Below are 43,848 nucleotides of genomic sequence, written 5' to 3' on the forward strand. Positions count from 1 at the left end.
TCAGAACCTGCGGCTCCGGCGCACAGTGCTGTCAGCGGGCGCTCTCGCTCGCGGTCACGCCGTCGGCGAACCCTCGGCAGTACTCCCAGCTGACATAGGAGCCGGGATCTGGATCGAACGCGGGCTCGTGCGGCCGCATCCGGCCGTCGGACAACAACTGCTCGAGACTCGCTCGCAGCAGGGCCCAGTCGTGGTAGTGCGGCTCCTCGCACTCGCCGCAGTCCACCACCACCCCCTTGACCCCGCGATGCTCGAGCAGTGCCTGGTAGACCGCTAGATCCGCCAGGTCGGAGACCAGTTCTGCCCGCTCGTCCTCCGCCATCGGGCGGTCGACCTCGTCATCGGCGTCGAGGATCGCCCGGGCTGGGTCGTCCGGGTCTCCCGCGAAGGGGTCTGGGGGCAACGCGTCGTGCGGCACGGTCTCGCACGGTACCGGGCGGGCCCCGGACACTGTCCAGATACCATGGTCCCAACGGCCTCGCCTGGGAAAACGACAGGCGGGCGCAGATGTCAGGCGTAGGAAGGTCCGCCACCAACCATGACCAGCGAGCTCACCTCCTTCGAGGTACCGAGCAAGTTCGCGATGCTCGGCCTGACCTTCGACGACGTCCTGCTGCTACCCGCGGCGTCCGACGTGGTCCCCAGCGAGGTCGACACCGGCACCCGGCTGTCGCGCAACGTCACCCTGCGGGTCCCCCTCGCCTCCGCGGCGATGGACACCGTCACCGAGTCCAGGATGGCCATCGCGATGGCCCGCCAGGGCGGTATCGGGGTGCTCCAGCGAAACCTCCCCATCGACGTACAGGCCAGCCAGGTCGAGACCGTCAAGCGGTCCGAGGCCGGCATGGTCACCGACCCGGTCACCTGTTCCCCGGACGACTCGCTGGCCGAGGTGGACGCCATGTGCGCCCGCTACCGGATCTCCGGGCTGCCGGTGACGGACGCGGCCGGCAAGCTTGTGGGCATCATCACCAACCGGGACATGCGCTTCGAGGTCGACCACACCAAGTTGGTCAGCGACGTCATGACCAACGGCCCGCTGGTCACCGCGCAGGTGGGGGTGTCCGCCGACGCCGCGCTCGGGCTACTGCGCCGGCACAAGGTGGAGAAGCTGCCGATCGTGGACGGTGCCGGGAAGCTCTCCGGCCTGATCACGGTCAAGGACTTCGTCAAGACCGAGCAGTTCCCCAACGCCACCAAGGATCCCGACGGCCGGCTGCTGTGCGGCGCGGCCATCGGCGTCGGGGACGACGCCTACAAGCGCGCCATGAGCCTCGTGGACGCCGGCGTGGACGTGCTGATGGTGGACACCGCGCACGGCCACTCGCGCGGCGTGCTGGAGATGGTGGCCCGGCTCAAGCGCGAGCTGCGCGACACCGTGGACGTGGTCGGCGGCAACGTGGCCACCCGGTCCGGGGCCCAGGCACTGGTGGACGCCGGCGCGGACGGGGTCAAGGTCGGCGTCGGCCCCGGCTCGATCTGCACCACCCGGGTGGTTGCCGGGGTGGGCGTCCCGCAGATCACCGCGATCTACTCGGCCGCACAGGTCTGCCAGCCGGCCGGCGTGCCGGTGATCGGCGACGGCGGCATCCAGTACTCCGGGGACATCGCCAAGGCGATCGCGGCCGGCGCGGGCGCGGTGATGCTCGGCAGCCTGCTGGCCGGCACCGCCGAGTCGCCGGGCGAGCTGGTGCTGCACCACGGCAAGCAGTTCAAGGTCTACCGCGGGATGGGCTCGGTCGGCGCGATGCAGTCCCGGGGCGAGGCCAAGTCCTACTCCCGGGACCGCTACTTCGTCGACGACCAGCTCGCCGAGGACAAGCTGGTGCCCGAGGGCATCGAGGGCCGGATCCCGTTCCGGGGGCCGCTGTCCCAGGTCGTGCACCAGCTCATCGGCGGCCTGCGCATCGGAATGGGCTACACGGGATCCCGAACGATTGCGGACCTGCAACGGGCGCAGCTTGTGCGAATTACCGCCGCCGGTCTCAAAGAAAGTCATCCGCACGACATAACGATGACCGTCGAGGCGCCCAACTACACGATCCGCTGATCGAATTCCCGGCGTGGAACGTTCGATATCCGTACGTTAGTCGGACACTGTTGTTGGCGAATGCAAAATGACTTTGCGTAGCCGAAAAGGAATACACAAGGTTACCCGCTGCGGGCCACTTTCGGGCCCTGCCTGGTGATCAACACCGGCTCTCGGTCCGCGCCGTCACCACCCTGGTTCGTTTCGTTATGGCATACCCAGCATCGCGCGGCGCCAAACACCGGGACTGGCGGATTTCTGGTCAGACGCTGGAGCCGACGCTGACGACCGTGTTGCGGCCGTCGTTCTTGGCCTTGTACAGCGCGGTGTCGGCGGCCAGCAGCAGCCGGTCGACGACCGTCCCGGACTCCGGGCAGACCGCCACTCCGATGGACACCGACAGCCCGGAGATCGTCGCCACCCGATGATCGTTGATCTCGACCGAGACCTCGAGTTTCATGACCGCGGCCCGGATCCGCTCGGCGATGGCGATCGAGTCCTGCTCGGTGATGTCGGGCAGCAGCACGGCGAACTCCTCGCCGCCGAACCGGCCGACCACGTCGTAGTCGCGGACCTCCGCGCGCAGCAACTCACCGACGGCCCGCAGTACGGAGTCGCCCGCCAGATGCCCGTAGGTGTCGTTGACCCGCTTGAAGTGATCGAGGTCGACCATCAGCACGCCGCAGGCCGAGTGGCTGCGCTGCGCCCTGGCCAGTTCGCGCGAGGCGAGATCACGCCAGCCGAACGCGTTGAACAGGCCGGTCTTGTCGTCGGTCGCCGCCGCGACCTCCAACTGTTTGAGCAGCACGTTGCGGTGCAACATGATCAGTGGCGGGAACACCAGCAGCACCAGGAACGGTTGGTACACCAGGGCAAGCGCGACGAGCCCGCCGAGACACAGCGTGACCAGTTCGAGGGCGTTGTCCGCCCACGTGCCGAGCAGGTCGGTGACAGACCGTTCCTCTGTATACAGATAGATCGCGATCGCGACGAGCACCAGGTTGACCAACTCGAAGGATGCGGCACCGAGAATGACCACTCCCGTGCCCTGAATGGTCGATGGCGGGGCGTCTGCCAGATCGCCCAATCCGGACGCGCGGACGGCGTAAGACGCGGCGAAGCAGGACAGCATGATCAGCGCGGTGCTGACCACCACGCGGTGCGCGGGCCTGCTGCGCACCTGCCGCCACACCCGCGCCCAGATGTGCAGGTAGAGGAACGCGCTGAGCAGCGCGTTCCATCCGGGAGTGAGCAGTGTCGCGCCGGCCACGAACCACACCGAGGTGACGTTGATGTGAGTCTGACCACCCATCCAGCGGCGCACGCGCTCGATCCGACGGGACATCTCGGCCTGGCCGATGCCGAGCACCAGCAGGATGCCGAACCACCGCAGGTCGGCCTCGCTGATCCGGTGGCCGGTGAGGTCCGCCGCCGTCAGTGCGACGGCCAGAACGTCGCAGGTCAGCGCGTAGATGATCCACGGCCGCCGAGCGGCCGACCACATTGCCCACCGAGTGGGCCAGGACAGTGCTCTGGCCAACCTATGGGCGAGCGCGCCAACTTGGCTCATAATGGTCCTGGTGTAGTCGTCACTCCTTTTGCCAAGGGTATCTGTCGCACCACAGGCTGTCAGGCAGATGGGAGGGTGTGGCATGCTAACCCGGCTACCGGAGGTGAATCACTATGCGTTCACGTGAAGCCTGATTACTCATCGTCAGCAACGTGGAGCCAGCGGTCTGGGTCAGCCGCCATAGCCCGGCGCCAGGCAATGGCGGCAGGTATGGCGATGGCCAGGCCGATGACCCCGACAATGCCAACTGTTTTCGTGGTGCCCAGTTGGTCGGCGAGTAGGCCGGCGAAGAGCGGGCTGAGCCCTTGAACCGTAGCGATCCCTGAGTTCATGAGTCCGGCCGCCTGCGCGCGGATCTCGTCCGGTACACCACGGGTGAACTGCGCGTTCGCCTGCATGAGCAGCGCCGTCCCGAGCGCACCGGCCACCGCGAACATGATGAAGGACACCACCAGGTTCGGCGCGAGGAAGCACGGCAGCAGCGGCAACGCGGCCAGGATCGCCAGCGGGCCCAACGTCTTCGGCCGGGCGGCGGCCGACACGAACCGACTGAACAGGAAAGCGCCGATCACGCTGCCCAGCGGGTCGGCGGCGAGCAGCAGGCCCACCGCGACCGTGTTGCCGCCGATCTCGCTGACGTACGGCGCCGCTAGGCCCTCGTAGACGATCAGGAACGCGGACAGCCAGCAGAACAGCACGAGCACCCGGGCGCCCCGGTCCCGCCAGATGTGACCGGCGCCTGCGCCCACCGAGGCCGCCATCGAGCGGCGGTTGTTCTTGTCGGTTGCGGCCGGCCGGTTCTGGACGCCGAATCGCACCAGTGCCGCGGAGATCAGGAACGTCGCCGCGTCGATGCCGAGGGCAAGGTACGGGCCGAGCAGGGTGACCAGGAACCCGCCGCCGGCGAACCCGATCATGTGGGCGGTCTGGACGGTGATCGTGCGGATGCCCATGCCGACCACGTAGCTGTCGCCGGGCAGCACCGAGGGCAGCATCGCCTGCTGCGCGGCCTTGAACGGCGCCTGGAGGAACGACATCCCGGCGATGAGCACGAACGCCACCGGAAACGGGACGCCGGGGATGGCCACCAGCGCGACCAGCAGGGCCCGCAGCACGTCGGTGACCACCATGACCCCGCGGCGGGGGAACCGGTCGGCAAGGCCGGACAGGAAGATCCCGCCGAGGAACGAGGGCGCGAAGGTCAGCGCGTAGGTCAGCCCGGTCAGCGCCGCCGACCCCGTCTCGGTGAACACCAGGATCGCCAACGCCACGCGGGCCAGCTGGTCGCCGATCTGGGACAGCGCCTCGGCCGCCCACAGAGCACGGAACTCGCCGTTGGCGAACACCGCTCCGAAGGTGACGTGTGTCCCCCGCGCCAAATGAAGCTCCCTTGCCCTGGACTGTCCGACGTTCGGAGCGACCGCTTCTGAAGCTGCTCACGGTAGCTGATCGCCCACGTCTAGTTCTGCCCGCCAAACGGCCGGACTCAGCAGTTGCCCGATGAGACGGAGTTGGTGCGGCACCGGCTCCCGCCGGGGAATAGGCTCGCGACGACCGGATCGGGAAGGGGACCTGCATGCGTGATCTTGTCGAGATCGGCATGGGCCGGACCGCCCGGCGCGCGTACGGCCTGGACGAGGTGGAGATCGTTCCGTCACGGCGCACCCGCTCGTCCAAGGACGTGTCGACCACCTGGCAGATCGACGCGTACCGGTTTGACATTCCACTGATCACCCACCCGACCGACGCGATCGTATCCCCGGCGACCGCCGTTGCGGTCGGCGAGCTTGGTGGACTCGCCGTGCTGAATGCCGAAGGGCTCTGGGCGCGGCACCCGAACCCGGACGAGGCGCTGACCCAACTGTTCGAGCGGGCCGAGAACGACGACGGCGGCGACGATCGACTGGTGCCGCTGCTGCAGGAACTGCACGCCGCGCCGATCCGGCTCGACCTGATCACCGAGGCGGTCAAGCAGGTGGGCGCGGCCGGCGTGACGGTGGCCGCCCGGGTCAGCCCGCAGCGGGCCGCCGAGCTCACCCCGGCGCTGCTGTCCGCCGGCGTGGAGATTCTCGTGCTGCAGGGCACCATCGTCTCCGCCGAGCACGTGGCCCGGGACGCGGAACCGTTGAACCTCAAGAGCTTCATCGCCGACCTGGACGTGCCGGTGATCGCCGGCGGGGTGCACGACTACCGCACCGCGATGCACCTGATGCGCACCGGCGCCGCCGGGGTGATCGTCGGCTACGGCTCCGACTACTCCGTCACCACCACCGGCGACGTGCTGGGCATCGGGGTGCCGATGGCGACCGCGATCGTGGACGCCGCCGCGGCCCGGCGGGACTACCTGGACGAGACCGGCGGCCGGTACGTGCACGTGATCGCCGACGGCGGAGTGGAGACCAGCGGGGCGGTGGCCAAGTCGATCGCCTGCGGGGCGGACGCGGTGATGCTCGGCTCGCCGCTGGCCCGGGCCGCCGAGGCGCCCGGGCGGGGCCTGTACTGGACCGCGGCCGCCGCCCACCCGTCGCTGCCGCGCAGCCGGGTCGTGCCGGTCGTCATCGAGGACTACCAGGTGGATCTGCGCACCCTGCTGTTCGGTCCGTCCAGCGACCCCGATGGCGAGGTCAACCTGTTCGGCGGGCTGCGCCGGGCGATGGCCAAGACCGGCTACTCGGACGTGAAGGAGTTCCAGAAAGTCGGGCTGACGGTGCGCGCATGAGCGCCGATGCGTACGAGTCGGCCCTTGCCGACCGGAAGATCATCGCCAGCCGGGGTGGCGTCGTGCTGGCCGAACTGCTCGACGGGGAGCGGGACCGGCTGCGGGCCGAGGACGACGGGGCGTTCGACGTCGACGACGACGGGCGCGAGACGACCGTCGCGCTCACGTTGCACGCGCTGGCGGTGCTCGACGAGACCAGTGGGGCGTTGCTCGGCTCGGTCAGCTGGCACGGGGTCACCTACGGCCGCACGGTTCCGTGCGAGGCCTGGAACATCGGCATCGGACTGCTGCCCGCCGCCCGGGGTCGCGGGGTGGGCTCGATCGCCCAGCGGCTGCTGGTGGAGCATCTGTTCGCCACCACGGACGTGGACCGGATCGAGGCGGGCACCGAGGTGGACAACGTCGCCGAGCGGCGGGCGCTGGCCCGGGCCGGCTTCCAGCCGGAGGGCGTGCTGCGCGGGGTGGCGCCGCGGGGCGGGGTGCGCCGGGACTACGTGCACTACGGGCTGCTGCGCACCGATCTGCGCGCGGAGACCGGCGAGCGGGTGATCGTGGCCGAGCGGGACGGGGTGGCGCTGGCCGAACCGCTGCGCGGGGAACGCGAGTGGGCGCTCGAGGCGACGGTCAGCGAGTTCGACCTGGACCAGGACCGCCGGCCGACGCCGTTGCCGCCCAACCACAGCGCCTGGCTGACCGTGCTCGATCCGGCCCAGATGCCGGTCGGCGGGGTGAGCTGGCACGTGGTCAGCTACGGCGGCACGCTGGGTTGTCTGGCCTGGCGGATCGGCATCGGGCTGGTGCCCGCGGCCCGTGGTCGCGGCCTCGGCACCGCCGCGCACCGGCTGCTCGCCGAGTACCTGTTCGCCACCTCCGAGCTGGACCGGATCGAGGCGCACACCGACGTGGACAACGCGGCCGAGCAGCGCGCGCTGCACAAGGCCGGCTTCACTCACGAGGGCGTGGTGCGCGGCGCCCAACTGCGCGGCGGGGTGCGCCGCGACGTGGCGCTCTACGGGCTGCTGCGCGCCGATCTCGAGGAGCCGGGCCGGGGAACGTGAGGTAGCCCGGTCACGGCAGCGGGCAGCCGAGCGCGGCCAGCTCGGCCCGGCCCTCGCCGGCCCGCTCGTCGATCAGGAGCAGCGTGCAGGCCCGCTCGAACCGGGCCTCGATGCGCTCCCAGGTGGCCACCGAGCGGTCCAGCGCGGCGGGGTCGCCGAGCCGGCCGCGGGCCCGGTCCAGGCACGCCGCCGCCCACAGGTTCTCCGCACCGGCCGGCTCGGCGGCGGCCAGCCGTGCGGCCGCGTCCGGGGTCCTGGCAACGACGGCCACCTCCGCGGCGATCGCCCAGGCGTAGGCGTCGTAGTACCAGTGCTGGGTGGCGTACCACTCCTGGCCGGGGGTGGCCACCTCGGCGACGTGGGCCAGTGCCCGGTCCAGCCGGCCGAGGTGCAGCTCCACCCGGGCGTCGGCGAACACCGAGAACATGTACATGTTGCGGTGCCGGGTCGGATCCGGACCGCCGATCACCAGCATCGCGTTGTCCCGCCAGGACTGCCGGTCCGCCGCCGCCGCGCGCAGGCCGTGCACCAGCGAGGTGGCGTAGACCGACGGCGCCATCCAGCGGGCCGCCGGCCGGCCGGCCCGCTGCCAGGCCCGCCACATCTGATCGGCGTGCTCGAGCGACTCGTCGAACGCGCCGCGCAGCACCAGCGGCAGCACCAGCTGGCTGGCCGAGTTGTGCGGCTGGCCGAGCATGACCGCCTCGAACTGCACCCGCCGCGCGTTGGCCAGCGCGGCCGGGACCTCGCCGGCCATCAGGGCGAACTCGTTGGCCATGTGGAAGATGTCGGTGACCTCGAAGCCGGCCCTCGGGTCGTGCCGGGGCAACCGATCCAGCAGCCGGACCCGCTCGGCGGTCAGCTCGAACGCCGCGCGCATCCGGCCGGAGATGGCCATGGTCGCGGTGACCGCGTCCATCGCCCCGCTGATCAACGCCGGGTCGTCGATGGCCCGGGCGGCGGCCAGCGCCGCGGCGGACAGGTCCCGGTCCGGGGTGATCTTGGTGGGCTCGGCGTTCCAGGCGGTCGCCGCGGCCAGGTAGGCGGCCACCACCGGATCGCCCGGCGGCGCGATCTTCGCCGCGGTCTGCAGCAGGTCGCGCAGCCGCTCGTGCGGGACCTCCTCCGGGAAGTCCGCGGGCGCCCGGTCGGCGATCACCACGGCGAACGCCAGCGCGGTGGCCCGTGCTCCGTCGTCGCCGGCCGTCTCGGCCCGCCGGGCGGACTCGATCAGCAGGTCGAACGCCTCGTCGCCGCGCATGTTGGCCAGCGCGACGTCGGCGGCCAGCCGGAGGTCGGCGGCGGCCTGGCCGGGGTGCGGCGCGCGGGTGGCGGTGGCCCGGTAGTGCGCCCCGCCCTCCACCATGAACCCGCGGGCGTAGCTGAGGTGACCGAGGGCGCGGCCCAGCCGGTGGGTCACCGCGTCCGGGCCCGGCCCGGCCGGCGCGCCGGCCAGCGCGGCCCGCAGGTCGTCCACCACCGCGTCGAACTCGTCCCGCCACGGCTTGCCGGCGCTGATCCGGCGCTCCAGATCGTCGGCCGTGCGGCCGGCCCAGAGCAGGTGCCGGTTGCGCAGGTCGGCCTCCTCGCCGGCAGCGTCCAGCTTGGCCAGCGCGTAGACCCGCACGGTCTCCAGCAGCCGCCACCGGCTGTGCCCACCGTCGCGCCGGTGCACCAGCAGGCTCTTGTCGGCCAGCCGGCCGATCAGGTCGGCCACCTGCCCGCGGTCGGCGTCCGGGCTCACCGACACCGCACCGTCCAGGTCGAACCCGCCGGAGAACACGCCGAGCCGGCGGAACAGCGCCCGTTCGGCGTCGTCCAGCAGGTCGTGGCTCCAGTCGATCACGTGCCGCAGCGACCGGTGCCGGTGGTCGGCCCCGCGACCGCCGGCGAGCAGTTGCAGCCGGTCGGACAGTCCGGCGAGCAGGCCGTCCACCCCGAGCGAGGCGCTGCGGGCCGCGGCCAGTTCGATCGCCAGCGGCATGCCGTCCAGCCGGGCGCACAGCTCGCCCACCCGGGAGTGCTCGTCGGTGAAGTCCGGGTCGGCGGCCAGCGCCCGGTCCAGGAACAGCGCCTCCGCCTCAGATCCGGCCGGGCCGCCGGTGTCCGCGGACACCAACGACAGTGGCGGCACCCGGATGGTGCGCTCGCCGGGCACGCCGAGCCGCTCCCGGCTGGTGGTCAACACGGTCAGCTCGGGACAGGCGGCGAGCAGGCGCTCGGCGAACGCCGCGGTGGCGTCCAGCAGGTGCTCGCAGTTGTCCAGCACGAGCAGCATCCGGCCCCGGCCGAGCTCCTCGGTGACCACCTCGTCCAGCGGCTGGTGCGGGTGCTCGGTGACGCCGAGCACCGCGGCCACCGCCTGGGCCACGAAGCCCTCGCGGACCGGCACCAGGTCGACGAACGCACCGCCGAACGGCGCGGTGGTGGCGGCCCGGTCGGCCGCGGCCACGGCCAGCCGGGTCTTCCCGACCCCGCCCGGCCCGACCAGGCTGACCAGCCGCGACTCGGACAGCGCGGCCAGCACCGAGGCCAGTTCGCGCTCCCGGCCGACGAAGCTGGTCCAGGCCACCGGCCGGCCGGCCAGTTCGTTCCGCTCGGCCCGGTCGGTCGGCGCCAGATCGGCCAGCGCCCGCCGATCGTCCACACCGAACTTGCGCAGCAGCGAGGAGACGTGACTTTCCACGGTGCGCACGGAAATGTGCATTCGACCGGCGATCTGCGCATTGGTCAGGTGTTCGCCGAGCGCGGCCAATACCTCGGCCTCGCGCTCGGAGACCCCGGCGAGATGCCCGGCCGTCACGTCCCTGTTCATCGCCCCTCACCCGGGATCCGTGACCGGTTCCGTGGTGGTTGGGTGGTCGGCTCGGATGTCGCCGCGACCCTACCAGCGAAGACTGGCGGTATGACCACGACCGACCTGGGGGATCGGTCGGCGTTCACCGATCGGGTGATCGCCGATCTCGCGACCGCGGCGCACGCCGCCACCGTGGTGTTGGGGGACCGGCTCGGGCTGTACCGGGCGCTGGCCGACGCCGGCCCGGCCACCCCGGCCGAGGTGGCCGCGTCCGCGGACTGCGACGAGCGCTATGTGATCGAGTGGCTGAACGCCCAGGCGGCGGCCGGCTACTGCGGCTACGACGAGGAGACCGGCCGGTACTGGCTGACCGAGGAGCAGGCGGCCTGCCTGGCCGACGAGGACGGCCCGGAGTTCCTCGCCGCCGGCATGATGGTGGCCGGCGCGTTGTTCAAGATCGAGGGCCGGCTGGCCGACGCGGTCCGCACCGGGCGGGGGTTCTCCTGGGCCGACCACCACCACGATCTGTTCGCCGGGTTGGAGCGGTTCACCCGGCCGAGCTATCAGGCGCACCTGGTCGAGCACTGGATCCCCGCGCTGGACGGGATGTCCGCCCGGCTGGCCACCGGCGCCCGGGTGGCCGACGTCGGCTGCGGCCGGGGCGCGGCGACCATTCTGCTGGCCAGCGCGTTCCCGGCGGCCACGGTGGTGGGTTTCGACCTGCACGGCCCGTCGCTCGGCTACGCCCGCAAGACCGCGGTGGAGGCCGGGGTGGCCGACCGGGTGCGCTTCGAGGTGGCCGGCGCGCAGGACTTCCCGGGCGCCGGCTACGACCTGGTGTGCATGCTGGACGCGCTGCACGACATGGCCGATCCGGTGGGAGCGGCGGCCCGGATCCGTGCCGCGCTCTCCCCGGACGGCGTCTGGCTGCTGGTCGAGCCGGTGGCCGGCGAGACCGTCGCCGCCAACCTCACCGAGGCCGGCCGGTTGTACTACTCGTTGTCCACTTTGGTCTGTACGCCGGCCGCCCGGGCCCAGCCGGGGGGCTGGGCGCTGGGCGCGGCGGCGAGCGAGGCGCAGTTGCGCGGGCTGTGTGCCCGGGCTGGTTTCAGCCGGTTCCGGAGCATCGCGGCCAACCGGCTGCACCGGGTGTTCGAGGTGCGGCCGTAGTTACCGCGTCACCTTGGTACGCGCCCCGGACAGCGCCGCGACGCCCGCGCCGGACAGGCCGACCTGCATCGCCAACTCGATCCAGTCGATGCCCGCGGTGTCCGCGACGCCGAGCACGCTGGCCGCCGCGGTGCCGAGCAGCGCGGCCACCACGCCGACGCCGAGCGTCAGCAGCAGCGAGATGTTCTGCCGGCCCGGCACGACAAGTCGCCCGAGCCCCCCAATCACCAGCCCGATCAGCAGGGCCGAGATGATCCCGGTGATCTCCACGTGAGGTCCCTTCTCCTGAATGCCTGCAACCAGGATCGCCGCGCGCGTGGCCCAGCGGATCGGGTACTTCCCGGAGACGGTCCCTGATTCGACCCTTACCGGACCGAGCGGATCCGGTACACCAGCACCGAACCGGCCACCCCGAACGCCGCGCACACCAGGTAGAGCACCGGGTAGCCGCCCAGGTTCGTGACGATCGGCGCGGCGATGGCCGGGGCGAGCACCTGCGGCAGCGCGTTCGCGATGTTGATCACTCCGAGGTCCTTGCCGCGGTCGGCCGCCGCCGGCAGCACCTCGGTGAGCAGCGCGAAGTCCACCGAGGTGTAGACGCCGAAGCCGAGCCCGAGCACCGCCGCGGCGGTGACCGCGCCGGTCCAGGTCGGCACCAGGGCGAGCAGGACCGCCGCGGCCGCCACGACCAGTCCGGACACCAGGACGAAGATCCGTCGCCGGCCCAACCGGTCGGAGAGGATCCCGCCGGCCAGCACGGTGAGCAGCAGGGTGCCGGCGTAGATCGCGGTCAGGACGAACACCCCGCCGTCCGGGTCCGGGTAGTGCACCCGGTCCTGCAGGAAGAACAGCAGGTAGACGACCGCGATCGCGTTGCCGAGGTTGATCAGGAACCGGGTCAGCCAGGCCCAGCCGAAGTCCGGGTGGCGGCGCGGGCTGATCCAGAACGCCCGCCAGTCCCAGGGCGGTCGGTCCCGCGCGGCGAGCACCGAGTCCCGGCGCAGCAACACGTACGGCGCGGTGGCCAGCAGCAGGAAGACGATGCAGGCCAGGTAGCCGGCGACCAGACCGCCGGCCGCGGCGGCCAGCCCTGAGCCGACCACGACGCCGAGGGTCTGGGCCACGCCGAGCCAGCCGCCGACCATGCCGCGCTGCCGGTGCGGCGCCTGGTCCGGCACGGCCGCGGTGATCGCGGCGAACATCGCGTTCAGCATGAGCTGCACGACGCACCAGGCGACCAGCATCACCGCCACGTTCGGCGCGACGGCCAGCAGCGCGAGACCGGCCGCGCCGCCGAGCGCGCCGGCCACCGTCCACGGCAGCCGACGCCCGAACCGGGAGGTGGTGCGGTCCGACAGCGCGCCGAACAGCGGGTTGCCGATCATCGAGAACGCCGCGCCGGCCCCGGCGACCAGGCCCAGCGCGGCTTCTTTTCCGTGCGGGGCAAGGCTTTCCGCCTGCTTGGCGAGCAGCACCTGAAGCGGCCCGAACCAGGCGGTGAACACGCCGAGGTTGGCCACCGAGATGGCCACGGTCCAGCGCGTCGGAACCCGCTCGACCGGCTCGGCGAGTGCGGTGCCGGTCGCGGTCATTCCTGCGCCCGGATCAGGTCCCGGTACCAGAAGTACGAGTCCTTGGGCGTGCGCCGCTGGGTGTCGTAGTCGATGTGCACCAGGCCGAACCGCTGCGAGTACCCGACCGACCACTCGAAGTTGTCCATCAGCGACCAGACGAAGTAGCCGCGCACGTCCACGCCCTCGTCGATGGCGGCGCGCACCGCCTTCAGATGCCCGTCCAGGTACTCGATCCGGGCGGTGTCGGCGATCTTCCCGTGCTCGTCCGGGCGGTCGTCGTAGGCGCAGCCGTTCTCGGTGACGTAGACCGGCGGCAGGGCATCGCCGTACCGGTCGCGGAAGTGCGTCAGCACCTGGCGCAGGCCGTCCGGCACCACCACCCAGCCGAACCCGGTGAGCGGGTAGCCCTGGATGAACTGGAAGTCGAACGGAAGTCCTTGCGGCAGCTCGACTCCGTCCACGGTCGGCGGGGCGGCGCCGGTGGGCGCGCCGACCTTGGTCGGCTGGTAGTAGTTGATCCCGTACCAGTCCAGCGGGCTGTTGATGATCTTCAGGTCGTCGGCGACCGGGCCGGGCATCGCGCCGGCCAGTTCCTCGTCGGGGTAGCGGCCGAGCAGCACCGGGTCCGCGAACAGGCCGTTGACCAGCGCGTCGTACGCCCCGGCCGCGGTCACGTCGGCCTCGTCGTCGCTGGCCGGCCAGATCGGCAGGTGGTGGTTGGCGATGCCGATGTTGGTGGCTCCGGCGGCGCGCAGTGCCCGGGTGGCCAGGCCGTGCGCGAGTAGCTGGTGATGAGCCACCGGAAGCGCGTCCAGCAGCAGGGAGCGGCCGGGGGCGTGCCCGCCGATGGCGTAGCCGAACAGCGTGACCACCATCGGCTCGTTGAGCGGCATCCACATCCGCACCCGGTCACCGAGTCGCTCGCCGACCGCGGTGGCGTACTCGGCGAACCGGTACGCGGTGTCCCGGTTGAGCCAGCCGCCCGCGTCCTCGAGCGGCTGCGGGGTGTCCCAGTGGTACAGCGTGGCCGCGGGCGCGATCCCGGCCGCGCACAGCTCGTCGACCAGCCGGTCGTAGAAGTCCAGCCCGGCCGGGTTGACCGGGCCGCTGCCGGTGGGCACGACCCGGGGCCAGGCGATGGAGAACCGGTACGCGCCGACGCCGAGCTCGCGCATGAGCGCGACGTCCTCGCGGTAGCGGTGGTAGTGGTCGGCGGCCACCGCACCGGTGTCGCCGTTCATGACCTTCCCCGGAGTGGCGCTGAACGTGTCCCAGACCGACGGGCCGCGGCCGTCCTCGTCGACCGCGCCCTCGATCTGGTAGGCCGCCGTGGCGGTGCCCCACAGGAATCCGGCGGGGAAGGTGGTCACGGGATCCTCCCGGTAAACATGAAGAAGACTCACGGATGATGACGCCGGCGCCGGGTCGGGTCAAGCGGAACCTGGCCGGGCGGCGCGGTGTATGTCAAGCATGCGTACCCTCCTCCGGATCTCGGGCGGCGCCGTCGCGGCCGCCCTGGTGCTTCTGGCCGCTCCCCTCCCGGCCTCGGCCGGTGGCCCGACCAGTGTCCTGCTCGCCTCGCCCACCCGCGGGGTGGCGGCGGCGCTCTACAACAACGACTCCGAGTACCAGCAGCTGATGAGCCTGGTCGGCAACTCGCCTGCGCAGGACAAGGACGCGCCGAACCTGAAAGGCGGGCCCGGCAGCGACGCGGTCAACATCACCTGGCTGATCCACGACGTGCAGGTCTGGCGGGTGGACCGGGTGTTCGTCGACGGCGCGAACGGACCGTGGATCGAGACCGTCGTCGCGATGGACGGCGGTTCGGTGTGGGAGAAGGAGGGCGTGGTGCATCGGGGCGACCCGGGGCTGGTCAAGCTGCTCACGACGATGCGGCTGGTCGGTCCGGACGCGGCGTCCAACCAGGGCGTCCTGGCCGAGTTGGCACCGGCGCCGGCGGCCAACGCGCAAACGGCACCCGCGGCCGCGCCGGCCGAGGAACCGGCCGACGTCGACTGGGTGTGGGCCCTGGCCGGGGTGGCTGTCGGCGCCGTCCTGGTGATCGCGCTTGGTCCGCTGGTCAGGCGGCGCAGGTCGGTCTAGTCTGCGGGGCATGGGCCTACTCGCGAGTAACAATGTCGACTGGGACGTCGTCGTGGTGGGCTCCGGGTTCGGCGGGAGCGTGGCCGCGCTCCGGCTGACCGAGAAGGGTTACCGGGTGGCGGTGGTCGAGGCCGGCCGCCGGTTCGCCGACGACGAGCTGCCGAAGACGTCCTGGCAGCTGCGGGACTACCTGTGGGCGCCGGCGCTGCGCTGCTTCGGCATCCAGCGCATCCACCTGCTCAACGACGTGATGGTGCTGGCCGGTGCCGGGGTCGGCGGTGGTTCGCTGAACTACGCCAACACCCTGTACCGGCCGCTCGCGCCGTTCTACGCCGATCCGCAGTGGGCGCACATCACCGACTGGGCCGACGAGCTGGCCCCGCACTACGACCAGGCCGCCCGGATGCTCGGCGTGGTGGTCAACCCGCTGGAAACCCCGCACGACGAGGTGATGCGCAAGGTCGCCGCCGACCTCGGGGTGCCGGAGAGCTACCACCCGACCCCGGTCGGCGTGCACTTCTCCGCGCCGGGCGTGACCGTCGCGGACCCGTACTTCGGCGGCGCCGGGCCGGCGCGCACCGGCTGCACCGCGTGCGGCTCGTGCATGACCGGCTGCCGGGTCGGCGCCAAGAACACCCTGGTCAAGAACTACCTGCACCTGGCGGAGCGGGGTGGGGCGCGGATCGTCCCGATGACCACCGTCACGGCGGTGCGGCCGCGCGCGGACGGCACCTTCGCCGTCGAGCTGCGGCGCACCGGCACCCGGTCCCGCCGGTTCCGGCACACGATCACCGCCGGCAAGGTGGTGCTCGCCGCCGGTACCTGGGGCACCCAGAACCTGCTGCACCGGATGCGCGACACCGGCGTGCTGCCCCGGCTGTCGGCCCGGCTCGGCGAGCTGACCCGGACCAACTCGGAGGCCATCCTCGGAGCCGCGCGGACCACCGTGGACCCGGACCGCGACTTCAGCCGCGGCGTGGCGATCACCTCGTCCATCCACCCCGACCCCAGCACGCACATCGAGCCGGTGCGCTACGGCAAGGGCAGCAACGCGATGGGCCTGTTGCAGACCATCGCCACCGACGGCGGCTCCCCGGTGCCGCGCTGGCGCCAGGCACTGCGCTTCGTGCTGCGCCACCCGATCCAGACCGCACGGCTGATCCAGGTGCACCGGTGGAGCGAGCGCACCATGATCCTTCTGGTGATGCAGACCCTGGACAACTCCATCACCACCTACACCCGCCCCGGCCTGTTCGGCCGCAGGCGCTACACCTCCCGCCAGGGTCACGGCGAACCCAACCCCAGCTTCATCCCGGTCGGTCACCGGGCCAGCGAGCTGGCCGCCGGGCACATCGGCGGGATGGCCGGCGGCACCTGGGGCGAGCTGTTCAACATCCCGCTGACCGCGCACTTCATCGGCGGCTGTCCGATCGGCGCGACTCCCGCGGAAGGCGTGCTCGACCCCTTCCACCGGCTGCACAACTACCCCGGTGTGTCCGTGGTGGACGGTTCGGCGATCAGCGCCAACCTCGGCGTCAACCCGGCCCTCACCATCACCGCCCAGGCCGAGCGCGCATTCTCGTTCTGGCCCAACAAGGGCGACCCCGATCCGCGCCCGGCCCAGGACACCCCCTACGTCCGGCCCAACCCGGTGCCGCCCGCCCATCCCGCCGTGCCGGCCGGCGCCCCGGGTGCGCTGCGCAACGCGACGTGACGTCGCTTTCCCGGGGTGGCAGGGTGGGCGCATGGTCAAGCCGTTCGCGTCCAGTGCCGATACCGGGCCCAAGGTGGAGACGTTCGTCGAGTTGGCCGACGGCGTCTACGCGCTGACCGCCGAGGGTGACCCGAACGTCGGCGCGATCGAGGGCGAGGACTTCCTGGTCTGCTTCGAGGCGAGAGCCACCCCGGTCGCCGCCCGCCGCTGGCTGGACCGGCTGCGCGAGCGCACCGACAAACCCGTGCGCTACCTGGTGCTCAGCCACTATCACGCGGTCCGGGTGCTCGGCGCCAGTGCGTTCGGCGCCGCGGAGATCATCACCCACGACGCCACCCGGGCCCTGATCGCCGAGCGCGGCAAGCAGGACTGGGACAGCGAGTACGGCCGGATGCCGCGGCTGTTCGAGGACCCGGACTCGATCCCCGGGCTCACCTGGCCGACGCTCACCTTCTCCGACCGGCTCACCATCCCGCTCGGCGGCGACCGCGGCGAACTGGTGCTGGCCTGGTGCGGGCGCGGGCACACCGCGGGCGACATCGTCGCCTGGCTGCCCCGGCACCGCATCATGTTCGCCGGCGACCTGGTCGAGTCGCAGGCCGCGCTCTACACCGGGGACGCCTTCCATGACGACTGGGCGACGTCCACTTTGGACAGCGTGGCCGCGTTCGAGGCGCGGGCGCTGGTCGGCGGGCGCGGCGCGGTCGCCGACGGGACGGACGCGGTGGCCGCGGCGATCGCGCAGAGCCGGCACTTCCTCGACGAGTTGCGCCGCACCGTGCGCTGGGTGCACGACGACGGCGGTGCCCTCGCCGACGCGTTCCGGGCCGCGCACACCGCGCTGGCCCCGGAGTACGGTCGCTGGCCGATCTTCGAGCACTGCCTGCCGTTCAACGTGCAGCGCTACTGGGACGAGTTGGACGGCGTCGACTGGCCGCGGATCTGGACCGCCGAACGCGATCGCGAGGTGTGGGCCGCGCTTCAGGAATCGGCGTGAGCGAGCTTGCGAGCGAACCATTGAGCACTGCGCCGGCGCCGAGCGTGCGAGGTGCTGCACCGGTGAGCGAGCTTGCGAGCGAACCGGTGGGCACTGCGGCGCCTCCGGTACTGGTGGTCGGGGCCGGTCCGGTCGGCCTCGCCGCCGCCCTGCTGCTGGCCCGGCACCGGGTGCCGAGCGTGTTGCTCGAGGCCGCCCCGCACCGGCAGACCATCGGTAGCCGGTCGATCTGTGTGCAGCGCGACGTGCTGGACATCCTGGACCGGGTGGGCGCCGGTCGGTCCATTGTGGACGCCGGGGTGACCTGGTACACGGGCCGGATCTACTTCCGGGAGCACGAGGTCGCCACGATCACGTTCCCGCGGACCGGTGCGGGCGAGTACCCGCCGTTCGTCAACATCTCGCAGACCGACGTCGAGCTGCTGCTGGAACGGCGGGTCCTGGCCGAACCGCTGGTCGACCTCCGCTACGGCCACCGGGTCACCGGGATCGAGCAGGCCGCCACCGGCGTGCGCCTGCACACGTCCACAGTGGACGGACCGCGCTCGTTCGCCGGCACGCACTGCGTCGCCGCCGACGGCGCCCGGTCGACCGTGCGCGCGCTGCTCGGCCTGCCGTTTCCCGGGCACTCCTTCGACGACCAGTTCCTGATCACCGACATCCGGGCGCGACTGGACTTTCCGGTGCCGGAGCGCCGGTTCTACTTCGACCCGCCGGCCAACCCGGGCCGGCAGGTGCTGCTGCATCCGCAGCCGGACTCGGTGTGGCGGATCGACTGGCAGGTGCCGGACGGCTTCGATCTGGACACCGACCGGGCCGCGGGCGGGCTGGAGCGCCGGGTCCGGGCGATCGTCGGCGCCGCCGGGTACGAGCCGGTGTGGCTGTCGGTGTACCGGTTCCACCAGCGCCGGGTGCCGGCGATGGTGTGCGGCCGGGTGCTGCTCGCCGGGGACGCCGCGCACGTGATGAGCCCGTTCGGCGCCCGGGGCATGAACTCCGGCATCGCCGACGCGGAGAACGCGGCCTGGAAGATCGCCGTGCATCGGGCGGGCGAGGCCGGTCCGGCGCTGCTCGACTCCTACGACCACGAGCGGGGGGCGGCGGCTGCGGAGAACCTGCGGGTGACCGGGCGGACCATGCGCTTCCTGGTGCCGCGCACCGAGGCCGAGCGGGCGCACCGGACCGCCGTGCTCGAGCGCAGCGTGCACGATCCCGCCGCCCGGGCCGAGATCGACTCCGGCAAGCTGTCCGAACCGTTCTGGTACCTGGACTCCCCGCTCACCACGCCCGCCGATCCGGTTGAGCTGGCCGGTTTCCCCACCGCGCCGGGCGTCGCGCGACCGCCGCTGCCCGGGGTGCTCTGCCCGGATCTTCCGTGCTCCGGTGGCGCCCGGCTGCGCTCGGTGCTCGGCACCGGTTTCACCGTGCTGGCCGGGTCCCGGGCCGGGGTGGGCGGCGTCGCGGTGCCGGACGAGGTGGCCAGGGCCCTGCGGTTCGGGCCGCACGGTGCCGCGCTGGTGCGCCCGGACGGCTACCTCGCCGCGGTGCTCGCCGGGGACGACCTGCCGGCCGGATTGGCCGCCGCGCGCCGTCGGGCCTGCGGCTGGTGAGCCCCGCCGGCCAACCCGTGGGGGGTGCCGAACGTCCGTAGGGTGGGAGGTGCCCGGACGGTGGCGGTGACGCGAAGGGTGTTCCTGCAGGCCATTGGGGTTGGTGTGATGACCGGTACGGCCTCGGGATGCACCGGCGCGCCGCCACCCGGCACCTCGCAGGCGTCCTCGGCACCACCGGTGTCCTCGGCGCCGCCGTCGCCGCCGGACTGGGCGGCGTTGCGGGCCCGGCTGTCCGGCGGTCTGGTGCTGTCCGGTGAGCCCGGCTACGACGCGGCGCGGCGGCCGTTCAACCTGATCTTCGACACCCGGGCACCGGCGGCGGTGGCCACCTGCACCCGGGCGGAGGACGTGCAGGCCTGCGTCGACGTGGCCCGCGCGGCGCGCATCCCGATCGCCGCGCGGTCCGGCGGGCACAGCTACGCCGGTTACTGCGTGCCGGACGGCGGCCTGGTGGCCGACCTCGGGCGGATGTCCGGAGTGGAGGTGCGTCCGGACGGCACGGCGGTGATCGGGGCGGGCACCCGGCTGATCGACGTGTACGCCGGGCTGGCCGCCGCCGGCCGGTGCCTGCCGGCCGGATCCGGGCCTGGCGTCGGCATCGCCGGGCTCACCCTCGGCGGCGGAATCGGGGTGCTGTCCCGGAAGTTCGGCCTGACCTGTGACCGCCTGGTGTCCGCGCGGGTGGTGACCGCCGACGGGCAGCTGCGCACCGCGGCGGCGGACAACGAGCCGGACCTGTTCTGGGCGCTGCGTGGTGGCGGCGGCGGGAACTTCGGCATCGTCACCTCGTTCGGTTTCGCCACCGAGCCGGCGCCGGACCTGACGGTGTTCTCGCTGAACTTCCCGGCCGGTGCCGGCGCGGACGTGGTCGACGCGTGGCAGCGGTGGGTGCCCGGCACCCCGGACGAGCTGTGGTCGATGTGCCGGCTCTCCGCCGGGTCGCCGCCGAGTTGCCGGGTGACCGGCTGTTTCGTCGGGCCACCGGCCGCGCTGACCGGGCTGCTGGCCGGTCTTGCGGTGCGGCCGAGCGCGCGATCGGTACAGGGTAAGGATTTCCTTGCCGCCATGCGGTGGTTTGCCGGCTGTGCACAACGGTCGGTAGCCGAGTGTCACCCGGCGCCGGAGGGTGGCCAACTGGACCGGACCGGGTTCGTCGCGGCGTCCCGGATGCTGCCGGCAGCGGTCGACGCCGGCCGGCTGGTCTCCGTTCTGGAGGGTCGGCGGGGGGTCGATCTGCTGCTGGATTCCTTTGGTGGGGCCATTTCCCGGGTCGATTCGGCCGCCACCGCGTTCCCGCACCGGGCCGCGCTGGCCAGTGCCCAGGTGTACGCGGGGGCCACGGCGCGCACCCTGCAGGCGGTGACGGCGTCGGTCGCTCAGGTTCGGGACGCGATTGGTGAGCTGTCCGGAAATACCGGGTACGTCAACTACATCGACCCGGGACTGGTTGATTGGCAAAACGCTTACTACGGCGCAAACCTGCCGCGACTCCGCGCGGTGGCGCGCCGGTACGACCCAGCCGCGGTATTCGGTTTTGCCCAGGGTATCTCCGCCGGGTAGGGCCTTGACCAGTGCCGAACGGCCCTGTTGACGGCGGGTAGCCGGGCGTGCGCGAAAGTCTGATGTAGACACGAAGGGATGAGAAATCTATTGTGATGCCCGGCATTGCAATGCGGTTGATAAACGACTGGAATCGCGCCGTCCGGGTGATTTGATGGCGTGGAATTCCGGCATGCCGTTTGCCGGTTATTCGCGGGAGCATCCTCATGCGGGTATCTGTGTGGCCGACCGTCGTGGCAATCGCCGTGCTGCTGTCCGGATGTGGTGCGCCCGATGTGGCGGAATCGCCGGCCGCGGCGCCCGAATTGGCCACGATCACGGTCGGCGCGCTGCCGATCGTGGACGCCGCCGCCGTGTGGATCGCCATGAAGAAGGGTTACTTCGCCGCCGAGGGGCTGCAGGTCGAGGTGAAGACCCTGACCAGTGGGGCCGCAGCCGTGCCGGGCCTGGCCAACAACGAGATGCAGTTCGCCATGGGCAACTACGTCTCGTTCTTCGCCGCGCAGGCGTCCGGGGCGCTGGACCTCAAGCTGGTGGCCGACGCCTACCAGGCCAAGGCCGGCATGTTCCTGATCATGATCGGCCGGGCCTCGCCGATCATCCGGCCGCGTGACCTGGCCGGCCGGAAGATCGCGGTCAACGCCCGGGCCAACGTGGCCGAGCTGACCGCCCGGTCCGCGCTGGAGACCTCCGGGGTCGACCTGCGGACGGTGACGTTCGTGGCGATCCCGTTTCCGGAGATGTCGGCCGCCCTGGCCGCCGGCACCGTCGACGCCGCGTTCATGGTCGAGCCGTACGTCACCCAGGCCGAGAAGGACACCGGCGCGGTCCCCCTGGTCGACGCCGCCTCCGGGCCCACCGCCAACATCCCGATCGCCGGCTGGGTCACCAGCGCCAGGTTCGCCCGCGAGAACCCCAACACCGCCTACGCCTTCCAGCGCGCCATCCTCCGTGGCCAAGCCGACGCCGCCGACCGCATCGAGGTGGAACAGGTGGTCGCGGAGAACGTCAAGGTGGACGCCATGACCGTCAGCCTGATGAACCTCGGCACCTGGCCCACCACCCTCGAAGCCACCCGCATCCAACGCGTCATCGACCTCATGTCCGCCGCCGGCCAACTCCCCCAACCCCTCGACCCCCGCCCCCTCATCCTCGAACCGGCGCCCAGATAGCGGCGGCTCAGAATCGGCTGAGGTTGGGCAGGAGGCGTTCGACGGCCTGGATGATCTGCTCGATGTCGTCCAGCGCGGTCGTGACCTCGTCGATGTCGGCGCGGTCTCCGGACAGGGTCAGGTACTCCAGTTCGTTGCGCCTGCGGCGGAGCACGCTGAAGCGGCGCAGGAGATCGCCGAACTGCGCCCGAAGGACCTCCTCGATGACGTAGTGCCCGCCCTCGGTGGTTGGCCGCAGCCCTTGGTGCACCAGCAGTGCCGTGCAGGCCTGCCGGGCGGCGTCGTAGGTGAGCACGAACGCGCTGTCGGGGTCGATGTCGGCCACCGCGCGGGCGGCGGTGGCGGTGCGGGCCGCCCGCCGCACCCACACGGTTCCGTCCGACTCGGCCCCGGCGACCTGTTGCAGTCTTCGCTCGCGGATCAGTCGCGTCACGACGGCTTCGCCCTGGCTCCAGCGCATCAGGCGACCTCGTCGGCGGCGCCGTGGATCCAGATCAGCGGTGCCGACCTGAGCTGCCGGACGAAAGGATCACCGGAGTCGCGCCAGCGCCGTGGGCTGCACAGGGTCGGGTTCACCGGCGTGGACAGGCGCTGCTCGGCGCGCTCGGCCGCGGCGTAGAGGTCGTCGCGGGCCGGGCGGCCGATCACCAGAACGTCCAGGTCGTTGGGCGGCGGACCGGGCTCACCCTGATACCGGGCGGCCCACGACCCGTAGATCGCTACGGCGTCGGCGCCGGTGATGCCGGCGAACTCCTCGCCGATCACCACGTGCGGTCCGAACGCGAGCATGATCAACTCGGTGAGCGGCCGGACGTACGGGCTGCGCTCGTTGGCCCGGAGCAGCCAGGCCCGCCCGACCCGGCGCTTGGTGACGATGGCGGTCTCGACCAGCCGCTCCACCTCCCGCGCTACCGTGGTCAGCGGCGTGGAAACCAGTTCGGCCAACTCCGTCTGCGTGTACTCCCGCTCCGGATGCAGCAGCAACGCCGTCAACAGATCCGCCTGATGCCGTGACCGCAGCACCGGCAGCAGCGCGGGCGCGACACTACGCATAGATGGACGATATCACCCATCTAACGGAAGTGTCGCGGTCAATGCCCTCCCTGGCCGGTTCAGCCGGCGTGAAATGCTGGGCTGGTGAGTGGTCGGCGGGTTGTGCTGGTTGTGGACTATGGGGCGCAGTATGCCCAGTTGATCGCGCGCCGGATTCGTGAGGCGCAGGTGTACTCCGAGGTGGTGCCGCACACGGCGAGTGCCGGGGAGTTGCTCGCGCGGGAGCCGGCGGCGATCGTGTTGTCGGGGGGGCCGGCGAGTGTGTACGAGGACGGGGCGCCGGCGATCGATCCGGCGCTGCTCGACGCCGGCGTACCGGTTTTCGGGATCTGCTACGGGTTTCAGGGGATCGCGCGGGCGTTGGGGGGGACGGTCGAGCGGACCGGGACGCGGGAGTACGGGCGGACCGAACTGGCCGTGGCGGGTGGGGTGCTGCATGAGGATCTGCCACAGCGGCACCCGGTGTGGATGAGCCATGGGGACTGCGTGACGGCGGCGCCGCCCGGGTTCACGGTGACGGCGAGCAGCCCCGGCGCGCCGGTGGCGGGGTTCGAGAACGTCGAGAAAAGGATCGCCGGGGTGCAGTACCACCCGGAGGTGGCGCACTCCCCGCACGGGCAGGAGGTGCTCCGCCGGTTCCTGCACGACATCGCCGGAATCCGTCCGCTGTGGACCACCTCGTCCATTGTGGACGAACAGGTGAACGCGATCCGGGAGCAGATCGGCGGCGGCCGGGCGATCTGCGGGCTGTCCGGCGGGGTGGACTCGGCGGTCGCCGCCGCGCTGGTGCAGCGGGCCATCGGCGACCGGCTGACCTGCGTGTTCGTCGACCACGGTCTGCTGCGCGCCGGCGAGCGGGGCCAGGTGGAGCGCGACTTCGTCTCGGCGACCGGGGTCAACCTGGTCACCGTGGACGCCGCCGACCGCTTCCTGACCGAACTGTCCGGCGTGACCGACCCCGAGACCAAGCGCAAGATCATCGGCCGGGAGTTCATCCGGGTCTTCGAGCGGGCCGAGCTGGACCTGCAGGAGCGGGCCGGGGCCAGCGGCGAGCGGTTCGACTTCCTGGTGCAGGGCACGCTCTACCCGGACGTGGTCGAGTCCGGCGGCGGCACGAACGCGGCGAACATCAAGAGCCACCACAACGTCGGCGGGCTTCCCGAGGACCTGAAGTTCGAGCTGGTCGAGCCGCTGCGGGCGCTGTTCAAGGACGAGGTGCGCCGGGTCGGCCTGGAGCTCGGCCTGCCCGAGACGATCGTGCACCGCCAACCGTTCCCCGGCCCCGGCCTGGCCATCCGGATCATCGGCGAGGTCACCGCCGACCGGCTGGCCGTGCTCCGCGCGGCCGACGCGATCGCCCGGGAGGAGCTGACCTTCGCCGGGCTGGACCGCGACATCTGGCAGTGCCCGGTGGTGCTGCTTGCCGACGTGCGCAGCGTCGGCGTGCAGGGCGACTTCCGCACCTACGGGCACCCGGTGGTGCTCCGCCCGGTGTCCAGCGCGGACGCGATGACCGCGGACTGGACCCGGCTGCCCTACGACGTGCTGGAACAGATTTCGACCCGGATCACCAACGAGGTTCCGGAGGTGAACCGGGTCGTGCTCGACGTGACCAGCAAGCCGCCGGGCACCATCGAGTGGGAGTAGCTCAGCGTTTGCGCCGGGAGTCGCGCACCGAGCTGATCAGCATGACCAGCCCGACGACCAGCGCGCCGCCGGCGAGCAGCCAGCGCACGTCGAACGAGTCGGACCAGACCGCGCCGTCGGTCAGCACGAACGTGGACACGCCCAGGGTGATGAGGCCGAACAGCAGGGTCACGTAGTCGGGTCCACGGCGCTCGGCGTCCCGCTCGGTGTCGCGCTCAGCCACGGCGCACCTCCACTCGTCCGACATTGGTCTCGGCCGTCAGGCTCACGTGCAGGCTGCCCGGCCCGTCCTCCTCGACCCGGAGGTCCGGCTTCAACCCGCTCTCCTCCCGGCCGAGGCAGTCGATGTCGCCTCCCGCGTGGGCCGTGCAGTGGATGTCCACATCCGCGGTCGCCGGCACGATCACCGTGACCTCGCCCGCGCTCATCGTCACCCGGGTGTCCACACTGCCCGAGTCCGGCAGCGCGGTCAGGTCAAGGGTCATCGCCCCGGTCGACCACTGGTAGTGGTCCTGCACGTCGGCGACGGTGAGCGGCCGCGCGTTGGTCTCGCCGGCGCCGTGCCAGCCGTTCGGGATGACCACGGTCATCGCCAGGCCGATCAGCGACAGCGGGATGGCCAGGCCGATCAGGCCCCGGCCGCCGCGCACGAACGCGCCGCCCACCATGCCCAGCCCGAGGATGGCCAGCACGATCCCGACGATGTGCCCCGGGGTCAGCCAGGACACGGTCGGCGCGACCAGCGCCAGGGTGCCGGCGGTGACCAGGGCCAGCCCGAAGGTGAACACCCCGATCTTGGACCGGCGCCGGGGGGCCGGCGGCTCGGGCGCCGGCGCGGCCGGCTCCGGCAGGTCCCAGGCGAACGGCGCGGCGCCGAGCGGGTCCCAGGCCGGCGGCCGCGGCGGCGAGTCGGCCGCGCCGGCCGCACCCACCGGGGTGGCCGGAGTCTGCGGGCCGGCCGTCCCCGGCTCGGTCACCGGCGTGCCGGCGGCCGGGTCGCCCGGTGCGGCGAACGGCATGGTCGGTGCCGGCGTGGCCGGCCGGCCGAGGTGTCCGCGGCTGCGGTGCAGCAGGTACAGCGTCCCGGCCACCAGCAGCACCCCGAGGATCCCGCTGAACTCGTTGTCGATGAAGAACAGGAACGCCGGGATCAGCGCGAGGCACAGCAGCACGGTGAACGCCGACGAGGTGGAGCTCCGCTTGTGGTTGATCATGGATTCGAGCGGGGCGGCCTCGTCGTCCTGCTCCGGCAGCAACAGCCAGCCGAGCAGGTACAACATGACGCCCGCGCCCCCGTAGAAGGTGGCGATCACGAACGCCACCCGGACGATGATCGGGTCGATGCCGTACCGGATGCCGATCCCGGCGGCGACGCCGGCGATCTTGCGGCCGCGCCTCGGCCGCCTCGGTCGCGTCGCCCAGAAGTCTTTGAGCGTGTCTTCGACGCTGGTCCCTTGGTTGCTCACGTACCCAGGATGCGGTGGGGGCGGCCCGCGCACATCGGGGACCAGCCCTGAGGTTGACCCGGATTCGACGGTCGGGGTGAACTCTTGTTCCGGGTATTTCCCCGATGAACCGGGCCCGTGGTCGTGTGACCATGATGAGGTGACAGTGCAAGCCGAGGAGAGGCCGGTGGTGAGCGCGGAGGTCGAGCGGCCGGCGCCCGCAGCGGTGATCCGGCGGGCCGAGGCCCCCAAGATGTACCGCCGCAGGTCGGCCCGGGCCGTGGCCGGGGTGGCCGGCGGGATGGCCGACCACCTCGGCGTCGACGTGCTGTGGGTCCGGGTGGCCTTCGCCGTGCTCGCCGCGATGGGCGGGGCCGGGATGGTGGCCTACGGCCTGCTGTGGGCGTTCGTCCCGCAGGAGCCGACGGACACGCCGGTCCGGCAGGCCTCGGCCAAGGAGCGGCAGCAGGCGTTCGGTCTGCTCGCCCTCGGGATCGCCCTCGCGGTCGGGATCGGCACGCTGTCCGGGTCGGCCAGCGGCTGGGTGGTCGGCGCGCTGGGGGTGGCCCTGCTCGGTGCCGCGCTGGTCTGGCGCGAGGCCGACGACTCCCGGCGGCGCCGCTGGAAGGAGTCCGGCGTCGCCGGCGCGGTGTTCGGCGGCGGCGGGTGGACCGCCCTGGTCCGGGTGCTGGCCGGGGCCGCGCTGGTGATCACCGGGATCCTGGTCTTCCTGCTGCAGAGCTTCCGGCTGGACCAGATGCAGTTCGCGCTGCTGTCCGTGCTGGCCACGCTGGTCGGGGCGGCCGTGCTGACCGTGCCGTTCTGGCTGCGGATGGTCCGGGACCTCGGCGAGGAGCGGGCGGCGCGCATCCGCACCGAGGAGCGGGCCGAGATCGCCGCGCACCTGCACGACTCGGTGCTGCAGACGCTGGCGCTGATCCAGAAGCAGTCCGAGGCGCCGCGCGAGGTGCTCCGGCTGGCCCGCGGCCAGGAACGCCAGCTGCGCGAGTGGCTGTACCCGAGCGCGAAGGTGGGCCCTGCCGGCGAGGCGACGGTGCTCTCCGACGCGATCCGGCAGGCGGCCGGCGAGGTCGAGGACGCGTTCGCGGTCAAGATCGACCAGGTGCTGGTCGGGGACGTCCCGCTGGACGAGAAGCTGGGGTCGCTGGTGCTGGCCGCCCGGGAGGCGATGGTGAACGCGGCCAAGCACGCCGGGGTGCCGGAGTTCAGCGTGTACGCCGAGGTGGAGCCGGACCAGGTGACCGTGTTCGTCCGGGATCGCGGTCAGGGGTTCGACCCGGACGGGGTCTCCGCGGACCGGCATGGCCTGGCCGGCTCGATCAGGGGCAGGATGGAGCGCAACGGCGGCGCGGTCCGGCTGCGGACGTCGCCGGGCGAGGGCACCGAGGTGCAGCTGCACATGCCACGGACGGAGACAGCATCATGAGTGACAAGCCCGTTCGGGTGTTCCTGGTGGACGACCACGGGCTGTTCCGGGCCGGGGTCAAGGCGGAGCTGGAGCCGGTCACCGACGAGATCGAGGTGGTCGGCGAGGCCGGCACGGTGGGCGAGGCGGTCGCCGGGATCGGCCACCTGAAGCCGGACGTGGTCCTGCTCGACGTGCACATGCCCGACGGCGGCGGCGCCGAGGTGCTGCGCCAGGTCCGCAAGCACGACACCGAGGTGGTGTTCCTGGCGCTGTCCGTGTCCGATGCGGCCGAGGACGTGATCGCGGTGATCAGGGCCGGCGCCCGCGGCTACGTCACCAAGACGATCTCCACCCAGGAGCTGGTCCGGGCGGTCGTGCGGGTCTCCGACGGCGACGCGGTGTTCTCCCCGCGGCTGGCCGGTTTCGTGCTGGACGCCTTCGCCGACCGCCCGGGTGCCGCCCCGATCAGCGACCCGGAGCTGGACCTGCTCACCCCGCGCGAGCGGGACGTGCTGCGCCTGCTGGCCCGCGGCTACGCCTACAAGGAGATCGCCTCCGAGCTGTTCATCTCGGTGAAGACGGTGGAGACGCACGTGTCCAGCGTGTTGCGCAAGACGCAGCTGTCCAACCGCTACGAGCTGTCCCGCTGGGCCTCCGACCGACGCCTGGTCTAGGTGGTCCCGGCCGTGGCCAGCGCGGGTTCCGGGTTCGTCACCCGCGCCCGGGGCCGGGCCCGGGTCATCGCCACGCCGACGAGCACGACCAGCATGCCGGCGATCACCCGCAGGTTGAGATCCTCGCCGAGGACCGCCGCGCCGAGCAGCACCGAGACCACCGGGAGCAGGTAGCCGACCGTGGTGGCGTTGGTGGCGCCCTCGTCGGCGATCAGCCGGTAGTTGAGCACGAACGCCAGGCCGGTGCCGAAGATGCCGAGGATGGCGACCGCGACCACGGCGAGCACGCTGAACCGCACCGGCTGGGTGCCGGCGACCGGAACGGTGAGCGCGGTCAGGCCGACCGCGGTGATCAACTGGGTGGCGGAGAGCGCCGTGGGGGTGGCGGCCCGGCCGGAGACGAACCGGCCGACGTAGCTGTAGCAGATCGCGTAGCTCGCGGCCGCGGCCAGCAGCGCGAGCGCGCCCCAGCTGACCAGCCCGGCGGTCTGCCACGGCGCGAAGATCAGCAGCACGCCGGCGAAGCCGAGCAGCAGCCCGCCGATCCGCACCGGGGACGCCGACCGCTCGGTGCCGAGCCCGATTCCGATCAGCAGCGCGAACAGCGGGGTCGTGGCGTTGAGCACACCGGCGATGCCGGTGTCCACGGTCTGCTCGCCGACGCCGAACAGGGTGAACGGGATGACGTTGCCGAACGTCGCGGCGACCAGCATGTGTCCCCACACCCAGCGCTCCCTTGGCAGGTACTGCCGGGTGGCCAGGCACAGCACGATCAGCAGCCCGGCGCCGAGCACCGAGCGGATCAGCGCGATCTGCACCGGCGAGAACCCCTGCAGGGCGAGTTTGATCCACAGGAAGCTCGAACCCCAGAGCAGGGCCAACAGGCCCATCCGAACCAGGCTGCCACGGTTTGTGCTGATCACGGCGCACACGTTGCCCCAGCCGATCCGCCAGGACAAGTGAATAGTGATGCACGAATCGTTAAGCAGAACTGTATGATCGCGGCGTGCTCGACGTTCGCCGGATGCAGGTGCTGCGCGCGGTCGTGACCAGCGGATCGATCACCGCGGCGGCGGCCAACCTAGGCTTCACCCCGTCCGCGGTGAGCCAGCAGGTCGCCGCGCTGGAACGGGAGACCGGGATGTCGCTGCTGGAGCGGATCGGCCGCGGCGTGCGCCCGACGGCGGCCGGAGCCCTGCTCACCGAGCACGCCGCGATCATCTGCCGGCACGTCGCCGAGGCCGAGCTGGCCCTCGCCGACCTGCGCGCCGGCCGGACCGGGCGGATCTCGATCCGGTACTTCGCCACGGCCGGACAGGCGCTGCTGCCGCCGGCACTGGCCACCCTGCGCCGCGAGCATCCCGGGGTGCAGGTCGACCTGAAGCTGACCGACCCGGAGGACCCGCTGCCCGAGGTGCGCAGCGGCCGGGCGGACGTGGCGATCGTGGTGCACCGGGCGGCCGATCCGGTCGGCGGCGGCGTCCGGCTGGTGCACCTGCTCGACGACCCGTACCGGGTGGTGCTGCCGCGCGGGCACCGGCTGCAACGCAAGCGCGTGATCGAGCTGGCCGAATTGGCCGAGGAGCCCTGGGTGGGCAACGAGTGGCCGGCCGGGCCGTGCGTGCGGCTGTTGCTCGACGGCTGCGCGGCGGCGGGGTTCACGCCCAGCTTCGTGGTCGAGTCCGAGGACTACGCCAACGCCCAGGGGTTCGTGGCCGCCGGACTGGGCATCAGCGTGATTCCCCGGCTGGGCCTGGGAAACCCGCATCCCGGAGTGGTGGTGCGCCGGGTGACCCGGCCGGAGCCGACCAGGGTGATCCAGGCCGCCGTGCGCGAGTCCGCACTGGACTCCCCGCCGGTCGCCTGCCTGCTCGACGCGCTGCGCGCCGCCGCGACCAGTGCCGGCTAGGTAGGGCGTGTCACTGTGGATCATTGAAGCAAAGTCTTGGCCCAACCAACATAACCTCAGGGGTACCGTGACGGCGTCCAGCCACCATCAACCGGTCATCCGCACTTTCGCTGGGACGTAACGACAGCAGTTGAATCCCGGAGAGGCGGACTACTAGGGGGTGGAGCGGCCCTGCGCCCAGTCCTCGATCAGCAGCCGGCCGTCCTTCTCCACCAGGGTGAACACGTAGGGCTGGCTGGACTTGTTCCCATCCGCGTTGGTGATCTGCAGGAAAGCCGCTGCCGCCGCGGTGTCGGACCGGACCATCAGCACCTCGATCGCGGTGATCCCGGCCAGCGACTGGGCGAACCCCTGCACCGAGCCGTACCGGCTCTTGGCCGCGTCGCTGAGCAGCTCGTAGCCGGCCGCCGGGTTGCCCGGCAGCTGCGCGAGGAACTGCCGCACGGCCGCTTCGGTGGCGGCCGGCGTCGCGACCGACGGTGCGCTCGATGAGACCGGAGGCGCCGTGGTGGTGGTGCTGGCCGGTGCGGTGGTCGTGCTGCTGGTGGTGGTGCTCGGCGCCGGCTGGGTCGTGGTGGTCCCGCTCGCGGACGGCTGGGTGGACGTCCCGGTCTGCTGCTGGGCCTGCGAGTTCGGCCGCCCGTCGGTGAACAGGCTGGCGACCAGGATGCCGACCAGTGCCGCGGCCACCACGGCCAGCACGGTCAGCAGCACGCTGCGCCCACGGCGGGTGCGGCCCGGTGGCGCGGCGGGCGGCGCCGCCCGCGGGACGCCGAACGGCGGCGAACCCGGTGGCGGTTCGGCCAACGGGTGCACGTCCAGCCGGGTTCCCTCGAAGCCGTGCGGCGGGCTCGGCGGGGCGGCATGGCGACCGGAGATCAGCTCGGTCCGGCCGGCCGGCACCGGCACCGGCCGGCCGGCGGCGACCGCGGCCAGCCCGTCCCGGGCCTCGACCATGCTCAGCCGCTCGGTGGGATCCACCCGCAGCAGCGACATCAGCAGGGCGGTCAGCGGTCCGGCCTGGCGCGGCGGCGAGATCCGCCCGGCGGCCACCGCGTACAGCAGGGCGAGCGTGTTCTCGCCGAGGCCGAACGGCGAGTGCCCCTCGACCGCGGTGTAGAGCGTGGAGCCGAGCGAGAACACGTCGGACGCGGCGGTCGGCTCGCGGCCCTTGGCCACCTCGGGTGCCAGGTAGGCGGGCGTGCCGGCGAGCATCCCGGTGGCGGTGACCGTGACGTCCCCGGTGGCCCGGGAGATGCCGAAGTCGGTGATCTTGACGGTGCCGTCGTCGCCGAGCAGCACGTTGGCCGGCTTGACGTCGCGGTGCACAATGCCGGCACTGTGCGCGGCGATCAGCGCGGCGGCCACCTGGGTGCCGATCCGGGCGACCTCCTCCGGCGGCAGCGCGCCCCGGTCGGCGATCACGGCCGCCAGGCTGCGCGACGGCAGGTACTCCATGACCAGCCACGGCTCGCCGCGGTGCTCGGCCACGTCGTACACGGTGACCGCGTTCGGATGGGACAGTCGCGCGGCGATCCGGCCCTCCCGCATCGACCGCAGCCGGGCCTCCTCGGCCTGGGCCGGGCTCAGCTCGGGGTGCAGCAGCAACTGCTTGATCGCGACGGTGCGGTGCAGACGCTCGTCGTGGGCCTGCCACACCACACCCATGGCTCCACTGCCGATCCGGGAGCCGAGGCGGTAGCGGCCGGCCACCACCCGGTCTTCAGTGGTCAACAACGGCTCCCGGTTCGAATCGGCTCGGGTTTACGGGGCGGGCGGGTTGCCGCCACCCCCGCCCGGCGGCGCGGTCGTGGTGGTGGCGGCCACCGGCGCGCTCGTGGTGGTGGTGACCACCGGCGGGGTCGTGGTCGTGGTCCTCGGCGGGGTCGTGACGCGCGGTGCGGCCGTGGTGGTCGTGGTCGGCGCTTCCGTCGTCGTGGTCGTCTCTTCCGTGGTGGTGGTCGGCTCCGGCTCGGTGGTCGGGGTGGCCTCGGAGCTGGAGCTCACGACCGGCGGAACGTTCTGTGGGGGGTCGCCCGTGTTGGTCCTGCCATTGTTCTGGTTGGACAGCATCCACGCGAGTCCGGCGATCAGCGCGACCAGCAGGGCGGCGGACAGCCCCAGGATCCACGCCCGGGACCGGTCCCGGCGGACCGGCGGGGTTCGGGTCGCGGTGCCCTGGCCCACCGGCCGGGGCCGCACCACCTGCGTCTGCGAGTCGGCGGCGACCAGCCGGGTCGGCTCGTCCTCCGGGTCCCGCATCGGCATGACCGGCAGCCGCGGCAACGAGCTGAAGATCGGCTCCTCGCCCCGGCCCACCGCGGCCAACAGATCCCGGGTCTGCGCGGTGTTGGGCCGGCCGAGCGGGTCGGTGGCGAGCATGGCGACCAGCACGTCGGTCAGCGGGCCGGCCACCATCGGCGGGTTGATCTTCCCGGCGGCCACCCGGTGCAGCAGGCCGAGGGTGTTGTCGGACAACCCGAACGGCGGCTCGCCCTCGACCGCCGCGTACAGCGTCGAGCCGAGCGAGAAGATGTCCGAAGCAGGCGTCGGATCCCTGCCGATGGCCATCTCCGGCGCCAGATAGGCCGGGGTGCCGGCGATCATGCCGGTCTTGGTCACCGTGACGTCGTCCGAAGCCCGGGAGATGCCGAAGTCGGTGATCTTCACCGAGCCGTCGTCGCCGAGCAGGATGTTGCCCGGCTTGACATCCCGGTGCACGATGCCGGCCGCGTGCGCGGCTACCAGCGCGGCCGCCGAGCTGGCGCCGATCCGGGCCACCTCGCGCGGGTCCAGCGGGCCGGTCTCGCTCAGCACCATGGCCAGGCTGCGGGACGGCAGGTACTCCATGATCAGGCAGGGCGCGCCGTCCTCGTCGACCACGTCGTAGACCGCGATCGCGTTGGGGTGGTGCAGCTTCGCGGCGATCCGACCCTCGCGCAGGCAACGCTCGACCGCCTCGTGCGCCTCGTCCTCGGGGAGACCGGGCGAGAGCAGCAGCTTCTTCACCGCGACCGTACGGCCGAGGCGCTCGTCGTGGGCGCGCCACACCACGCCCATCGCGCCTGTGCCGATGCGGCTGATCAACCGGTATCGCCCGGCGACGACACGGCCCTCGTCGGTCATCGGTCAGACTCCACGGTCGCCACTGCTCTGTGCGTCACGCAACCTCCCTCGAAGCGTGGCCGCGATCCCCACCCTCGGCACAGGTTAAGCCGCTCACGCTGTGCACACGGAGGGAGGACCTGATGTAAGTGCCGCACGGGCGAACATTACGCCGTACGGGTGCCGTCCGCTTGACGCCCCGGCCCGGTCAGCTGCGTCGTGCGGAGAGCAGCCGGGCGCCCACGATCCGTTGCGGCAACGTGCTCGTCACGTCGAGCAACTGCTCGATCTGCAGGTGGCTGCCGTCCGGCAGGCGCATCCGAACGGTGGCAAGCACGTCGTCGCCCTGGTCCCGGAGGTCCAGTACTTGGAGATCGGTCACACCGGCCCAGGACCGCACGAACTCACCGAGGTCGATGCCGAACAGCGTTCCGTCCAGCAGCGGGAACGCCCGGTCCGGGGCGGTCCGGATCAGCTGGTAGAACCGTTCGACGAGCGAGGCGTTGGAGTTGCGGGGCGCGACGTAGGTCACGGTCGGCGGCGCCGTTTCCGAGCCGGACCGGCGGGTTGTCCCGGCGCTCTCGATCACTCCGGTGACCGTGGTGCTGGTGGCGGAAATCGTTGGCAGACCGGGCAACACGCTGTTCAGCAGGGGTGGCAGGAGGGCCTGCTCCCCACTGATCGGCGGTCCCGGCCGGCTCACCGGTGCGCCTCGGTGATCACCACTGATCGTGCCGAACACCAGCGAAGCGCAGAGCGCGAGCAGGCTCAGGGTCAGACAGACGATCTTGATCCGGTGGGCGAACGCGGGCGGCGGGCGGCGGTGTGGGGTCGGTGCATCGGGGTCGGCCTCCTCGGGCCGGTCCTCGTGTGCCGCCGCCGTGGGATCCAGCTCCTCCGGCGACGTTCCGGACAGCAGGAACCGGCGCCGCTGGGGGCCGAGCAACTCGGTGACGTGCACCGACCCGGCGCGGACATGCCGCCGGCCGGTCGTCGGTTCGTCCACCGTGCTGCACCCCAAGCGAAAGTCAGGTCGTCGAAACGATTGCGGTACGCGTTCGGAGGAACTCGTACCGTGATTGTTCTTGTGGCGCCAGTCATTCTGGAACCAGCACCCGATGGTGGCGACCAATGACTGAGATCATCACTCAAACGGCGCAGCCGTTGACGCTGTGCACAGAGCGGATCAGGAAGGGGTGTCGCTGGTAATCCGCGGCTCCGGCCCGGCGCTGAAGGTGAGCCGGCGCTCGGCGAACTTCTTCCGGCCGTCCCGCGAGAACAGCACCAGCTTGGCCTCGGCGTGCGATCTGAACCGGTGGACGCTGATCTTCTTGATCACGAGCCGGGTGACGCCGGCGTAGCGGCCCTGGATCCCGGTGGGTCCCTCGGCCCGCAGCGCGCCGCCGGTCAACTCGTGGGCGGCCCGCGGATCGCGGATCACGTAACCGAAGTACTGCTCGGTCAACTCGTGCAGGGACGGCGGCACGGACTGCGCCAGCGGGATCGGCGCGGTGTAGAGCGTCGGCTCCGTGGTCGGCGGTCGGGTGCTGCGGGCAGGTGGCGGGTGCGGTTGCTGTTGCGCCGACCGCGCCGGCGGAGCGGGCGTGGCCTGCTTGGCGGCCGGGCCGTTGGTGCGGCCGCTGTGCGTGGTCGTGCCGGAGACGGTCGCGGCGGTCGTCGGCACCGCGGCGGTGGGCTCCTCGCCGGACTCTCCGGTGGTCAGCACGGTGATCGCCAGGTGCTGGCTCGGCTCCTCCGGCAGCGCGTCGATCGTGGTGCTCTTGCGCGGGTTGCCGACCAGTGCGACGGAGGCGAAACCCAACGCGCACACCACGAACGCGGCGGTCCCGACGGCGAACCACGCGGCCCGGCGCCAACTGCGCGGCGGCGTCACCGAGGCCGGGATGGTGCCCAGATTGAACTTGCCCAGTCCGGTCGCCGGTTCCGGCCAGACCAGCTCGCTCGGCTCGGTGACCTCCTGGGTGATGAGATCACAACCCGGATCGCCCGAACCGCGCCGGTGCCTGCCCGCGTCGCGCCCGATCGCGATGATCTTCGCCCATCCCCGCATGCTCACTCAGGCAACGGTATTCGGTTGCGCAGCGTTGGAACGCCCGGGCCAGACCCTCCGCTCCCGGCCACTCGGGCGAGTGACGGCAGTGGGCCGAACGCCCACTGGTCGTCGTCTAGCCGCCGGTGCGATACCGCTGTTGGGTTGACTGCAGCGCCTTCGTGGCGGTCAGCCCGGAGCCGGCCCCCAGCAGGATCGCCACCGTGTCGGCAAAACCCCCGCCGTTGGTCAGCAGCCAGGCGACCAGCGCGGCCGCCGTGGTGATCCCGGCGACCGGCAAGCGGCTGCGCACCCACTGCGCGATCGGCGCGCCGCCGGCCCGCTTGTTGGCGGCCGAGTTCAGCAGCGTCAGATACCCGACGTGGGCGAGCGCCGCGACCACGGCGGCGATGGCGATGATGATCGCGATCAGGTTGAGCATGATTCCAGTGTGCCCTCATTCCGTGGGGACCGGGATGGGTGAGAACCCTGAGATCGTCCCGATCCCGGCTACCTGCCGAGCGGCCCCCGGCCGAGGCTCAGCAGCGCCATGGCCAGCTGCTGGCCCTCCTTGCCGAGCTCCCGGTACTTGGCCAGGACGACGTTCTCCCGGTTGAGCACCAGCCGCGGACCGCCGCTGGCCAGCCGGACCGCGCCGATGGTCTTGGACACCTCGGTCCGGCGTTTCACCAGACGCAGGATCTCCGCGTCCAGCCAGTCGATCTCCTGCCGCAGCTCGGCGATCTGCTCCGGCCCGGGCAGTTCCCCGGCCGGGTCCGCGGCGGGTGGGGTGGTGTCGTGCGATGTGGGGGTCATGATGATCCTCTGCTGTCTACTGCGGAGTTTCGGACCCTGGTAGGCGGCGAAGCCCCGGGGTCCGAGGACTCCGGGGCTTCGCTGTGGTCTGGTCGGTGCCTACGCAACCACGGGAGCCGGAGTCCGGGTCCCGTAGAAAAACTCGTAGTGGCGCGTCTGCACGTGAGCGATTCTGACACATCCCGGGCCGGCGGGTCGAACGATCCGGCCAAGCGCTCCGGACCCGGCGCGGGAGCCCGGTCGGCGTGGGTGCTGCCCGGTACCGTAGTCAGCACGATGAGTGCTCTGTTCGAAATCCCCGTGGAGTCCCGTGTGCCACGGAAGCGGTCCGACCCGGCCAGCCTGCTCGCCGACCTCAACGACGCCCAGCGCCGCGCGGTCGAGCACACCGGTTCGCCACTGCTGGTGGTCGCCGGCGCCGGCTCGGGCAAGACCCGGGTGCTCACCCGGCGGATCGCCTACCTGCTCGCCGAGCGCGGGGTGCATCCCGGCCAGGTCATGGCGATCACCTTCACCAACAAGGCCGCCGCCGAGATGAAGGAGCGGGTCGCCGAGCTGGTCGGCCGGCGGTCGAATGCCATGTGGGTGTCGACGTTCCACTCGATGTGCGTGCGGGTGCTGCGCCGGGACGCCAAGAGCCTCGGCATGAAGTCGAGCTTCTCGGTCTACGACGCCGACGACTCCCGGCGGCTGATCACGCTCGTCGGCCGGGATCTCGACCTGGACCCCAAGCGCTACCCGGCCCGCACGCTCGCGGTCGCCGTGTCGAACCTGAAGAACGAGCTGACCGATCCGGAGACGGCCCGTGCGGCCGCCACCAACGACCTCGAGCGCCGGGTCGCCGAGGTGTACGCGGAGTACCAGCTTCGGCTCTCCCAGGCCAACGCGTTCGACTTCGACGACCTGATCATGCGCACGGTCGAGCTGCTGCAACGGTTCCCGGACGTGGCCGAGTACTACCGGCGCCGGTTCCGGCACGTGCTGGTGGACGAGTACCAGGACACCAACCACGCGCAGTACGTCCTGGTCCGGGAGCTGGTCGGCACCGAGGATCCGGCCGAGCTGTGCGTGGTCGGCGATGCCGACCAGTCGATCTACGCCTTCCGCGGCGCGTCGATCCGCAACATCGTGGAGTTCGAGCGGGACTACCCGCAGGCCACGACGATCATGCTGGAGCAGAACTACCGGTCCACCCAGACCATCCTGTCCGCCGCCAACGCGGTGATCTCGCGCAACCCCAACCGCAAGGACAAGCGGCTGTGGAGTGCGTCCGGCGACGGCGAGAAGATCGTCGGCTACGTCGGCGACAACGACCGGGACGAGGCCGGGTTCGTGGCCGGCGAGATCGACCGGCTGGTGGACTCCGGCGAGCTGCGCAACGGCGACATCGCGGTGTTCTACCGGACCAACAACCAGTCCCGGGTGTTCGAGGAGATCTTCATCCGGCTCGGCCTGCCGTACCGGGTGGTCGGCGGGGTGCGCTTCTACGAGCGGCGCGAGGTCCGCGACGCACTGGCCTACCTGCGGGTGCTGGCCAACCCGGAGGACACGGTGAGCCTGCGCCGGATCCTCAACGTGCCCAAGCGCGGGATCGGCGACCGGGCCGAGGCGTGCGTGTCCACCCACGCCGAGCGCGAGCGGATCTCGTTCTCGGCCGCACTCGCGGCCGCCGCCCAGGGCCGGGTCGAGCTGCTGAACCCGCGCTCCACCAGGGCGATCGCCGGGTTCGTCGAGCTGATGGACGAGCTGCGCGGGCTGCTCGCCGACGGCCTGGACGTGGCCGAGGTGCTGGAGGCGGTGCTGGAGCGCACCGGTTACCGGGCCGAGCTGGACGCCAGCGACGACCCGCAGGACGCCACCCGGCTGGAGAATCTCAACGAGTTGGTCAACGTGGCCCGCGAGTTCGCCACCGAGGACGTGCCCGAGGTGCCCGCGGCGGCCGAATCCCTCGACGTGGCGCCGCCCGCGGTCGCGCCGGGCTCGCTCGAGGCGTTCCTGGAACGGGTCTCCCTGGTCGCCGACGCCGACGCGGTCCCGGACGCCGAGGACGGCGCGAGCGGCGTGGTCACCCTGATGACCCTGCACACGGCCAAGGGTCTGGAGTACCCCGCGGTGTTCCTCACCGGCTGGGAGGACGGCGTGTTCCCGCACCTGCGGGCGCTCAGCGATCCGGCCGAACTGGCCGAGGAGCGCCGGCTCGCCTACGTCGGCATCACCCGCGCGCAGCGCCGGCTCTACGTCTCCCGGGCGATCGTCCGGTCGTCCTGGGGCCAGCCGGTCGCCAACCCGCCGTCCCGGTTCCTCGACGAGGTCCCCGCGGAACTGGTCGACTGGCGCCGGGTGCAGCCGACCCGTCCCGCCCCGAGCGCCCCGTCCTGGGCTCCGCGCCGCGGCGACCGGGGGCCCACCCGCAGCAGCCCGCTCAAGGGCTGGCAGGACACCCCGGCGCTGACCCTCGACGTCGGCGACCGGGTCAACCACGACAAGTACGGCCTCGGCACGGTCGTCGCCACCGACGGCGCCGGCCCGCGCGCCACCGCCACCATCGACTTCGGCTCCACCGGCACGATCCGGCTGATGCTCATCGGCAGCGTCCCCCTCGTGAAGCTCTGACCATCCGAACACCCGTTCGAAATTGTCGGTGCCCCCTGGTTCACTGCGCCCATGACTGCTCGACAACAAGGGGGACCCTGGTCGTGGACGAGATTCTGTTCAAGGTTCTTGCCGAGGGGGTGGGCCGCTACCTGGACACGGTTGACGGCCTGGCCACGCGGGCATCCGGTCCGGCCGGCACCGAGCTGCGCCGGCTGTCCGGCGCCTGGCGCGCCCTGCTGCGCCTGCACCAGCCCGGCACCCGGCGCCGCTGTACCGGCTGCTACCGGCGGGGTGTCGGCTGCACGGTCTGGCGGATCGCCAGCGCCTACTTCCTGCGCCGGCTCGGAACCTGAGCCGGGCTCAGAGCTTGATGCCGCGGGCGGACAGCCACGGCGCGGGGTTGAGCTTTTTGCCGGTCGCGTCCCAGATCTCGAAGTGCAGGTGCGGGCCGGTCGAGTAGCCCCGGTTGCCCATCCTGGCGATCTGGTCGCCGGCCTTGACCTTCTGGCCCTCGCGCACCGAGAACGTGTCCACGTGTCCGTACACGCTGATCGTTCCGTCCTCGTGCTGGATCCGCACCCACAGGCCGAACCCGCTGGCCGGCCCGGCCTCGACGACCACGCCGTCGGCGACCGCGCGGATCGGGGTGCCGATCTTGTTCGCGATGTCCACCCCGTAGTGGGTCGTTCCCCACCGGGCGCCGAAGCCCGACGTCAGCGAACCCTCGGCTGGCTTGACGTACTTCGCCCGCAGGGCCTCGGCCTGCTTCTTCTGCGCCTCGGCGGCCAGTGCCTGGCTGAACCGCTCGCTCTCGGCCATCTTCTTGGCCACGAGGGGGCCGTCGGCGGTCCTGGAGACGGTGAGGATGTCCGGCGCGAGCGACCGGTCGCCGCCGACGCCGCCACTGCCGAGCAACGCCGAGGCGTCACCACCGGCGAGCGGAGTGGGGTCGTTGGATTTCTGGCCTGGGCCCTGGATCGTCTGTCCGGCGGCGGCCGCCGCGAACGCGCCGAGCGCGACCGCGGCGACGACAACCTTGCCGCGCACCGCCGATGACGGGGTTGCGGTGCGGTTGGAACCGGTTGTACCTGTGCCCTGAGCCCTGGTCGAGGTGGTGTGCTGACGCACCTCGACAGGAACCCTTGGCTGGTGCTGTCGGCCGCCGGGGGAGCGGTGTCGAGCCAAAGCCTGCCCTTCCGTGTTCGGGGAGTCCGGCCGACACACCTGCGCTCGCGGGGACGAGCCTTCGGTGGGACACCGGGCGGGGACCCGGTTGAGTCGGCGTCTCGGGGTTGCCGACTCCGTCCATTTCGTGACCGGACCGTGACAACGGACCGGTGGACAGTAACGAGTCAGCGGCGGTGAGGGCAACATCCGTAACGCGTGTCGGCCGATCGGGTGGTGGACCGCCCGTCAACTATGCTGCGTAAACAACAGAGGGTGAGCTTGGTCTGACCGTCAGAATGTGATGCTCGTTACATCGGACGAGCCGTTTAGACAGGCAACCGAACCGGAATCTGGGACGTCGGGCACCGCCCGGCGAGCCGGAGCAAGTGATGTTGCTAGCGTGCGTGGCGATGACTGAGCGGACCCGAACGCCGCACGCACGCCCCCCGACGGAGCGACGCGCTTCGGAGGAAACCGTGGAAGACGTCACCCGGCCGGCGCGGTCCGGCTGGTCGGACGTCCCCGGTCGACTCCGCCTCGCCTTGCTGATCTCCGCGCTCGGCGCGGGGCTGACCGTGTACGGCCTCAACCTCGGCCTGGTCGCCGACGCACCGGCCGCCGGCTTCTCGGCCATGCCGCTGCTTGCCGGGCTGGCCGTCCTGCCGGTGGTGCTGGCGCTGGTCGCGGTGTTCCTTGGCCGTCCGGTGGTCGCCTCCGGGGTGCTGATCGGCTTCGGGCTGCTCGCGCCCGGCCGCGCGCTGATGGATCTGCAACTCGCCCGGGACGCCCTGCTCGTCTCCCGTCCCGAGGTGCTGGTGCCGACCAACCTGGCGCCGCTGTCCGCCGGTACCGGCCTGTGGGTACTGCTCGCCGGCTACGTCGCGGCGGCGGTCGCCGGTCTGCTGGTGGTCGGCTCGGCCGGCGCCGTGCCCGGCTCCGCCTACGCCGAGGAACTGGACGACGGCAACGGTCTTCCGGACACCTCCGATGACTACGGCGCCGATGCCTACGGCGCCCCGGCGGATGCGCCGGCCGGACCTGACCCGGCCGGGGCACCCGGCTCGGCGGGCGGGCTGCCCGGCGGCGCCGGCTCGTCCGCGCGGTCGGTGTCGGCCGCCGCGGTCCCCGCATCGGCCGGTGCCCGATGGCTGGCCGGCGCGTCGAAGGCCAAGCGGGCGTCCAGTCGCCGGTACCTGATCGGGTGGGGGGTCGTCTGCTCGACGGTGGCCGCGGTCGGGTTGCTGCTGCCGCCGTTCCGGTCCGGCAACGCGTTCCAGCTCGCGTTGGACATCATCGGCAGTCCGGCGCTGGCGCGGACCGGCGGGCTGGTCGTCATCGGGACATTGGTGCTCGGCAGCATGTTCGCCACCGGCACGATGCCCTCGGCGCTGGCCAAAGGCACCACGCTGGGGCTGCTCGTCGGGGTGGCCGGCGTGACCATGCCGGCGATCGTGGCCGGTCTGGTCGTCGACCGGCTCGATCCCACGGTCGGCCCGTACCTCGCGCTGGGCGCGGTCGGCCTGCTCGTGGTCGTCGTCTTCGTCTGGCCGCGCACCCGGGTCCCCCACGAGGAACCCGAACTGCGGCTCGAGGCGCGCCGGCTGCACCTGGTCACCGGGCTGCTCGGCCTTGGCACCGGGTTGGCCGCGCTGGCCGGCGGGTTCGGCACCCTCCTGGTGGTGGAGACCGGCATCGACCGGCCGGACAGCTTCGCCAACCGGCAGCTGGTCCCGGCCGGGATCATCGTGGGCCTGCTCGGCGCCGTCATGCTGATCCGTGGCGCGGCGGCGGCGGTTCGGCCGGCCCTGGCCGTGGCGGTCGCGTCGGTCCTGCTGGTCGGCGCGGGCACGCTGGACGCCGCGCTCACCGGCGCCGGGGTCAGCCAGGCGGTGCACGTGGGCGCCGGCACCTGGTTCACCGGGTTCGCCATGATGCTGGCCGTGGCGGCCGCGATCCTCGCCGGTATCGCCGGCGCCGCCGAGCGCGAAGACCTCGACCTCACCGAACGCGGCGTGAACATCGCCGTCGCGGTGCCGGGCACGGCCGCGGTGCTGTTCGCGTTCGGCGCGTTCGGGTTGCCCGCGATCCGCGCGCCGGAGTTCGTCGCCCCCGGCATCTGGTCGGAGTTCCGGCTGTCCTCCTGGGGTCTGCTGCTCGGCCTGGTGGTGGTGATCGCCGTCGCGGTGCTCGCCCCGGTGTCCCGGCCGTCCCGCGCGGCCGCACTGCTACTGGGCGCCGCCGTCGTGGTCGGCGTGCACCTCCTGGAGTTCCCGCTCACCAGTGGCCGCGTCGAGCAGGCCGTCGCCGCCCAGGGCACGTGGTTGTCCGCCGCCGCTCTGGTGGCGCTGGTCGTGGCGGCCGTGGTCGCGGTGAGCACCCGTCCGTCCCGCAGGTGAGCGACAGCACAGGACGCGACGTGCCGGGGCCGACCGCGCCTCGCTACTGTCCTTTCGTCCGACGGACGCCGCGCATTCAGGAGACTGACGAGTGGATCTGTACGAGTACCAGGCGAAGGAGCTCTTCGCCGCGCATGGGGTACCGGTGCTGCCCGGCACCGTGGTCGAGACGCCGGAGCAGGCCCGTGCGGCCACCGAGCAGCTCGGGCAGACCGTGGTGGTCAAGGCCCAGGTGAAGACCGGCGGCCGCGGCAAGGCGGGCGGCGTCAAGCTGGCCGAGACGCCCGACGAGGCGCAGGCGAAGGCCGAGGCCATCCTCGGCCTGGACATCAAGGGCCACGTCGTGCGCCGGGTGCTCGTCACCCCGGCGTCGGACATCGCCGAGGAGTACTACTTCTCCTTCCTGCTCGACCGGGCGAACCGCACCTTCCTGGCGATGGCCTCCGCCGAGGGCGGCGTCGAGATCGAGCTGCTCGCCGTCGAGCGCCCGGAGGCGCTGGCCAAGATCCCGATCGACCCGCTTGCCGGCGTGGACCTGGCCAAGGCCAGGGAGATCGCGACCGCGGCGAAGTTCCCGGACGCCGTCGCCGAGCAGGCCGCCGAGGTGATCGTCAAGCTCTGGGAGACCTTCGTCACCGAGGACGCCACCCTGGTCGAGGTGAACCCGTTGGTCCGCGATCCGCAGGACACCGTGATCGCGCTGGACGGCAAGGTCACCCTGGACGACAACGCGAGCTTCCGGCACCCGCAGCACGCCGAGCTGGTCGACCAGAGCGCCGAGGACCCGCTCGAGGCCAGGGCCAAGGCGAAGGACCTCAACTACGTCAAGCTGGACGGCCAGGTCGGGATCATCGGCAACGGTGCCGGCCTGGTGATGTCCACGCTGGACGTGGTGGCCTACGCGGGCGAGGAGTTCGGCGGGATGAAGCCGGCCAACTTCCTGGACATCGGCGGCGGCGCCTCGGCCGAGGTGATGGCCAACGGGCTGGAGATCATCCTGTCCGACCCGGACGTGCGCAGCGTCTTCGTGAACGTCTTCGGCGGCATCACCGCGTGCGACGCGGTGGCCGGCGGGATCGTGCGGGCGTTCGAGCTGCTTGGCGAGGTCGGCAAGCCGATCGTGGTCCGGCTGGACGGCAACAACGCAGGCGAGGGCAGGCGGATCCTCGACGCGGCCGGGCTGCCCGGACTGTCCCAGGTGGACACGATGGACGCGGCCGCCCGCCGCGCCGTCGAGCTCGCCGCCGCAGCAGCAGTCGCATAGGGAGCGGACCGTGGCCATCTTCCTCAACGAGGACAGCAGGATCATCGTGCAGGGCATGACGGGCGCGGAGGGCACCAAGCACACCCACCGCATGCTCGCCGCCGGCTCGACCGTGGTCGGCGGCGTGACCCCGGGCAAGGGCGGTCGCGAGGTCGAGGTCGGCGGCGTCACGCTGCCGGTGTTCGACACCGTCGGCACCGCGATCGAGGAGACAGGCGCCGA

At 71.9% G+C, this 43,848-nt stretch carries 37 protein-coding genes and 1 pseudogene; 19 read left to right on the forward strand and 19 right to left on the reverse strand.

All coding sequences use genetic code 11. From position 1 onward, the window contains the following. Nucleotides 1-31 precede the first annotated feature (31 nt). Nucleotides 32-418, reverse strand: a complete 387-nt coding sequence (locus VFV67_RS12930) for a DUF5319 domain-containing protein (RefSeq protein WP_326469939.1) — start codon at nucleotides 416-418, stop codon at nucleotides 32-34. Nucleotides 419-538: 120 nt separating this feature from the next. Between VFV67_RS12930 and guaB the strand changes: the two genes are divergently transcribed. Beyond that, nucleotides 539-2,050, forward strand: coding sequence for an IMP dehydrogenase (gene guaB / locus VFV67_RS12935; RefSeq protein ID WP_326469941.1), 1,512 nt, complete (start codon nucleotides 539-541; stop codon nucleotides 2,048-2,050). 241 nt (nucleotides 2,051-2,291) lie between these two features. Here guaB and VFV67_RS12940 read toward each other — a convergent pair whose 3' ends face one another. Next, complete coding sequence (locus VFV67_RS12940) at nucleotides 2,292-3,533, reverse strand: GGDEF domain-containing protein (protein ID WP_326469942.1); 1,242 nt, start codon at nucleotides 3,531-3,533, stop codon at nucleotides 2,292-2,294. A gap of 200 nt (nucleotides 3,534-3,733) precedes the next feature. Next, entirely contained in the window at nucleotides 3,734-4,978 is a 1,245-nt protein-coding gene (locus tag VFV67_RS12945) for an MFS transporter (RefSeq protein WP_326469944.1), read from the reverse strand. A gap of 197 nt (nucleotides 4,979-5,175) precedes the next feature. On the opposite strand from VFV67_RS12945, the gene VFV67_RS12950 reads away from it, so the two are divergent. Both VFV67_RS12950 and VFV67_RS12955 read left to right on the forward strand, forming a co-directional pair. Next, the gene (locus VFV67_RS12950; RefSeq protein WP_326469946.1) at nucleotides 5,176-6,318 is read left to right on the forward strand and encodes a GuaB3 family IMP dehydrogenase-related protein; all 1,143 of its coding nucleotides are present in this window, start codon (nucleotides 5,176-5,178) and stop codon (nucleotides 6,316-6,318) included. Further along, entirely contained in the window at nucleotides 6,315-7,376 is a 1,062-nt protein-coding gene (locus VFV67_RS12955) for a GNAT family N-acetyltransferase (protein WP_326469947.1), read from the forward strand. The genes VFV67_RS12950 and VFV67_RS12955 overlap by 4 nt, the downstream gene beginning before the upstream one ends. Nucleotides 7,377-7,386: 10 nt before the next feature. On the opposite strand, the gene VFV67_RS12960 is transcribed toward VFV67_RS12955, so the two are convergent. Continuing rightward, entirely contained in the window at nucleotides 7,387-10,191 is a 2,805-nt protein-coding gene (locus tag VFV67_RS12960; protein ID WP_326469948.1) for an ATP-binding protein, read from the reverse strand. A gap of 90 nt (nucleotides 10,192-10,281) precedes the next feature. Here VFV67_RS12960 and VFV67_RS12965 point away from each other — a divergent pair, with 90 nt between their 5' ends. After that, complete coding sequence (locus VFV67_RS12965) at nucleotides 10,282-11,343, forward strand: class I SAM-dependent methyltransferase (RefSeq protein ID WP_326469949.1); 1,062 nt, start codon at nucleotides 10,282-10,284, stop codon at nucleotides 11,341-11,343. Here the strand turns inward: VFV67_RS12965 and VFV67_RS12970 are convergent, their stop codons facing one another. The 3 genes from VFV67_RS12970 to VFV67_RS12980 form a co-directional block, all read right to left on the reverse strand. Further along, nucleotides 11,344-11,613, reverse strand: coding sequence for a GlsB/YeaQ/YmgE family stress response membrane protein (locus VFV67_RS12970; RefSeq protein WP_326469950.1), 270 nt, complete (start codon nucleotides 11,611-11,613; stop codon nucleotides 11,344-11,346). Between the two features lie 95 nt (nucleotides 11,614-11,708). Next, nucleotides 11,709-12,935, reverse strand: a complete 1,227-nt coding sequence (locus VFV67_RS12975; RefSeq protein ID WP_326469952.1) for an MFS transporter — start codon at nucleotides 12,933-12,935, stop codon at nucleotides 11,709-11,711. Continuing rightward, on the reverse strand, nucleotides 12,932-14,287 hold the full coding sequence (locus tag VFV67_RS12980) for a GH1 family beta-glucosidase (RefSeq protein ID WP_326469954.1): 1,356 nt from the start codon (nucleotides 14,285-14,287) through the stop codon (nucleotides 12,932-12,934). Before VFV67_RS12980 ends, VFV67_RS12975 begins: the two co-directional genes overlap by 4 nt. A 100-nt stretch (nucleotides 14,288-14,387) precedes the next feature. Between VFV67_RS12980 and VFV67_RS12985 the strand changes: the two genes are divergently transcribed. The 6 genes from VFV67_RS12985 (at nucleotide 14,388) to VFV67_RS13010 (ending at nucleotide 22,076) form a co-directional block, all read left to right on the forward strand. After that, complete coding sequence (locus tag VFV67_RS12985) at nucleotides 14,388-15,020, forward strand: hypothetical protein (RefSeq protein WP_326469955.1); 633 nt, start codon at nucleotides 14,388-14,390, stop codon at nucleotides 15,018-15,020. A gap of 10 nt (nucleotides 15,021-15,030) precedes the next feature. Beyond that, nucleotides 15,031-16,734, forward strand: a complete 1,704-nt coding sequence (locus VFV67_RS12990) for a GMC family oxidoreductase (RefSeq protein ID WP_326469956.1) — start codon at nucleotides 15,031-15,033, stop codon at nucleotides 16,732-16,734. Between the two features lie 31 nt (nucleotides 16,735-16,765). Further along, nucleotides 16,766-17,731: an MBL fold metallo-hydrolase gene (locus tag VFV67_RS12995; protein WP_326469957.1), complete on the forward strand. Its 966-nt coding sequence runs from the start codon at nucleotides 16,766-16,768 to the stop codon at nucleotides 17,729-17,731. Nucleotides 17,732-17,793: 62 nt separating this feature from the next. Further along, nucleotides 17,794-19,341, forward strand: a complete 1,548-nt coding sequence (locus VFV67_RS13000; RefSeq protein ID WP_326469959.1) for an FAD-dependent monooxygenase — start codon at nucleotides 17,794-17,796, stop codon at nucleotides 19,339-19,341. Between the two features lie 108 nt (nucleotides 19,342-19,449). Further along, nucleotides 19,450-20,904 (forward strand): FAD-binding oxidoreductase, encoded by a 1,455-nt coding sequence (locus VFV67_RS13005; RefSeq protein WP_326469960.1) that lies wholly within the window; start codon nucleotides 19,450-19,452, stop codon nucleotides 20,902-20,904. A gap of 206 nt (nucleotides 20,905-21,110) precedes the next feature. After that, complete coding sequence (locus VFV67_RS13010) at nucleotides 21,111-22,076, forward strand: ABC transporter substrate-binding protein (protein WP_326469962.1); 966 nt, start codon at nucleotides 21,111-21,113, stop codon at nucleotides 22,074-22,076. A gap of 7 nt (nucleotides 22,077-22,083) precedes the next feature. Here the strand turns inward: VFV67_RS13010 and VFV67_RS13015 are convergent, their stop codons facing one another. Then, entirely contained in the window at nucleotides 22,084-22,509 is a 426-nt protein-coding gene (locus VFV67_RS13015; RefSeq protein ID WP_326469963.1) for a hypothetical protein, read from the reverse strand. Nucleotides 22,510-22,535: 26 nt separating this feature from the next. Continuing rightward, nucleotides 22,536-23,129, reverse strand: coding sequence for a winged helix-turn-helix domain-containing protein (locus VFV67_RS13020; RefSeq protein ID WP_326469964.1), 594 nt, complete (start codon nucleotides 23,127-23,129; stop codon nucleotides 22,536-22,538). Nucleotides 23,130-23,213: 84 nt separating this feature from the next. On the opposite strand from VFV67_RS13020, the gene guaA reads away from it, so the two are divergent. Next, nucleotides 23,214-24,776, forward strand: a complete 1,563-nt coding sequence (guaA, locus tag VFV67_RS13025; protein WP_414636241.1) for a glutamine-hydrolyzing GMP synthase — start codon at nucleotides 23,214-23,216, stop codon at nucleotides 24,774-24,776. Nucleotide 24,777: 1 nt separating this feature from the next. Here guaA and VFV67_RS13030 read toward each other — a convergent pair whose 3' ends face one another. Together VFV67_RS13030 and VFV67_RS13035 are read right to left on the reverse strand one after the other, a co-directional pair. Next, complete coding sequence (locus VFV67_RS13030; RefSeq protein ID WP_326469966.1) at nucleotides 24,778-24,999, reverse strand: hypothetical protein; 222 nt, start codon at nucleotides 24,997-24,999, stop codon at nucleotides 24,778-24,780. Continuing rightward, nucleotides 24,992-26,242 carry a PspC domain-containing protein gene (locus VFV67_RS13035; protein WP_326469968.1) on the reverse strand — a complete coding sequence of 417 codons (1,251 nt, stop codon included), beginning with the start codon at nucleotides 26,240-26,242 and terminating at the stop codon, nucleotides 24,992-24,994. Before VFV67_RS13035 ends, VFV67_RS13030 begins: the two co-directional genes overlap by 8 nt. A 166-nt stretch (nucleotides 26,243-26,408) precedes the next feature. On the opposite strand from VFV67_RS13035, the gene VFV67_RS13040 reads away from it, so the two are divergent. Beyond that, a complete protein-coding gene (locus VFV67_RS13040; RefSeq protein WP_414636242.1) occupies nucleotides 26,409-27,668 on the forward strand; it encodes a PspC domain-containing protein in 1,260 nt (419 codons plus the stop codon). After that, a complete protein-coding gene (locus tag VFV67_RS13045) occupies nucleotides 27,665-28,324 on the forward strand; it encodes a response regulator transcription factor (protein WP_326469969.1) in 660 nt (219 codons plus the stop codon). The genes VFV67_RS13040 and VFV67_RS13045 overlap by 4 nt, the downstream gene beginning before the upstream one ends. On the opposite strand, the gene VFV67_RS13050 is transcribed toward VFV67_RS13045, so the two are convergent. Continuing rightward, nucleotides 28,321-29,214 carry a DMT family transporter gene (locus VFV67_RS13050; RefSeq protein WP_326469970.1) on the reverse strand — a complete coding sequence of 298 codons (894 nt, stop codon included), beginning with the start codon at nucleotides 29,212-29,214 and terminating at the stop codon, nucleotides 28,321-28,323. The genes VFV67_RS13045 and VFV67_RS13050 overlap by 4 nt on opposite strands. A 116-nt stretch (nucleotides 29,215-29,330) precedes the next feature. Between VFV67_RS13050 and VFV67_RS13055 the strand changes: the two genes are divergently transcribed. Further along, nucleotides 29,331-30,233, forward strand: coding sequence for a LysR family transcriptional regulator (locus VFV67_RS13055; RefSeq protein WP_326469971.1), 903 nt, complete (start codon nucleotides 29,331-29,333; stop codon nucleotides 30,231-30,233). 153 nt (nucleotides 30,234-30,386) lie between these two features. Here the strand turns inward: VFV67_RS13055 and VFV67_RS13060 are convergent, their stop codons facing one another. The 6 genes from VFV67_RS13060 to VFV67_RS13085 all read right to left on the reverse strand — a co-directional run bounded on the left by VFV67_RS13060 (nucleotide 30,387) and on the right by VFV67_RS13085 (nucleotide 36,204). After that, the gene (locus VFV67_RS13060) at nucleotides 30,387-31,967 is read right to left on the reverse strand and encodes a serine/threonine-protein kinase (protein WP_326469972.1); all 1,581 of its coding nucleotides are present in this window, start codon (nucleotides 31,965-31,967) and stop codon (nucleotides 30,387-30,389) included. A 30-nt stretch (nucleotides 31,968-31,997) separates the two neighbouring features. Beyond that, nucleotides 31,998-33,359 (reverse strand): serine/threonine-protein kinase, encoded by a 1,362-nt coding sequence (locus VFV67_RS13065; RefSeq protein WP_326469974.1) that lies wholly within the window; start codon nucleotides 33,357-33,359, stop codon nucleotides 31,998-32,000. 187 nt (nucleotides 33,360-33,546) lie between these two features. Next, the gene (locus tag VFV67_RS13070) at nucleotides 33,547-34,344 is read right to left on the reverse strand and encodes a hypothetical protein (RefSeq protein ID WP_326469976.1); all 798 of its coding nucleotides are present in this window, start codon (nucleotides 34,342-34,344) and stop codon (nucleotides 33,547-33,549) included. Between the two features lie 180 nt (nucleotides 34,345-34,524). Then, the gene (locus VFV67_RS13075) at nucleotides 34,525-35,415 is read right to left on the reverse strand and encodes a hypothetical protein (protein ID WP_326469978.1); all 891 of its coding nucleotides are present in this window, start codon (nucleotides 35,413-35,415) and stop codon (nucleotides 34,525-34,527) included. Nucleotides 35,416-35,524: 109 nt separating this feature from the next. Continuing rightward, entirely contained in the window at nucleotides 35,525-35,830 is a 306-nt protein-coding gene (locus tag VFV67_RS13080; RefSeq protein WP_326469979.1) for a hypothetical protein, read from the reverse strand. A 68-nt stretch (nucleotides 35,831-35,898) separates the two neighbouring features. Beyond that, entirely contained in the window at nucleotides 35,899-36,204 is a 306-nt protein-coding gene (locus VFV67_RS13085; RefSeq protein ID WP_326469980.1) for a chorismate mutase, read from the reverse strand. Nucleotides 36,205-36,480: 276 nt separating this feature from the next. Here VFV67_RS13085 and pcrA point away from each other — a divergent pair, with 276 nt between their 5' ends. Continuing rightward, the gene (gene pcrA / locus VFV67_RS13090; RefSeq protein ID WP_326469981.1) at nucleotides 36,481-38,817 is read left to right on the forward strand and encodes a DNA helicase PcrA; all 2,337 of its coding nucleotides are present in this window, start codon (nucleotides 36,481-36,483) and stop codon (nucleotides 38,815-38,817) included. An 83-nt stretch (nucleotides 38,818-38,900) separates the two neighbouring features. Further along, nucleotides 38,901-39,152 carry a hypothetical protein gene (locus VFV67_RS13095; protein WP_326469983.1) on the forward strand — a complete coding sequence of 84 codons (252 nt, stop codon included), beginning with the start codon at nucleotides 38,901-38,903 and terminating at the stop codon, nucleotides 39,150-39,152. Nucleotides 39,153-39,159: 7 nt separating this feature from the next. Here the strand turns inward: VFV67_RS13095 and VFV67_RS13100 are convergent, their stop codons facing one another. Continuing rightward, nucleotides 39,160-39,846 carry a M23 family metallopeptidase gene (locus VFV67_RS13100; protein WP_326469985.1) on the reverse strand — a complete coding sequence of 229 codons (687 nt, stop codon included), beginning with the start codon at nucleotides 39,844-39,846 and terminating at the stop codon, nucleotides 39,160-39,162. A gap of 596 nt (nucleotides 39,847-40,442) precedes the next feature. Between VFV67_RS13100 and VFV67_RS13105 the strand changes: the two genes are divergently transcribed. The 3 genes and pseudogenes from VFV67_RS13105 to VFV67_RS13115 form a co-directional block, all read left to right on the forward strand. Further along, nucleotides 40,443-42,362: a hypothetical protein gene (locus VFV67_RS13105; protein ID WP_326469987.1), complete on the forward strand. Its 1,920-nt coding sequence runs from the start codon at nucleotides 40,443-40,445 to the stop codon at nucleotides 42,360-42,362. A gap of 91 nt (nucleotides 42,363-42,453) precedes the next feature. Next, nucleotides 42,454-43,626 carry an ADP-forming succinate--CoA ligase subunit beta gene (gene sucC / locus VFV67_RS13110; RefSeq protein WP_326469989.1) on the forward strand — a complete coding sequence of 391 codons (1,173 nt, stop codon included), beginning with the start codon at nucleotides 42,454-42,456 and terminating at the stop codon, nucleotides 43,624-43,626. A gap of 10 nt (nucleotides 43,627-43,636) precedes the next feature. Next, a pseudogene (locus VFV67_RS13115) lies at nucleotides 43,637-43,848 on the forward strand (succinate--CoA ligase subunit alpha); the annotation flags it as partial.

This window comes from Actinophytocola sp. (genome assembly GCF_035762905.1).
Lineage (GTDB): Bacteria > Actinomycetota > Actinomycetes > Mycobacteriales > Pseudonocardiaceae > DASYTH01.

Bases quoted from the DNA above. Each gene is read 5' to 3' on its own strand.
- guaB (WP_326469941.1), top strand. From the start codon at position 539: ATGACCAGCGAGCTCACCTCCTTCGAGGTACCGAGCAAGTTCGCGATG.
- VFV67_RS12940 (WP_326469942.1), bottom strand. From the start codon at position 3,533: ATGTGGTCGGCCGCTCGGCGGCCGTGGATCATCTACGCGCTGACCTGC.
- VFV67_RS12950 (WP_326469946.1), top strand. From the start codon at position 5,176: ATGCGTGATCTTGTCGAGATCGGCATGGGCCGGACCGCCCGGCGCGCG.
- VFV67_RS12955 (WP_326469947.1), top strand. From the start codon at position 6,315: ATGAGCGCCGATGCGTACGAGTCGGCCCTTGCCGACCGGAAGATCATC.
- VFV67_RS12960 (WP_326469948.1), bottom strand. From the start codon at position 10,191: ATGAACAGGGACGTGACGGCCGGGCATCTCGCCGGGGTCTCCGAGCGC.
- VFV67_RS12965 (WP_326469949.1), top strand. From the start codon at position 10,282: ATGACCACGACCGACCTGGGGGATCGGTCGGCGTTCACCGATCGGGTG.
- VFV67_RS12975 (WP_326469952.1), bottom strand. From the start codon at position 12,935: ATGACCGCGACCGGCACCGCACTCGCCGAGCCGGTCGAGCGGGTTCCG.
- VFV67_RS12985 (WP_326469955.1), top strand. From the start codon at position 14,388: ATGCGTACCCTCCTCCGGATCTCGGGCGGCGCCGTCGCGGCCGCCCTG.
- VFV67_RS12990 (WP_326469956.1), top strand. From the start codon at position 15,031: ATGGGCCTACTCGCGAGTAACAATGTCGACTGGGACGTCGTCGTGGTG.
- VFV67_RS12995 (WP_326469957.1), top strand. From the start codon at position 16,766: ATGGTCAAGCCGTTCGCGTCCAGTGCCGATACCGGGCCCAAGGTGGAG.
- VFV67_RS13005 (WP_326469960.1), top strand. From the start codon at position 19,450: ATGACCGGTACGGCCTCGGGATGCACCGGCGCGCCGCCACCCGGCACC.
- VFV67_RS13010 (WP_326469962.1), top strand. From the start codon at position 21,111: ATGCGGGTATCTGTGTGGCCGACCGTCGTGGCAATCGCCGTGCTGCTG.
- VFV67_RS13020 (WP_326469964.1), bottom strand. From the start codon at position 23,129: ATGCGTAGTGTCGCGCCCGCGCTGCTGCCGGTGCTGCGGTCACGGCAT.
- VFV67_RS13045 (WP_326469969.1), top strand. From the start codon at position 27,665: ATGAGTGACAAGCCCGTTCGGGTGTTCCTGGTGGACGACCACGGGCTG.
- VFV67_RS13050 (WP_326469970.1), bottom strand. From the start codon at position 29,214: ATGGGCCTGTTGGCCCTGCTCTGGGGTTCGAGCTTCCTGTGGATCAAA.
- VFV67_RS13065 (WP_326469974.1), bottom strand. From the start codon at position 33,359: ATGACCGACGAGGGCCGTGTCGTCGCCGGGCGATACCGGTTGATCAGC.
- VFV67_RS13080 (WP_326469979.1), bottom strand. From the start codon at position 35,830: ATGCTCAACCTGATCGCGATCATCATCGCCATCGCCGCCGTGGTCGCG.
- VFV67_RS13085 (WP_326469980.1), bottom strand. From the start codon at position 36,204: ATGACCCCCACATCGCACGACACCACCCCACCCGCCGCGGACCCGGCC.
- pcrA (WP_326469981.1), top strand. From the start codon at position 36,481: ATGAGTGCTCTGTTCGAAATCCCCGTGGAGTCCCGTGTGCCACGGAAG.